Raw genomic sequence first — 55,650 nt, forward strand, 5'->3', positions numbered from 1 at the left:
GTGGCGTTCATGTAGTTGCCATAGCAGGTGTCGCCATCGGCCACGACCGGGGCCGAGACCGCATCGCAGATGCGCGAGACCATCTCGACGTTCTCGGGCATGGTCAGGTAGCCCACGTCTGGCATCCCGAGGCGCGAGGCAGAGATGCCGAAGCCCGAGGCGTAGATGATCGGGAAGCCCGCGGCCTCTGCCAGCTTGGCCGAGACGCCGTCGAAGGTGCCGCCCATGGGCAGAGGCTTGTCGCCGTTGATCATCTCGCGGAGTTTCGCGGTGCGCGCGCGGGTCGAGGGTGTACTCATCAGGCGTCTCCTGTCAGGTTGCGGCCCCGTGAGGGGAGGCCGGTTCAGCTTGTCACCAGCGGTGCGATCACCGCGAGGAAATGGTCGATCTCGGCCCGGCCAATGCAGAGCGGCGGGCGAATTTTGAGCACGTTGCCGTCCGGGCCGGTGGCGCTGATCAGCACGCCGCGGTCGCGCAGGTCCGAGACGAGGCGCGCGGCCAGCGGGCCGTCGGGCTGACCGTCCGTCTCCACGTCGACCCCGACGAAGAGACCGGCGCCCCGGACATCGCCCAGGATGGCGGAGGTCTTTGCAATCCCGCGCAGCCCGTCGGCGAGGTAGGCGCCAAGGGTGGCGGAGTTCTCCATCAGCCCTTCGTCCCGGATCACGCCAAGCACGGCGAGGGCCGCGGCGCAGGCCACGGGGCTGCCGCCGAATGTGTTGAAATAGCGGGCCTTGGCCCCGAAGTCTGCCAGCACGTCGGGCTGGATTGCCATCGCGGCTACGGGCTGGCCGTTGCCCATCGGCTTGCCCATGGTGACGATATCCGGCACCAGCCCGTGCCGCTGGAAGCCCCACATGGCAGCGCCGGTGCGGGCAAATCCGGGCTGCACCTCGTCCGCGATGAAAAGCCCGCCCGCGGCACGGACCGCCGCCACCGCATCGGCAAGGAAGCCGGGGGGATCGGCATAGACGCCGTCGCTGGAAAAGATCGTGTCGCAGATCAGCGCGGCGACGCCGTGACCGCTGGCCTGAAGGTCCGCGATGGCGGCCTCGACACCTGCCGCGAAGGCGGCGCCCACGTCGCCTGCGCCCTGCGGCGCGGGCACGATCCGCACGTGATCACCCCGGGGCACGCCCGCCCCGAGGGAGGGCGAGATCTCGGACACCACCGAGGTCACGCCGTGGTAAGCGTTGGTGGTGACGATGACGCCCTTCGCCCCCGTACGGTGCCATGCGACCCGCAGGGCAAGGTCGTTCGCCTCGCTGCCGGTGCAGGTGAACATGATATTGGCGAGCGCCTCGGGCATGGTGCCGAGGATCGCCTCGGCGCAGTCGAGAATCGTCTCGTGCAGGTAGCGGGTGTGGGTGTTCAGCTGCCGCGCCTGACGGTCGATCGCATCCAGCACCGCCGGATGGGCGTGACCGACCGAGGCGACGTTGTTGTAGAGATCGAGGTAACGCCGTCCCTGCGCATCCTCCAGCCAGACGCCCTTGCCGCGCACGATGTGCAGCGGTTCGCGGTAGAAGAGCCTGTAGGCCGGGCCCAGCACCCGGGCACGCCGGGCGATCAGCTGCTGCATCTCATCCGGCAGGTCGCCCGCCGTGGCGGCGTCGAACCCGTTGGCCATGGCCCCGGGGGCCTGCATCGCGAGGGTCATGCGCGGGCCTCCACGGCGGTCAGGACCATGTCGCGCAACTGGCCGTCTGCCATGCCGCGCAGGGCGGCAAGGGAGGTCCAGGCGCCCGCGTTGTTGCGCAGGATATAGTCGCGGTTCTCGGGGTAGCGGGCGGCGCGCCATTCGGTGATCGACACGGTCAGGACCTGCCGTGCCGCGATCAGGTCGGGCAGCAGGGCCAGCTCCGCCTCGGTCAGCGGGGTGATCTCGTGGTAGGCAGAGATCACCGCCGCCAGCGTCTCGGCCCAGTCGGGCTGTGCGTAGTCCTCGTAGGCGGCGGCAACGGCCAGTTCGTTGATCAGCGGTGCCTCCACCATGTCGCCGAAATCCAGAAACCCGCTGGGGTGTTCCGGCCGGGTGGGGTCGACGACGATGTTGTAGGGGTTCAGGTCGTTGTGGATGAACTGCCGACGCAGCCCGTGCAGTTGCGGCAGCACGTGGTCGCAGAACCGGTCGAGGAAGACGCCCGCGAGCGCCCGTCGCTCATCGCCGGCGATCCGACTCAGAAGGGGACGGACGCGGTGGGTTTCGCTGATGTCCCACAGGATGTCCTGCGCGACGCCGGGGTGCGGCAGGTCCGAGAGGGCGCGGTCGAGACGGGCCGCCATGCGCGCGATGTTGCAGCGCAGGGCACGGGACTGGACCGCGTGGCGCAGTTGCTGACCGGGCAGATAGGTCATGATCCGGGCCCGGGTCACCCCGCCGCCGGGCAGCTTGATAGAGGCCGCGAATTCCCCATCCCGCGTGGGTACCGTGCGCGGCACCGGCAGCCCCGGGTCGCGCCGGGCAATATGTTCCAGCGTCGCGACCTGCGCGCGGGTGATCTCTTCGGCCTCGGCCGGGTTGGTGATCTTCAGAACGTAGCTGCTGCCGTCCGCGCAGGAGAGGCGGAAGTTCTGGTCCCGCTCGCTGGTCAGAAGGCTGCATTGCCCCGTCAGGCCGAAGTGATGCTCCGCGATCGCGGCGGCATCGCTTTCCTCAAGGCGCGGGGGGGCCGCGACGAACTGCGAGCCGCCGGGGATGAGGTCGGGGTCGGTCTTCACTTGCGCCATGTCGAATCTCCTGCTCATCGCTCAATATGCGATATTTGATGCATCAGGCAATCCTGCAAAATTTTTTGCGGCCCGGCGGACGCTGTTTCGTGGGGGGCGGCGTCAGAACGCCGCCGCGAGTCCTTCCTGTTCGGGGAAGTGCTGGACGAGGGAGTGAGTCGCCGATTCGATGTCCCGGGCGATCTCCTTGCTGGCCAGATCCGCGTCGCGGGCCTGCAGGGCTTCGACGATGCGTTGATGCGGCTCGTTCGCATGGGGGACGTAATCGCCATCGACGAGCAGCTGGCTGAAGTAGGGGCCAACCTGGCTCCAGAGTTCGGTGATCTTCTGCAGCAGGATCGGGGCCTGCGCCTGTTCGTAGATCGTGAAGTGGAACTCCTGATTGATCCGCGTGTAGGCGGGGCTGTCGCCTGCCTCGGCCGCTTCGGTGCCTTCCAGGACTAGGCCCTGCAAACGGTGAAGATGGGAAAGTTTCAGGTTTGGCGTGGCCTTGCGCGTGGCCAAACCCTCCATCAATACACGGATTTCTGACGCTTCGCGCAGCAGGGCCTGTGTTAGGACGGGCACGGCGAAGGTTCGATTCGGCATCATGACGAGGAGCCGTTCAGCCACCAGTCGCAGCATCGCATCGCGCACCGGCGTGACGGAGATGCCGAAATCGGCAGCCAATGTCCGGATCACCAGAGGTTGGCCGGGCTTCACCGCGCCGCTGACCAGCTGGCGGCGGATCTCGTGGTAGGCTCTTTCATTCAGCGTCTGATGCTCGAACCGCACTGTCCGTTCCTCCGTTCTCTCCGCCTGCAACCTCGGCAGCTTATCCAATCCTGCCGGGGCTGTCCGCTTTTGCGTGCCTTTTCCCGGAATTTGGCCGCGCGGTCCCGATCGGGGCCGTCGCGAGAAGTGCTGTGATTACCTCTTAGCCCAATCGGGGGCAACCGCGTAAAGATATTTGATGCATCAGACATCATGCATTGACAGAAAACGACTCGCATGCCTAGCGTCGAGGCATCGCCGACCCCTGGCCGCCTGAACCGGGCAGGGGCCGGCGGCTGGGAAGTCGTTCACCGAAACCTTCGCCGGTCACCCGTCCAGCACGGCCGGTTCATCCATGGGGACAGAAAGATGAAATCTGCACGTTACCTCGGGGCGGCCGCGACGCTTGCCCTCATCGCCACAACCGCGGCGCAGGCGCAGGATGCCTGCCCGACCAAGGGCGGCACGCTCACCTTCAGCTACACCGCCGAGCCGGTCGCGCTGTCGACGCTGCGCACCACGGCCGTCACGGTCTCGCTCATGGCGGGCAAGATCTACGAGGGGCTGGTGTCCTACGAGGGGCCTGAGATGACGCCCGTTCCGGGCCTGGCCGAAAGCTGGGACATCTCGGAGGATGGCACCGTCTACACCTTCCACCTGCGCGACGGCGTGAAGTGGCACGACGGGGAACCCTTCACCAGCGCCGACGTGAAATTCGGCATCGAGAACGCGATCCGGCCCTACCACTCGCGCGGCAAGATCTTCTTCGGCAACGTCACCTCCATCGAGACGCCCGACCCGCTGACGGTGATCTTCACCCTCGCGTCGCCGGTGGAATACTTCATGCAGGGGTTCCAGATGACCTCGGCGCCGATGCTGCCCAAGCATATCCTCGAGACGCTGGACGTCTCGGACCGGCAGGCGCTGATCAACTCCTCGCTCACCTCCGAGCCGATCGGCACCGGCCCGTTCAAGTTCAAGGAATGGGTGCATGGCGATCACATCACCCTGACCCGCAACCCGGATTACTGGCAGGCGGGCCTGCCCTGCCTCGACAACATCGTGATGCGCTCGATCCCCGACGGGGTGGCCCGCGGCATCGCGCTTGAAAACGGCGAGATCGACCTGCTGCCGATGAACTCGGTGCTCGACAGCGATATCGCGCGCTTCGAAGACATGGACAGCCTCGAAGTCAGTATGCGCGGCGACGAAGGTCTGGGCGGGATCATCTGGCTTGACGTGAACAACCGCGAAGAGCCGCTCTCCGATCCGATGGTCCGCAAGGCGATCAGCCTGTCGCTGGACCGCGAAACCATCCGCGACGTGATCTGGTATGGCTATGGCGTTCCGGCACGTGGTCCGCTCGTCTCGACCAACCCGTTCTTCAACGAGAAACTGCCCGAGCTGGAGTTCGACCTCGAGAAGGCGGCGGCGCTGCTGGACGAGGCCGGTTATCCCGCTGATGCGAACGGCCACCGCTTCACCATCACGCAACGCGCACTGCCCAACGGTGAGAAGTTCATCCGCCTTGCCGAATACGTGCGCCAGCAACTGGGCAAGGTGGGGATCGAGGCCAAGATCGAAACCTCGGACTACGCCGGTTGGCTGAAGTCGGTCTTCACCGACTACAACTACGGCATCACCAGCACCTCGACCGACAACCGGAACGATCCGACGATCGGCACGGGGCGGCGCTTCCACACCAAGAACATCAAGGTCGGCGCGACCTTCGAGAACGCCGGCGCCTACTCGAACCCCGAGGTGGACCGCCTGTTCGACGAGGGCGCAGTGGCCCCGACCCGCGAGGCCCGCAAGGCGATCTTCGACGAGGTTCAGGAGATCCTCGTGGACGATATGCCCGTCGTCTACCTGCTGGAGATCCCCCGCGTTTCGGTCTGGAACGCCAAGGTGCACGGCCTGATCACCAACGGGATCTCGTTCTACGACAACTGGGCCAAGGTCTACAAAGAGGAGTAATCCGGAATGGCCTTCAGCATCCCGCCCTTCCTGCAGTTCATGTTCCGGCGTGTCCTGCAGATCATCCCGGTGGTCATCGCGATCGCCGCGCTGAACTTCCTCCTGCTCAGCCTCGCGCCGGGCGACGCGGCCGACGTGATCTCGGCCAACAATGGCGGCGCCAGCGCCGAGGAGGTGCAGGCCCTGCGTGAATCCCTTGGCCTCGACCGGCCGATGATCGTGCAGTTCTTCAGCTACATGGGCGGGGTGCTGACCCTTGATCTGGGGCAGTCCTACGTGCGGGGCATGCCCGTGCTGGACCTCGTGATGTCACGGGTTCCGGCGACCCTGCTGCTGATGGTGACCTCGCTGGCGCTTGCGGTGCTGGCGGGGATCCTCCTCGGCATCCTGTCCTCGACCCGCTACGGCAGCCTGCTCGACCGGGTGATGAGCATCATCTCCCTGTTGCTCTATTCCACGCCGCATTTCTGGCTGGCGCTGATGATGATCGTCTTCTTCTCGGTGCATCTCGGGCTTCTGCCCTCGGGCAACATCGCGACGATCGGCGGGGATTTCAGTTTCCTTGGCCGGGTCTGGGACGTCTTCGTCCACCTGATCCTGCCGGCGGTGACGATGGCCATGTTCTATATCGCCGTCTACATGCGGCTGATGCGCTCCTCCATGCTGGAGGTGCTGGACCTGGACTATATCACCGCCGCCCGTGCCCGGGGCGCGAGCGAGAAGAAGATCGCCTACAGCCACGCGGCGCGCAACGCGCTGCTGCCCGTGGTCACGCTGGCCGGTGTCCAGATCGGCCACGCCCTCGGCGGGTCCGTCCTGATCGAAACGGTCTTCGGCTGGCCCGGGCTGGGGCGGCTCGTCTACGAATCCCTGCTGGAGCGCGACACCAACACGCTGATGGGGATCCTCGTCGTGTCCTCCGTGCTCGTGATCGTGGTCTCGCTCTGCATCGACCTCGTCTGCGGGCTGCTCGACCCGCGCATCGTCCACAAGTGAGGCCCTGATGTCCCGTTCCTCGGATTTCCTGCGCCGGCTGTTTTCCAGCTGGACCACCGCCCTCGGGGCCGTGCTGCTTTTCATCATCGTCGTGGCCGCCATCTTCGGCCCGATCGTCTATACCGTCGACCCGTTCGAGATGCTGGGCCGCCCGGCGCAGCTGCCCTCGGCCCGGTTCCCGCTGGGCACCGATGTCTCGGGCCGCGATATCCTCGCAGGCATTCTCAACGGCGCGCGGGTCAGCCTGATCGTCGGCCTTGCCGCCAGCCTCGGGGCCACGCTGATCGGCATCGTCATCGGCGCGCTCTCGGGCTACTTCGGCGGGCTGATCGACGATACGCTGATGCGGATCACGGATTTCTTCCTGACCGTGCCGAACTTCGTGCTGCTGCTGGTCATCGTGTCGGTCTTCACCTCGACGATCGAGGTGATCACGCTGGCCATCGCCTTCGTCTCCTGGCCCTCGGTGGCGCGCCTCGTGCGCAGCGAATTCGCCTCGCATGCCAGCCGCGAATACGTCCACGCCTGCCGTGGCCTCGGCATGTCGCACATGGAGATCATGGGCCGCCAGATCCTGCCGAACGTCATGGCGCCGATCATCGTCGTCTCCTCGCTCATGGTGGCCAGCGCCATCCTGACCGAGGCCGGGCTGTCCTTCCTCGGTCTCAGCGACCCTGACATCGTGTCCTGGGGCTACATGATCGGGGTCGGGCGCACCGTGCTGCGCAGCGCCTGGTGGATGGCTGCCATCCCCGGCGTGATGATCGTGCTTGCCGTCCTCGCCATCAACCTCGTCGGCGAGGGGCTCAACGATGCCCTCAATCCCCGGATGCGCCAACGATGACTTCCCTGCTTACCGTCAAATCCCTCTGTGTCGGCTTCCCGGGCAAGCGCGGCGTGCTGCCTGCGGTCGAGGACCTCGATTTCCACATCGCCCCCGGCGAGACGCTGGCCATCGTGGGCGAATCCGGCTCCGGCAAGAGCACCGCGGCGCTGTCCATCCCGGGCCTTCTCTCGCGGTCGAGCCGCCCTGTCGTGTCGGGCAGCGTGCGCTTCGAGGGACAGGAGATGCTGAACATGCCCGACCGCAAGCTGGCGCGGATGCGCGGGCCGGACGTGGGCATGATCTTTCAGGATCCCTCCACCTCGCTGAACCCGGTCTTCACCATCGGGCGCCAGATCTGCGAGCCTCTGCGCACCCACATGGGGCTGGATGCCCGTGCGGCCGAGGCGCGGGCCATCGAACTGCTGGAACTGGTCAAGGTCTCGGCCCCCGAGCAGCGGCTGGCGCAGTATCCGCACAACCTGTCCGGGGGGATGCGGCAGCGGGTGATGATCGCCATTGCCCTTGCCTGTTCGCCCCGGCTGCTGATCGCGGATGAACCGACCACCGCGCTGGACGTCACGGTGCAGGCACAGGTGCTGCGCCTGATCAGCGGCTTGCAGAAGTCGCTGGGCATGGCCGTGCTGCTGATCACCCATGACCTTGGCGTGGTCTGGGAAACCGCGGATCGCGTCATCGTCATGTACGCCGGGCGCAAGGTGGAGGAGGGGCCGGTCCGGCGCATCCTGTCGCAGCCCAGCCACCCCTACACCGAGGGCCTGCTGCGCGCCGCGCGCAAGGAAGGCCGCGACGGCTTCCTGACCGAGATCCCGGGCGTCGTGCCGCCGCCGCACCAGCGCCCGCCCGGCTGCGCCTTCGAGCCGCGCTGCGCCCGTGCGATTGCGGCCTGCCGCGCCGCCGTGCCGGCGATCCGCTCCACCGGCCCCGGTCAGGTCGCCGCATGTATTCGAGCCGAGGAAGGGCAGCCCGCATGACACTGCTGAAAGTACACAAGCTGGTCCGTCACTTCCCGGTGTCGCGCGGCTTCGGCTCCTCCGCCATCGTGCGGGCGGTGGATGGTGTCGATCTGGAGATCGCCCCGGGCGAGACGCTGGCGATCGTCGGGGAGTCGGGCTGCGGGAAGTCGTCGCTGGCGCGGTGCGTGGCCGGTCTGGACACTGCCACATCGGGCAAGGTCGAGGTCGAAGGCACCGACAGCGCCGATATGCTGACCGCCGATCCGATGCGGTTTCGTCGCAGCATCCAGATGGTCTTTCAGGATCCCTATTCCAGCGTGAACCCGCGCCGCCGCATCGGCGAGATCATCGGCGACGGCCTGCGGCTGCACAAGCTGGTGCCCCGGGCGCAGCGCGCCGAGCGGGTGCGCGAGCTGCTGGAGCAGGTGGGCCTCGCCGCGGATTACGCCGACCGCTATCCGCACGAGCTATCCGGCGGCCAGCGGCAGCGGGTTTCCATCGCGCGGGCGCTTGCCGTGAACCCCCGGCTGATCGTCTGCGACGAGCCGGTCTCGGCGCTGGACGTGTCGGTGCAGGCGCAGGTGATGAACCTTCTGGTTCGGCTCCAGCGCGATCACGGGGTGGCCTATCTCTTCATCTCCCACGACCTCGCTCTCGTACGGCACATCGCCCACAAGGTGGCGGTGATGTACCTCGGGCAGGTCGTCGAAAGCGGCGATGCCGCGATCTTCGATCAGGGGTTCCTGCATCCCTACGCGCAGAGCCTCTTTGACGCCGCCCCGCGGATCGGCCGCCCGGAGGGAGAGGAGGTTGAACTGCTGGAAGGCGATGTGCCAAGCCCGATCAGCCCGCCCTCGGGGTGCCGCTTCCACACGCGGTGTCCGCAGACAATCGACCGCTGCAAGGTCGAGGCCCCGGACCTGCGGCCCGTTGCGGGGCGCGACGTGCGCTGTCACCGGGCCGAGGAGATGCTGGCCCGCATGATGCCGCCACAGGCGGAGGCGGCCTTCGGCACGGGCTGACGGTCCGGCCGGAGGGGCAGGCGGTCGCCGGTCTGCGCGGCGGCCCTACTCTGCGAGGAAGGGGATCGGCAGGCCGAAGGTCTGGGCCAGCAGCACGAAGTTGAGGCCCAGCACCACGACCGCCCCCAGAAGCGCCCCGATGCGCAGCAGCGGCCCGGCGACGAAGGTGCCCATGATGTCCGGGCGCGAGACGAAGATGATCAGCGCGATCATCGGGACCGGCAGGGCGATCGACAGGATGACCTGCGACAGCACGAGCGCATCGGTCGCGTTGTAGCCAAGCGCGACGACGGCGAAGGCCGGCGCCATGGTGACGAGGCGGCGCAGCCAGATCGGCACGCGCACATGCAGGAAGCCCTGCATGATCATCTGCCCTGCCATGGTGCCCACGACCGAGCTCGACACCCCCGAGGTGATCAGCGAGACGAGGAACACCGCGGCGGCGGCAGACCCCAGAAGCGGGGTCAGCAGGTGGTAAGCGTTCTCGATCTCGGCCACTTCGCTGTGGCCGCTGTGGAAGGCCGAGGCCGCCATCATCACCATGGCCATGTTGACCATGCCCGCGATGGCAAGCGCGACCACGACCTCGATGTTGGAGAACCGCAGAACGCGACGGCGGTCGTCCTCGTTGCGCAGGGTCGCGCGGGATTGCGTCAGTCCCGAGTGGAGGTAGACCGCATGGGGCATCACGGTGGCCCCGATGATCCCCACGGCAATGGTCAGGGCCTGCGCGTCGGGCATCCGGGGGGTGATCAGCCCCGTGCCCGCGGCGGGCCAGTCGATCGGGGCGAGAAAGATCTCGACGAGGTAGCACAGGCTGATGATGCCGATCATCGTTCCGATGATCAGCTCCATGGGCCGGAAGCCCTGCCGCTCGAAGATCAGGATGCCATAGGTCACGATGGCCGTGACGACCATGCCCCAGAACAGCGGGATGCCGAACAGCAGGGCAAGGCCGATCGCGCCGCCGAGGAACTCGGCCAGGTCGGTGGCCATGGCCGCAACCTCGCTGACGGCCCACATGACCCAGACCACGGGGCGCGGAAAGTGATCGCGCGACATCTCGGCAAGGTTGCGGCCCGTCACGATGCCCAGCCGGGCCGACAGCGCCTGGAACATCATGGCGATCAGGTTGGCCAGCAGCACCACCCAGAGCAGCGTGTAGCCATAGCCCGCGCCGGCCTGGATGTTTGTGGCGTAGTTGCCGGGATCGACATAGGCGATGGAGGCGATCACCGCGGGGCCGACGAAGAGCAGCCGGCTGAACAGGCCGTGACGCTCGCCGGCGAGGACGGCGGCCATGCCACGGCGGGTGCGTTCGGTGCTGTTCATCTTGCGTCTTCCGGCTCTTGTCGCGCGACAGCTAGCGGGGGAGCGGGGCGAAGTGCAATGCGGCAGGTTTGAATGTCGCGGGAATGTGGCTGCAAAATCTGCCACATCGCCCCGGCCGCGCCCGTTTCTACGCCACGCCGCCGGGGATCAGGCCGCGGCGGGGGGCTCATCTGTCAGGCGGCCGGAGAAGAGGGCCGACAGCGCCACCATGATCGCGGCGGTGAGCAGCACGAGCGACAGGCCCCCGATCTGGTAGGTCACCCCGGAGAGCAGCGTGCCCAGCAGGCGGCCGCCCGCGTTCGCCATGTAGTAGAAGCCCACGTCCATCGTGACCCGCTCGCTGCGGGAGAAGGCGAGGATGAGGTAGGAGTGCAGCGCGGAGTTCACCGCGAAGAGCGCCCCGAAGGCCAGCAGCCCGGCGACGAGGGTGATCGTCAGCACCGGTGTCGGGCCCGGCGCGATGAAGACGGCCAACGTCAGGCCCGCCGGGATCACGCAGAGCGCCGCGGCCCAGCCCCGGGCCGCGCGGATCAGCTCTGCCTCGGGGCGCTGCGTTGCGCGCAGAATGCGCGGCGCACTGGCCTGTACCGCCCCGTAGAGGATGATCCACAGCGCCATGAAGGTGCCGATCAGGAAGAAGGCCGCGCGGTTGCCCGCCTCTGTCCCGTCCGAGAGGACGGCGTAGAAGTAGACCGGGATCCCCACCACGAACCAGACGTCCCGGGCACCGAACAGGAAGACCCGCGCGGCGGACAGCCAGTTCACGTTGGCGGATTTCGAGAAGACCTCGGAGAATTTCGCGCCCTTGCGGCCGCGGGGCAACCCGGCAGGCATGTAGAGCATGACCGCCACGAGGATCACGGCCAGAACCAGCGCCATGGCAAGCACGGCCCATGTGAAGCCCAGCGTGGCCAGCAGGGCGGCCCCCAGCAGGAAGCCCACGCCCTTCACCGCGTTCTTCGATCCGGTCAGCACCGCCACCCAGCGGAAGAGGCCACCGCCCTCCGCCGGGGCGAGCAACTTGACCGCGGATTTCGAGGACATCTTGGCGAGGTCCTTTGCCACGCCGCTGGCCCCCTGCACGCACATGACGAAGGCCACCGAGGCGGCCGCGCTCCACGCCGGGTCAAGCTGTGTCAGCGCCAGCAGGGCCACCACCTGCAGTGCGAGCCCGGCATAGAGCGTCGAGGTCAGGCCGAACCGCGCCGCGATCCAGCCCGCCGCGAGGTTGGTGACCATGCCCGCGATCTCGTAGAGCACGAAGAGATAGGCCAGCTGCACCGGCGAGAAGCCCAGCGTGTGGAAGTGCAGCAGCACGAGCATCCGCAAGGCGCCATCGGTGAGCATGAACGCCCAGTAGGCGGCGGTGACGGCGACATAGGCCGAAAGGCCGTCCTGCGGTTTGGTCTGGGCGGTCATGAAAGCGTCTCGCGGGTCAGGAGGGGAGAGGGGCGTGCCGGTGGATGAGGGTCAGAGCGAGGCGCCGACCATCAGCGCCACGTCGACCAGCCGGTTGGCATAGCCGTATTCGTTGTCGTACCAGGCGTAGATTTTCACCTGCGTGCCGTTGATCACCATCGTGGAGGGCGCGTCGATGATGCTGGAGCGCGGATCGTTGGTGTAATCGGTCGAGACGAGGGGCCGCGTCTCGTAGCCGAGGATGCCTTTCAGATCGCCATCGGCCGCGGCGGCGAAGGCGGCGTTCACCTCGTCTGCCGTCGTCTCGCGTTCGACCTCGAAGACGCAGTCGGTGAGCGAGGCATTGAGCAGCGGCACGCGCACCGCATGGCCGTTCAGCCGGCCCTTCAACTCGGGGTAGATCAGCGTGATGGCCGTGGCCGAGCCGGTGGTCGTCGGGATCAGCGAGTTCAGCGCCGAACGGGCGCGGCGGAGGTCCTTGGCGGGCCGGTCCACGATGGTCTGGGTGTTGGTCACATCATGGATCGTGGTGATCGACCCGTGGCGGATGCCAAAGGTTTCGTGGATGACCTTCACCACCGGGGCGAGGCAGTTCGTCGTGCAGGAGGCCGCGGTGACGATGTGGTGCGCGGCGGGATCATAGGTGTCGTCGTTGACGCCATAGACGATGTTCGCCGTCGGGCCGTCCTTGACGGGGGCCGAAACGACGACCTTCTTCACGCCCGCGGCGAAATAGGGCGCAAGCTTGGCCTCGGTCTTGAAGACGCCGGTGCAGTCGATCACCACATCCACACCCTCCAGCGGCAGGGCCGAGAGGTCCTTGGTGCCGATGAACGGCAGGCGGGTGCCGTCGATGGTGACGCTGTCCGCGTCATGGGAAAAGGCGGCGGGCCAGCGGCCATGCACCGTGTCGAATTCGAGAAGGTGGGCGTGCATCTCGGGATCGCCGACGGCGTCGTTGATCCATGCGATCTTTGCGCCGCTCTCGATCAGCGGGCGCAGGGCGAGTTTTCCCATCCGGCCGAGGCCGTTCAGTGCGTAGGTGGTCATTGGCTGTCCTTGGCGGGCGTGCGGCCGATCTCGTCGACGGCGGATTGAAGGGCGATCCGGTCGAGGCTCTCGACCGGGAGGGCGGCAAAGGCCTCGATCCGGCGCTTGAGGGCGCCATAGGCCTGCTGGAAGGCGAGCGCCTTTTCCGCATCGGTGCCATCGGCCTTCACCGGGTCGGTCATGCCCCAGTGGCCGCTGATCGGCTGGCCTTCCCAGGCCGGGCATTCCTCGTTCGCGGCAAGGTCGCAGACCGTGAAGACGAAATCGAGCTGCGGCGCGTCGGGGCCCGAGAATTCCAAGACGTTCTTGGCGCGCAGCACCGAGGTGTCATGCCCCTTGTCGGCGAGGACCTGAAGCGCGAAGGGGTTCAGCTCCGAATAGGGGCGCGTGCCGGCGGAGAAGACATCAAACCGGTCGCCTGCGAGGTCCCGCAGGAGGGATTCGGCAAAGATCGAGCGTGCGGAGTTCCCCACGCAGATGAAGAGGACGGTGTACTTGCGGTCAGTCATCGGGGCAGATCCTGTGATGAAGGGCAGGCAGAGGTCTGGGCGGGCACGACAGCAATCCGTGAACAGGCCGTCAAAGAGGTGACGTACGGCTGTCATGTCGATGGAGTAGAGGAGCGATGTCCCGGCGCGATCCTGAAGGACCAGCCCCGCGCGATGCAGCGCGGCGAGGTAGGTCGACATCGTGCTGGCCTTGATGCCGAGCACGGTGGCCAGTTCCCCGGCGGGCACGCGGTCGGGGTACCGGCGCATCAGCAGCCGGAACACCGCGAGGCGCTGCGGATGGCCCAGGGTCGTGAGGATATCGGGAATCGTGTTTTTCATATTTCATGAATTAGTGAAATATTGGGCGCTGGGCAAATGAACCTTTCATGACAGCCGCCGGAGGGCGCCTGCCGCGTTGCGTGGCCCTGAGGCGGTGCCCTTGCAGGATGCCCCCAAGCGCTGCCCGATTTCTGGGCGCAAACGTGCATTTACGGCGTAAGGGCATTGGATGCCGGGGCCGGGGTCTGCTAAATCGCCGGGTGCTCTTCCGGTCCGGGCCGCTCCGGCCTAGACGGGGCGCCGAAACGACAAGGAGACACCGATGGCGACGCCATACGAGATCGCAGAAGGGGCCCGCGCATGAGCGGCCCGGTCATCGTCAACCACATCGGCCCCGAGGTGAGCGAAGCGCTCAAGGCGCATCCGAGCCAGCCGCGCGTTCTGGATGACTTTGAGCCCAAGACCCCCGGCGATCTGCCGGAGGACGTGGAGATCGTCCTGACCCGGGCGCTCGCCGAATGGCGCGAGTGCTGGGAAGACAGCGATGCCCCGGCGCATGGGCTGCCGAACCTGAAGTGGGTGCAGACCTTCTCGGTCGGGGTGGACCGCTATCCGCCATGGCTGCTGGAAGGCCGGATGGTCACCAACGGCCGTGGCATGACGGCGCGCGCGATCGCGGAATTCACCCTCGCCGCCATTCTCCTGCGGGAGAAGCCGCTGGTGAAGGTGTCGGCCACCAGCCGCGACACATGGGACCAGAAGGCCTTCCCGGGCCGGGTCAACGGCAAGACGCTGGGCATCTTCGGCTATGGCGCGATCGGGCAGGAGATCGTCAAGCGCGCGCTTGCCTTCGAGATGGACGTGGTGGTCTGCCGCCGTTCGGCCCCGCCCGCAGATGCGCCTGAGGGCATCCGCTATGTCACCTCGCTGGACGAGATGATCGGCCAATGCGATCACCTCGTGATCTCTGCGCCGCTGACGGATGAGACCCGCGAGATCGTCAACGCGACGATGCTGGCAAAGGCCGCCAAGGGCATGCACCTGATCAACGTCGCCCGCGGCGCGCTGATCAACGAGGCCGACCTGCGCGGCTGGCTTGACAGCGACCCCGAGGCGTTCGCGACCCTCGACGTGACGTGGCCCGAGCCGCCGGTGGAGGGCGATCCGCTCTACACCCATCCGCAGGTGCTGCTGACGCCGCACGTCTCGTGGTCCGGCGATACGATCATGCCGCTCTTCGTGGAGAAGGTGCTGAAAGGGCTTGATGCCTACGTGGCCGGTCAGCCGCCCGAGGGGCAGGTCGACCTCAAGCGCGGCTACTGATCCGCCGCGCGGGACAGGGGCGGGCCCTTGCGCAGGGCCCGCCCTTTTTCAGTTCCCGATCAGGCGCGGCACCAGCAGCGTCAGCGCGGGCAGCGACAGCAGCAGCGCCACCCGCACCACCTCTGCGCCGAGGAAGGGCAGCACGCCGCGGAAGACCGTCGACATCGGCGTGTCGCGGGCGAGCGAGGCGATGATGAAGACGTTCAGCCCCACCGGCGGCGTGATCAGGCCCAATTCCACCACGATCAGCGCGAGGATGCCGAACCAGATCTTCAGGCTGTCGTTGTCCATCCCGAAGGCGGCGGTGTCCGCGGTGACGTAATCGCCGCCGTTCAGCGCGATCAGCGTGGGCCAGAAGAAGGGCACCACGACGAGGATCATCGCAAGGCTCTCCATGAAGCAGCCGAGGATGACGAAGATCACCAGCATGATGACGAGCACGAGCATCGGATCGAGGCCGCTGGTCGCGGCCCAGTCGCTGAGCGCCTGCGGCAGGCCGGTCCGGGTGAAGAAGCCCTTGAGGACCTCTGCGCCGAAGAGGATCAGGTAGATCATGCCCGAGGTGACGGCCGTGGCGCGCACCGCCCGCAGCAGGCCCTGCAGCCCGAGGCCCTCGCCGGTGAACCACCGTAGCAGCAGGCCGTAGACAGCGATGACGAAGACCCCGATGGAGGCCGCGGGCGTGGGGGTGAAGAGGCCGAAGCCGAGGCCGAGGATGATCGAGCCGAAGATCGCGATCACCGGCAGCAGGCGGCGCAGCGCGAGGCGGCGCGCCTCCGGGGCCATCGGCTTGGGCTCTGGCGCGAGGGACGGGTTGACCCGGACCGAGATCGCGATGACGAGGATAAAGCCTAGCACTGCCAGAAGGCCGGGGATCACGGCGGCCTGGAACATCTTGAGGATCGAGCCCTCGACGATGATCGCATAGATCACCAGTGCGACAGACGGCGGGATCAGAATGCCCAGCGTCCCGCCCGCGGCAAGGGCGCCGGAGGCGAGGCGGGGCGAGTAGCCGAGGTCGCGCAGTTCCGGCAGCGCCACCTTGCCCATGGTCGCCGCCGTGGCGAGCGAGGATCCGCAGACCGCGCCGAAGCCGCCGCAGGCCGCGACCGCCGCCATGGCCACACCGCCCCGCAACCGCGAGAGCAGGGCCTCAAGCCCCTTGAAGAGGTCCGAGGACAGGCGCGCCTCGGCCGCGATGTAGCCCATCAGCACGAAGAGCGGCACGACGGAGAGGTCATAGTTGGCGACGTTCTCCCACAGCAGGGATTTGAACTGGCGCAGGTAGGGCACGAAGCGCACGAAGGGCACCACGAGGCTGAGGACCCATGTCCCGCCGACGCCCACGACGATCATCGCGATGCCGACGGGCATGCGCAGCAGAAGCAGGCCGAAGAGGACGACGAGGCCCAGCAGGCCGATGGTGATGGGATCAAGCATGGCGCACCTCGGCGCGGATCTGGGCGAGGGCCACGAGGGCCCAGAGGACCATCGAGGCAATGCCGGGCAGGTAGAAGGGCCAGATCAGCCAGCCGAGGACAGCGGTCACCGCCGTGTCGTCGCGTGCTTCCAGCATGCCGAAGACCATCCAGTAGGCGAGGAACAGCGCGATCCCAGCGGTCAGCAGCAGCCACAGACGGTCAAAGCCGCGCTGCAGCGTTTCCGGGAACCGGTCCATGAAGAGCTCCACTGCGACATGGCCGCGGTTTGCCTGGCAGAAGGGAAAGAACATCAGGGCCGCCCCGCTGATCGCAAGCTGCACGAAATCCTCGTAGCCGGGCAGGCCGGACACGTCGGCCCCGAAGGCGCCTGCGATGCGGTCGAGGATGAAGGCGCTCGTGTTGGTGGTCGTGACGAGGACGATGAGCAGGAGGATGACACCTCCGAGCAGGGCGAACAGGTCGGCCGCGCGCCAGAGTATGGCGTTCATGGGTGCCTCCGTGAGGGTCAGAGAGCCGGAGGGGGCAAAGGCCCCCTCCAAGCGTGGTCTCAGTTCGACGCGTGGGCGTCGGCGATGGCCTTGCGGGCGCCTTCGACAAGCGCCGCGCCGTCGATGCCCTTGGCGCTCACCTCGTCGACCCAGCGCTGGACGACGCCTTCGCTGACCGCGTTGAACTTGGCGCCTTCCTCGTCGGAGAGGACGATCCGTTCGACGCCCGCTCCTTCAAGCGCAGCGATGCCCGGCTCCTCGAAGCCTTCCCAGAGGGCGCCGATCTCCTTGGCGACGTTCATGCCGGAGTTCGCGTCGATGATCGCGCGCAGGTCTTCGGGCATGTCCTCGTAGATGTCCTTGTTCATGGCCAGCATGAAGACAGAGGTGCCGAAGCGGTCGCCGTTGGGCAGTTCGGTGGCGAACTTGTCCAGTTCCTGAAGGTTGATGGCGGGGACGATCTCGTAGGTGGTCAGCGCGCCGTCCACGACGCCCTTGGCCATGGCTTCGGGCAGGGCGGGGACGGGCATGCCGACGGGCTCTGCGCCCATCCCGGTGATGACCCATGCGCCGGTGCGGCCGGGGGTGCGGAGCTTGAGGCCCGCCGCGTCGTCAAAGCTGCGGACCGCCTTGGTCGAGGTGTGGATCAGGTTGCCGTCGTGGCTGTGCAGGAAGAGAACCTTCACGTCCTTGAAGTCGTCCGCCAGCATGTCGAGCGAGGCGTTGAGCGCCACCGTGGTGTCGGCGGCAGAGCCGGCGTGGACCAGCGGAAGCTCGAAGACCTCGCTGCGCGGGAAGACGCCCGGCGTGTAGCCGAGGATGGTCCAGATGATGTCGGCGGTGCCGTCACGGACCTGGCCGTAGAGTTCGTTCGGCTTGCCGCCCATGGACATGGAGGGCGCGATCTCGACGGCGATCCGGCCGCCGCTTTCGGTCTCGATCTTTTCGGCCCAGGGCTCCAGCATGTCCTTGTGCGCGTTGGAAACGGGCGGCAGGAAGTGATGCAGGATCAGCGTGACGTCCTGTGCACTGGCCGCGGTGCCAAGCGTCGCTGCGGTCGCGGCAACGCACAGAAATTTGGAAAGTCTGGTCATCCATTCCTCCATCTGGATGTTTGCCCTTCCGGGCACTTAGTATGTAGACTTATTATAAGGGATGGCCGGGTGATCCGGTCAACCGGAAAATATGAGTACTTATTATTTCTTGCAAGTGTCTGTAAAATATTGATGTTAAGCGTTTTTGCCGTAGGGGCTGGTCCCGTGGGGCGCTCTATTTAGGCAAGTTCGACGCCTGCGAGTCACGACCGAGGAGGAGGAGAGACTTGGAAGTCTACGACATGGCGGGGCACCTGATCCGGCGTCTGCACCAGACATCGGCGAATGTCTTCTCAACCCGGACCAAGGCAGAGGGCTTCGACATCACGCCGGTGCAGTTTGCCGCCATGGGGGCGATCCGGGACAATCCCGGGATCGACCAGGCCGGTGTCGCCGCGATGATCGCCTACGACCGGGCGACGATCGGCGGGGTACTCGACCGGCTTGAACACAAGAAGTGGGTGTCCCGCAGCGTCAGCAGCAAGGACAGGCGGGCCCGCGAGGTGACCCTGACCGAGACGGGCGAGGAGATGTTCAGCCGTGTGCTGCCGGTGGTGCGCAAGCTTCAGGAGGACATCCTGCCGGGCCTCAGCGATGAAGAGCGCAGCGCCTTTCTGACGCTCGCCCGCAAGGCCGCGTCCGAGGCGGCCCAGGCCTAACCCGCGCCGGTCCTTCCCCCCGAAAATCGAATCATCAGCTTTGGTGCCCGGGCCATGCGGTCCGGCGCTCTTTCTGTTCGTGCAGTCGAAAATGACGTTTCCACAATGCCTTGCGTGAAAATGATATGCCTACATATCGTTATTGACGCATTATAGTAAGTATAGTTACTAATTGAGGCGGGCCTTGCCCGAATGGATCGCGAGGAGGAGCGTCGATGCAGTACTACCTGGAAGGTTTTCGCAGTGGAGATCCCGATGTCCGGGAGGCCGCACCCTGTCGCCGGGAGTATTCCGGCCTGTCCGGCCTGCCGGAGAAGGTCGACGTCCTGATCGCGGGCTGTGGTCCGGCGGGGCTTTGCCTTGCGGCGCAACTTTCGCAGTTCCCCGAGATCGACGTGATGATCGTCGAGCGCAAGCCCGGCCCGATGGAGAAGGGGCAGGCGGACGGGGTGAACACCCGCTCGATGGAGATGTTCCAGGCCTTCGGCTTCGGCGAGAAGGTCAAGCGCGAGAGCTACTGGGTGAATCAGACCACCTTCTGGACCCCGGACCCGGCGAACCCTGCGCATATCAAGCGGATCGGACGGGTGCAGGACGTGGCCGACGATTCCTCGGAGATGCCGCACACGCTGATCAACCAGGCCCGCATCCACGAGTTGTTCCTGGACATCATGCGCAAGGCGCCGCGCCGGATCGAGCCGGATTACGGCTGGTCGGTGCAGGACCTGACCATCGACCCGACGACGGAGGATCACCCGGTCACGGTGACGCTGGAAAATACCGGCGTGAACGCGGGCGATACGAAGACCGTGCGGGCGAACTACGTCGTCGGCTGCGATGGCGCCCGCTCCAACGTGCGCAAGGCGATCGGCGGGACGCTTCACGGCGACGCGGCCCATCAGGCCTGGGGCGTGATGGACATCCTCGCCAACACCGATTTCCCGGATATCCGGCAGAAGTGCATCGTGGCCTCCGCCAGCGAGGGCAACGTGCTGATCCTCCCGCGCGAGGGGGGATACTTGTTCCGCATGTATGTCGAACTCGACAAGCTCAACCCGGATGAGCGCGTGGCCAGCCGCAACCTGACATCGGAGCATATGATCGCAGCCGCCAACCGGATCATGAAGCCCTACACGGTCGACGTGAAGCAGGTGGTCTGGTGGTCGGTCTACGAGATCGGGCACCGCATGACCGACCGGTTCGACGATGTGCCGGAGGGGCAGGACCGGGACCCGCGCGTTTTCACGGCGGGGGATGCCTGTCACACCCACAGCCCCAAGGCGGGGCAGGGGATGAACGTCTCGATGCAGGATTCCTTCAACCTCGGCTGGAAGCTGGCCCATGTGTTCCAGAAGCGTGCCGCCCCAAGCCTGCTGCGCAGCTACTCGGCCGAGCGCTGGGCAGAGGCGAAGCGTCTCGTGGACACGGACCACCAGTGGGCCCGCATCATGTCGGCCCCGCCGGGCGAGTCGGAACTCGACGGGTCGGACATGCCGCGCATCCAGAAGCAGTTCATCGAGAACCTCGAGTTCACGGGGGGCCTCGCGGTGGAATATGCGCCCTCCGCCCTGACGGGCGAGGCGACCCATCAGGCGCTGGCCACGGGGCTTGGCGTCGGGCGCCGCTTCCATTCGGCCCCGGTGGTGCGGCTGTCGGATGCGATGCAGATGCAGCTGGGCCATGTGGCGCAGGCGGACGGCCGCTGGCGGCTCTATGCCTTTGCGGGCAGCGCAGACGGTTCCGCGCCCGGCTCGGCGATCCACAGTCTGGCGGACTGGCTGGCGACGGACGCGGCCTCCCCGGTGCTGAAATACACTCGCGCGGACGAGGATATCGATGCGGTGATCGACCTGCGGGCCGTGTTCCAGCAGACTTTCGAGGATCTCGCCTATGAGCAGATGCCGGCCTTGCTGAAACCGCTGAAGGGAAAGCTGGGCTTGCAGGACCACGAGAAGGTCTTCTGCGTCGATCACAAGGGGATGGGGGATATCTTCGAGATGCGCGGCATCGACCGGACGCAGGGCTGCATGGTGATCGTGCGGCCGGATCAATACGTCGCCCATGTCCTGCCGCTGGGGGCCTACGACGCGCTTGCCGCCTTCTTTGACGGTATCCTGCTGCCGCCTGCGGCAGAGGTGGCGCGGCTGCGTTCTTAACGAGTGAGCGGTCCCTTCCGAAGTCCGTCTTCGGGAGGGGCGACTGGTTCAGCGGCCGTCCCTCGGGGCGGCCGTTTTGCCCTCTCAGCGCCGCCGCCCCGCGAGGCGGATCGCGATTGTCTGCCGAACGCCGCCCTAGCGTTGCAGCCGCCGGACGATCCGGCCGCGCACCTCTTCCGGCTCGTCCCCGAGGGCGCGCATCAGGGCCGCCAGATCGCCGCGCGTGCCGTGCAGCTGATCGATCAGCCCCATCACCATGGCGAGGGCCTCGTCCCCCAGATCGAAATCGTCGCAGAGATCGCAGAGCAGTTCGATCCGGGCCACGTCCACCTGCCGGTAGACCTGTCGCCCCTCTGCATCGGCAGGATGGATCACCTCGGCACGCAGGAACCGCACGAGGCGCGGCCGGTCGAGCCGCCCGACGGCGGCGATGACCTCCTCCTCGGAGTAGAAGCCCGTCGCGGTCATGGCATGCCCTCCTTGCGGGGATTGTAGCCGTTGCGCTTGCCCCAGTCCTCCATGAAGCGGGCGAGGTCGTCATCCACTTTCGGCGGCATGACGATGCGCAACTCGATCCGCTGATCGCCCGCGGGACGCCCAGCGGCGGCGATGCCGCGCCCCTTGAGGCGGAGCGTCCGCCCGCTGCTCGTCCCCTTCGGCACGGTGACCTTGACCGGCCCGGCGATGGTCGGTGCCTCGACCTTGGCACCCAGCACGGCCTCGTAGAGGGTGATCGGCAGGGTCGTGACGATGTCGTCGCCCTCGCGGGTGAAGACCGGATGCGGGCGGATCGAGAGGGTGACATAGGCGTCCCCCGCTGCTCCGCCGCCGTGGCCCGGGCCGCCCTTGCCCCGCAGGCGCAGGGTCTGGCCTTCGTGGACGCCTCGGGGGATCTTCACCTCGAGCGCGCCGCCATCGGGCAGGGTGATCCGCATCGACCCGCCATTGGCCGCGTCCAGGAACGGGACCTCCAGCGCGTAATGGGTATCGGCCCCGCGCGCCTGGTAGGCGTGGGAGCGGAACGAGGCGCCCTCCCTTCCGGCATGGCGGCGCAGGAACTCGGCAAAGATGTCCTGTTCATCGCCGAACCCTTCGTAGCGCGCGCCCTGCCGGTAGGGGTTGTCGGGCTGTTCGGCAAAATCGCGGTAGAAGGTCCGCTCCTGCGGGCGCTCCTGACCGCTGGCATCAATCTCGCCGCGGTCGTAACGGGCGCGGGTCTCGGGGTCCTTCAGCAGATCATGCGCCGCTCCGGCGGCCTTGAACCGCGCTTCGGCTGCCGCATCGCCGGGATGGAGATCGGGATGGCTCTCCTTCGCGATCTTCCGGTAGGCTTTCTTGATCTCGTCGGCCGTGGCGGTTTTCGAAACGCCCAGCACGTCATAGGGGTCTTCGCTCATGGCAGGTCCACCCGTGAGTCTTGTCGCCTGATTAGAGCGCCCGCAGGGCCCGTGCGCAACCGGCCATCCCGTCGCGGGGGCGAGTCGGGGGCAGGGCAACCCGCGGGAGGCGGCCGCCCCGCCGCCCGCGGTTTCCGGTTTGGCCCGCGCTTGGCACGCCTGTGACCCGGTTCTGAGGCGAGGTTGCACGCCGATTGTGCGATCTAAGTCATTGAAAAGATTTGTCTTCGGAATTCCCGGTCCGGGCCGCTCTCGAAAATCTTACTGATTTGATCTGGAACAAGGTTGCAAGTTTTCCCTGAGTGAAACTATCAGAAACCAGCCGCGCTCCCGAGGTACCCCCATGGAACTCAGACAGATTGACGCCACCGACCGTTCGCTCTCCCTCGGAGAGGCGCGACGGGGCTACAGGGGCAGGGTTGTCTGCATTCTTCCCATTGCCGGGAACGGGCGTCTGGCACCGAGCGAGATGGAGCGCCGCCTGATCGAGATGGGCTTCATCGAGGGGGTCGAGGTCTCCGTGATCCATGAGGGCCCCTTCGGCCGTGATCCGATCGCCGTGCGCGTGGGCGAGGCGACTGTCGCCATGCGCCGCCGCGATGCCATGGCCATCCTGACGGAATAGGGCAGACATGCGTGACATGACGACGGATATCGGCGACGGGATCATCCGGGTCGCCCTGGTCGGTGCGCCCAATTGCGGCAAGACCTCGCTGTTCAACGCGCTGACGGGGGCGAACCAGCGGGTCGGCAACTATTCGGGCGTCACGGTCGAACGCAAGGTCGGCATGGCCCAGACCCCGGCGGGCCGGACGCTGCGGATCACCGACCTGCCAGGCACCTACAGCCTGCGGGCGCGCAGCCCCGACGAGGTGGTCACCCGCGAGATCATCCTGGGCACGCGGGCGGACGCCGAGCCGATCGACCTGCTGATGGTGGTGGTGGACGCCACCCACCTGCGCCCCGGTCTGCGCCTTGCACGAGAGTTGCGGGACTGTGGCCTGCCGCTGCTGATCGTCGTGAACATGATCGATATCGCCCGCCATCGCGGGATCGAGATCGACCTCGACCTTCTGTCGCAGGAGATCGACCTGCCCGTCGTGGCCTCCACCGCGGTGCGGCGGGCCGGGATGCAGGATCTCTGGTCGCGCCTCGATACGCTTGCAACTGCCGGCCTGCCGCCGCGTGTCGCCTCCGGCTGGGCGCCGCCCACCGCCGCCGATCTGCGCGCCGCCCTGCGCGAGGCGGACCGGGTCATCGCGCTGAGCGTGCGCACGCCGGAACGCCGCCGCAGCCTTTCGGAATGGATCGACGGCGTGCTGCTGCATCCGGTGGCCGGGCCGATCATCCTGCTGCTGATCATGTTTGCCATGTTCCAGGCTGTCTTCGCCGGGGCGGCCCCGCTGATGGATGCGATCTCGGCCCTGATCGAGGGCGTGTCGGCCACGATCAGCGCGGTGCTGCCCGAGGGGTTGCTGCGCGGCTTCCTTGTGGACGGGGTGATTGCCGGGGTCGGCAGCGTCGTGGTCTTCCTGCCGCAGATCATCATCCTCTTTGCCTTCATCCTGATCCTCGAAGACCTCGGCTATATGGCGCGGGCGGCCTTCCTGATGGATCGGATCATGGGCCATGCGGGCCTGCACGGGCGGGCCTTCATCCCCCTGCTGTCGAGCTTTGCCTGCGCCATTCCGGGCATCATGTCGGCCCGCGTCATCGACGATGAGAAGGACCGCCTCACCACGATCCTGATCGCCCCGCTGATGACCTGCTCGGCGCGGATCCCGGTCTATACGCTGCTGATTGGGGCCTTCGTGCCCGCGCGCAGCATTGGCCCGGGGATCGGATTGCAGGGGCTGGTCATGTTCGGCCTCTTCGCCGCGGGTGTCATCAGCGCTTTGCTGGTGGCTTTCGTCAGCCGGATGCTCTTCCGCCGGCACGAGATCGCGGCCCCGCTGATGCTGGATCTGCCCGACTACAAGGTGCCGCAGGCGCGCGGCGTGCTGCTGGGCCTCTGGCAGCGGGCGCGGGCCTTCCTGCGCCGGGCCGGGACCATCATCTTCATGGCCAGCGTCGCGGTCTGGGTCCTCTCGACCTTCCCCTACGCCCCGGCAGAGGCGACGGAACCCGCGATCAACTACAGTTTCGCGGCGATGATCGGCCATCTGCTGCACCCGTTGCTGGCACCCATCGGGTTCAGCTGGGAGATCTGCGTGGCCCTCGTCCCGGGCATGGCGGCGCGGGAAGTGGCCGTGGCCGGGCTCTCGACGGTTTACGCGGTTTCCGGGGGCGAGGGCGCCCTCGGCACGGCGCTCGCCACGCACTGGAGCCTCGCCACCGGGGTGTCGCTCATCGTCTGGTACATCTTCGCGCCGCAATGCCTGTCGACCCTCGCCGTCATCCGGCGCGAGACCGGCAGCGCACGCTGGATGTGGATCGCCGTGGGCTACATGTTCGGCCTCGCCTACGCGGCCAGCTTCCTCGCCTATCACCTCGTCCAGTCGCTGGGCGGCTGACTGGCAGCGCGGGCTGCGACCTGTCGTCGAGGGATGCGAAAGTCCTTGCGGTGGGCCCGTCAGGGTGGTCATAAATAATCCAAATTTCGAATGTTTGGCGGGGAATCTGCATATCGCAGATGCATGTTCCGCCTGTTGAACCGGCCCCGTCGCCCGGGGCCGTGCTGTTGCGAGGGTCCGATGCGCCGAATGATTGCCCTGTGCCTGTTGCTGTTCTCTCCGCCGGTGCAGGCCGGCACGGTCGAGATCGTCCCGCGGGAGGTGACGGTCTGGAAATCGGTCTTCGGGCAGGTCGAGGCGCGGGTGGAGATCCCGGCGCGGGCCCGCATCGGCGGGACGCTCGTCGCGCTGTCGGTGACAGAGGGCGACGCGGTCACGGCGGGGCAGGAACTGGCGCGGGTCGAGGACGACAAGCTGCAGTTCCAGATCGACGCGCTGGACGCGCAGCTGGCAGCGGCGCAGGCGCAGCTCGACACGGCGCAGTCCGACCTGACGCGGGGCACTGCCCTGTCCGAGCGCGGCGTGATCACGGCGCAGGCGCTGGAGCAGTTGCAGACCACCGTGGATGTCACCGCCTCGACGATCCGCAGCCTGACGGCGCAGCGGCTGGTGGTGGAGCAGCAGATCCGCGAGGGTGCGGTGCTGGCGCCGCAGGACGGCATCGTCCTGTCGGTCCCGGTGGCGCGGGGCTCGGTCGTGACCATGGGCGAGAGCATTGCCAGCATCGGCGGCGGCGGGACGTTCCTGCGGCTGAACATCCCCGAGCGCCACGCCGACGACCTGTCGGAAGGCGACGAGATCGTCCTTGCCGGCGCAGATGGCGAACGTAGCGGCACGCTGGTGAAGCTCTATCCGCTGATCGAGGGCGGCCGCCTGCAGGCCGACGTGGAGGTCGAGGGGCTCGACACCCGCTTCGTTGGGCGGCGTCTGACCGTGCGCCTGCCGGTGGGCACGCGCCGGGCGCTGCTGGTGCCGGACACTGCGCTGAGCCACGCAGGGGGCCTCGACTTCGTCACGGTGAAGGCCGGGGAGGGGACGCTGCAACGGGTGGTCGTGCCGGGAGAGATGCTCACGCTGGACGGGGTGACCCTGCGCGATGTCCTGACCGGGCTGGAACCCGGCGATGTGGTGGTGACCCCCGATGAGTGACCCAAAAGACGACCACGGGCCGGCGCCCACGGGCCGGCTGGGCCTTGCCGGCTGGCTGACGCGGGGCTTCATCGCCTCGCCGCTGACCCCGCTCCTGCTGCTGGCGGCCGTGGCGGTGGGGCTGATCGCGCTCGTCTCGCTCCCCCGCGAGGAAGAGCCGCAGATCTCGGTGCCGCTGGTGGATATCCATGTGCAGGCGGCCGGGCTCAAGGCCGAGGATGCCGTCAAGCTGGTGACAGAGCCGCTGGAAACCATCGTGAAGGGCATCGACGCGGTCGAGCATGTCTATTCGGACACCCGCGACGATCAGGTCATGGTCACGGCGCGGTTCGAGGTGGGGGTGCCCTCGGACACCGCGATCCTGCGGGTGCGCGACAAGATCATGGCCAACCTCGACCGTATTCCCGTCGGCATCCCCGAACCGCTGGTGGTCGGGCGCGGGATCAACGACGTGGCCATCGTCACGCTGACCTTTTCGCCGGTTGCCGGGCAGGAGGCGGTCACCGCCGCCGATCTGACCCGCGTCGCCCGCGAGGTGGAGGCCCGGCTGGCGCGCACCCCGGATGTGGGGCTGACCTATATCATCGGCGCGACGGACGAGGCCCTGCGCATCGCGCCCGACCCGGAGCGGCTGGCGCTCCACGGGGTGACGCTGCAACAGCTGGCCGCCAAGGTGGAGGGCGCCAATACCGCCACGCCGGGCGGGACCCTGCGCGAGGGCGGCCAGCAGCTGGGCCTCGTCATCGGGCGCACGCTGACATCGCCTGAGGAGATCGGGAACCTCGAACTCACCGCCCGCGACGGGCGCACGATCTATGTCCGGGACGTGGCCGAGGTCGCGCTGGTGTCCGATCTGGACGAACAGCACGTGGCCACCCTGCGTCGCGCGGGCGATCAGATCATCCGGATGCCGGCCGTCACCCTTGCGGTGGCGAAACGCGCGGGCGCCAATGCCGTCGTCGTGGCCGAGACGATCCTGCACCAGGTCGAGGAGATGAAGGGCGGCACGATCCCCGATACGCTCGAGGTCGAGGTGACGCGCGACTACGGCGAGACAGCGGACGAGAAGGCGAACGAACTGCTCTTCCACCTCGCGCTTGCCACCGTCTCCATCGTGGCGCTGGTGCTTTTCACCATCGGCTGGCGCGAGGCGGCGGTGGTGGCCATCGTCATTCCGGTCACCATCCTGCTGACCCTCTTTGCCGCGTATTTCATGGGCTACACCCTGAACCGCGTCTCGCTCTTCGCGCTGATCTTCTCCATCGGGATCCTCGTGGATGACGCCATCGTGGTGATCGAGAACATCGCCCGCCACTGGGCGCTGGACCCGTCGAAATCGCGCCGCGTGGCCGCGATCGAGGCGGTCGCCGAGGTCGGCAATCCCACCATCGTCGCCACGCTGACGGTGGTTGTGGCGCTGCTGCCGATGCTCTTCGTTTCGGGGCTGATGGGGCCTTACATGTCGCCGATCCCGGCCAATGCCTCCTCGGCGATGATCTTCTCCTTCTTCGTGGCAGTCACGATCACGCCCTGGCTGATGCTGAAGGTGGCCGGTGGGGCAAAGCTTGCGGCCCACGGAAGCCATGGTGACGGGCACAGTGACGGGCAAGGAGCGCTGACCCCGATGGGCCGGGTCTATGCCCGCTTTGCCCGGCCGATCCTTGCGCGCAAGTCGGTGGCCGCCGTCTTCCTGCTGACGGTGATCGTGCTCAGCTTCGGGTCTCTCGGGGCGCTCTACACGAAGCATGTGACGGTCAAGCTGCTGCCCTTCGACAACAAGTCGGAACTGTCGGTGGTGATCGACCTGCCCGAAGGCACTTCGGTCGAGGTGAGCGATGCGTTGGCCCAGCAGGCGGCGCGAACCGCCCTGACGCTGCCGGAGGTGCTGTCGGCCCAGACCCATGCGGGCACGGCCTCGGCCTTCAACTTCAACGGATTGGTGCGGCACTACTACCTGCGCCAGGGCAGCGAGATGGGCGATGTGCAGATCAACCTTGCGCCCAAGGGCGACCGGGACCGGACCAGCCACGATATTGCCCAGGACCTGCGCGGGGCGCTCTCGGCGCTCGACCTGCCGGAGGGGGCGGTTCTGAAGGTGGTCGAGCCGCCACCCGGCCCGCCGGTGATCGCCACGTTGCTGGCGGAAATCTATGGCCCCGACGGGGACACCCGGCGCGAGACCGCGCAGGCCGTCCGCGCGGCCTTTGACGCCGTGCCCTATGTCGTCGACGTGGACGACAACTACGGCATCCGGCCGCCGCGCCTGCGGGCGGTGCTGGAGGCCTCCGAACTCGATTTCTTCCAGGTGCAGGAGGCGGATGCACTCCAGACCCTGCAATTGCTCAACGGCAGCACCACGGTCGGCTATTCCCACCGCGGGGCGGGCCGTCGTCCGATCCCCATCGTGATCGCCCGCGATCGGGCGCAGCGCGTGCTGGACAGCGAAACGCTGTCGACGCCGGTGCCCGCCAATGCGCTGCCCGGCGGGCGCGGCGTGGTGGAACTGGGCGACGTGGTCAGGATCGAGGAGGAGCGGGCGTCCTACCCGATCTTCCGGCACAACGGCTATGACGTGATCATGGTGATGGGGGAACTGGCCGGAGCCTACGAGGCACCGCTCTACGGGATGCTGGCCGTGGCGGACCGGCTGGAGGCGATGGACTGGCCCAACCCCGGGGCGAAACCCGTCGTGTCCATGCATGGCCAGCCCGAGAGCACGGCGCAGGCCACGCTGCTCTGGGACGGGGAATGGGAGGTGACCTGGGTCACCTTCCGGGACATGGGCGCGGCCTTCGCCGTGGCGCTTCTGGGGATCTACATCCTCGTCGTGGCGCAGTTCGGCTCCTTCCGGCTGCCGCTGGTGATCCTGACTCCGGTGCCGCTGACCTTCCTTGGCATCATGGTGGGCCACTGGCTGTTCGGGGCGCCCTTCTCGGCCACCTCGATGATCGGGTTCATCGCGCTTGCGGGGATCATCGTGCGCAACTCGATCCTGCTCGTGGACTTCATCCGCCATGCCCGCCCGGACGGGGCGGTCACCGTGGAGGTGCTGATCGAGGCCGGGGCGACACGGTTCAAGCCGATCCTGCTGACCGCCATCGCCGCGATGATCGGTGCGGCGGTGATCCTGACGGACCCGATCTTTCAGGGGCTCGCGATCTCGCTGCTCTTCGGGCTGCTGACCTCGACGGCGCTGACCGTTCTGGTCATTCCGGCGATCTACCGGCTGTTCAAGACCTGACACCGGCGGGGGCGGCTGGTGCCGCGCCCCGCCGACAGGGGCCTGCGCCGTTACTTCGGGGCCATCCGCAGCGCGCCGTCGAGGCGGATCACCTCGCCGTTCAGCATCCGGTTTTCGAGGATATGTTTCGCCAGCGCCGCGTATTCCGCCGGATCGCCGAGGCGGGCCGGGAAGGGCACGCTGGCGCCGAGGGAGGCCTGCACCTCCTGCGGGAGACCGGCCATCATCGGCGTGCCGAAGATGCCCGGCGCGATGGTCACCACGCGGATGCCATGGCGCGACAACTCGCGGGCGGCGGGCAGGGTCAGCGCCGCGACGCCGCCCTTGGAGGCCGCATAGGCCGCCTGTCCGATCTGCCCGTCCTGCGCCGCGATCGAGGCGGTGTTGATGATCACCCCCCGTTCGCCATCGGCGCCGGGCGCATTCTTCGCCATGGCATCGGCGGCCAGCCGCAGCATGTTGAAGGTGCCGACGAGGTTGATCTGCACCGCGCGGGCAAAGCTTTCCAGCCGGTGCGGCCCCTCGCGGCCCACGATCTTCTCGCCCGGGGCGACGCCCGCGCAGTTCACCAGCGCGTCGAGCTGGCCGAAGGTCTCCAGCGCGCAGGCGACGGCGGCCTGACCGTCGGCCTCGCTGGTCACGTCGCAAAGCTTGAACTGCGCGGCCGCGCCAAGTTCGGCCTGTTTTGCCGCGCCCGCCTCGGCGTTCATGTCCGCCAGCACGACGCGCGCGCCTGCCTCCACCGCCATCTGTGCCACGGCCGCGCCAAGGCCCGAGGCCCCGCCGGTGATCAGGATCACCCTGTCTTCAAGTTGCATGTGTTTCTTCCTCCCTTGCCGCACGCAGGCGGCTCCTGCCTCCCGTGATAGGGGCGGGGACGGAAGGGATCAATTCCGGTGCATGTCGCAGGCACCGGAACGCAGCGTGCCGGGCCCGATCCCGGGCCCGGCAGCGATGGGCAGATCAGAGGCCCGCGATCTCGACGCCCTCGGCCTCCAACCCGCGGCGCAGGGCGCGGGCCATGTCGACGGCGCCCTGCGTGTCGCCATGCAGGCAGATCGTGTCGATCCGGCAGGGGATGTGCTTGCCGCTCTCGGTGATGATCGCACCGGCCTTGAGCATGTCGAGGATGCGCGCCGTGATCGCCTGCGGATCATGCAGCACCGCGCCGGGCTGGCCGCGTGCGACCAGCGTGCCGTCATCGTTGTAGGCGCGATCGGCAAAGATCTCGCCCGCCCAGTTGCAACCGATGTCGCGCACGACCTCTTCCATCGCCGTGGCGGCCAGCACCATGATCACGATGTCCGGCTGCACCTTCAGCGCCGCCTCGTAGCAGGCCCGGGCCATCGCCCCATCCTCGGAACACATGTTGGACAGCGCGCCGTGCAGCTTAAGGTGCCGCACCTCGCCGCCTGCCGCGCGGGCCATCGCCTGTGCCGCGCCCAGCTGGTAGGTGATCATGTTGGCCAGTTCCGCGTGGCTCATCGGGATGCGACGACGGCCGAAGCCCTTGAGGTCGTTGAACCCGGGGTGGGCGCCGATGCCCACGCCGTTCTCCAGTGCCTGCCGCATGGTCTGCGCCATCACGTCCGGGTCGCCCGCGTGGAAGCCACAGGCGATGTTGGCCGAGGAGATCACCTCCATCAGCGCGGCATCGTCGCCCTTGGTCCAGTCGCCGAAGCCTTCGCCGATGTCGGAATTCAGGTCCACCTTGAGCATGTTCATTCCTCCAGCTCTCTTCCGGCCGTGACGCCGCTGATCAATGTATAGGCCAGCAGGTCGGGGATGCTGGCCGGGTCGCGCACCAATGGCTTGGCCGCCCGGCGCAGGGTCTTGAGCCGCGCGGCATAGGTGGCGGCGAGGCGATCCGCCTCCTCGATCCCGATACGCTGGAAGCGGAGCTGCGCGCCAAGCGGCGCCTGCGCCACGCGGGCAAGGTCGGGGCCGATGACGGTGCCGATGCGGGGGTAGCCGCCGATGGTCTGGCATTCCGCCAGCAGCACGTAGGGCTGCCCGTCGCCGGTCATCTGGAGGTCACCCTCAAGGATGAAGTCCGACGACAGGCCCGAGGTGACCTCGGCCGCGAAGGGCGGGGCCTCGGTCTCCAGCCGCACGCCCTGCCGGTTGGCGGTGGCGGAGCGGGTGAATTCCGTCTCCTCGAAACGTGCCAGCGTCTCGGGCGAGAAGAGGCCGGTCTGGGGTCCCTCGATGAAGCGGATTGTGCCGCCGGTGAAGCGCGCCTCGGGGATAAGGCCCATGGCGGGCGCCTCCGGCGCGGGATCGGCGCCAAGGGGCAGGCGGTCGCCATCTTTCAGCAGCGCGCCGAGGCCTGCGGTCAGATGCGCGCTGCGGCTGCCGAGCAGGGGCGTGGTCGCGATTCCGCCGGCAGGGGTGAGGTAGCCATAGGTGCCGCCCTCTGCCGCGCCGATGGTCAGGCGCTGGCCCGGTTCCAGCAGGTGGCTGGCGTTCCAGCGGATGTCGCGCTGATCGATGCGGGCCCGCATCGGCGCGCCGGTCAGGGCGATGCGCATAGGCGCGTCCACCTCGAAGGTGCCGCCCATGCCCGCCATCTCGATGGCGGCAGAGGGGGCACGCAGACCCAGCAGGGCCGCCGCCTCGTGAAGGGCGAGGGGATCGGCCGCGCCACCGCGCGAGAGGCCGATATGCGCCATGTCCGGGCGTCCGGTGTCCTGAATGCTGACCCCGGGACCGGCAGAGCGGATGAGGAGCGCGGCCGTCATGAGCGGATCTCGCAGCGGGCGCCGCCCTCCGGATCATTGGCGGCCAGAAGGCTGTCCATCTGCGCGCCCGAGACCGGCACGAGGCGCAGCTCGTCTCCGGCTCGCAGCGGCACCGGGGTCTCGGCCTCGGGGCGGAAGGCGCGGAAGGCACAGCGCCCGACCTGCCGCCAGCCGGTGGGCGAGGGATTGGGGAAGAGCGCAAGCTGGCGCACCGCAAGGGCGATGGCCCCGCGCGGCACCTGCGGATTGATCGCGGACATGCGCGGCAGGTCCAGCGCCTGGGGCAGCAGGCCGAGGTAGGGCTGGCCGGGGGCGAAACCGATGGCCAGCACCCGCAGGGGCGTCTCGGCGATGGTGCGGATCACGGTCTCTGCCGTGAGGCCCGAGAGCTGGGACACCTCTGCGAGGTCGGGGCCATGCGCGCCGCCAAAGGCCACCGGGATGTGCCAGACCCGCGCGGCGGGTTCAGGCCGGGCCTCGCGCCAGTCGTGGCCCTCCAGCAGGCGGGCGATCCGGGCCCGCAGCGCGATCCTATCCGTCGCCTCGGGGTCATAGCGGAAGAGGACGGATGTGAGGCTGGGCATGACGCGCAGCACACCCTCGGGCGGATCGGCCTGTGCGCGGTCATTGAGAACCTGCGCGGCGGCCGTTGCCCAGGGGGCGGCGGTCAGCGCGAACCGCACCAGCCAGCCATCCCGCCCGAGGGGCAGGATTTCGGCCGGGGGGCGCGTCGGGGCATTGGCATCGTCGAACATGCTGTCTTGTACCCTGTCGGTGGGGCCCCTTCCTCTTTTCTTTTCGCCTGTCTGAGCGGCCTCGGGAGAGGGGCATTCAAAGTTTTCATTGACACAAGATGCAAAACGCCGACAAATTGTCAACGTTATGACAGTGAGGTGAAGATAACTTCACCCTTTCGACAGGAGAATGAAGATGAACAAGTTCGTGCTCACCGTCGCCGCGGCGATGGGGATCGCCACGGCTGCCCAGGCCCAGACCTGGGACATGCCGACGCCCTATGGCGATGCCACCTTCCACACCCAGAACATCCGCGAGTTCGCCGAAGACGTGGCCGAGGCCACCGGCGGCGCCCTCACCATCGAGGTCCATTCCGCGGGCTCGCTCTTCCCCCATGGCGAGATCAAGAACGCCGTCCGCTCGGGGCAGGTCCCGCTGGGCGAGTTCTTCCTCTCCACGCTGGCGAACGAGGACCTCGCCTTCGGGATGGACAGCCAGCCCTTCCTTGCCACCAGCTACGACGATGCCGAGGCACTCTGGGCCGCTCAGAAGCCGGTGATCGAGGAGTTGCTGGCCAAGCAGGGCCTCAAGCCGCTCTTCTCCGTCGCATGGCCGGCGCAGGGGCTTTACACCAACGGCGAGATCGCCACCGTCGATGACCTCGCCGGTCTGCGGTTCCGGGCCTACAACCCGGCGCTGGAGCAATTCGCCACGCTCGCCAAGGCCGCGCCTGTCCAGGTCGAGGCCGCGGATATCCCGCAGGCCTTCACCACCGGTCAGGTCGAGGCGATGATCACCTCGCCCTCCACCGGCGCCAACTCCAAGGCCTGGGACTTTGTCGACACCTACACCCAGATCGATGCCTGGGTGCCCAAGAACATCGTCGTGGTGAACCAGCGGGCCTTCGACCGTCTGGGCGCCGACGTGCAGGAGGCCGTGCTGGCCGCCGCCGCTGAGGCCGAGACCCGCGGCTGGGAGATGTCCAAGGCCGAGGCCGAGGCCAAGACCGCCGAGATGAAGGCCAACGGCATGACCATCGCCGCCCCGAGCGCCGCCTTGACCGAGGGTCTTCAGGCCATCGGCGCCCAGATGCTCGACGGCTGGAAAGAGAAGGCCGGGCCGGAGGCCATGGCGATCCTTGAGGCCTACGAGGCACGGTGATCCGGCTGCGGCCTGTCCTTCAAGGGGCGGGCCGTTTCGTCATCTGAGGCCCCGTGACAGAGGCCGACCGCCGCCTTGTCCGGCCGGTTGCCTTGCTCGTCGCCGCCCGGTCCCGGGACGCGCGCCTGCATCGCGGCGCGACCGGGCCGCCCCACAGGTCGCCTGCCGCCGCTTCTTGGTTTCCCGCGCGTCGCGGGGCGAGGCGGCGGTTCCCCATCTCGTCCAGCCCATCAGGGAGGCCCCGCCATGCGCCGCCTGCTCGATACGCTCTACCTGATTTCCGGCGCGCTTGCCGCGCTGTCGATCCTCGCGATCTGCCTGCTCGTCAGTGCGCAGGTCGGTCTCAACATCCTCGCCCGCCTCGGCGGACCGTCGCTGTCCTACACGATCCCGTCCTATGCCGATTTCGCGGGCTACATGCTGGCCGCGGCCAGCTTCCTCGCCCTCGCGCCGACGTTCCGCCACGGCGGGCATATCCGGGTGAACCTCTTCCTGTCGCGGATGGGGGAGGGCGGACGCTGGGCGTTGGAGCTCTTCTCCCTCGCGGTCGCCGGCTGCGCCATGGCCTACGCAGCGTGGTATGCGCTCGCCCTGCTGCTCGAGAGCCACCACTACGGCGACAAGTCCACCGGCATGATCGCCATCCCGATCTGGATCCCCCAGATCGTCATGGTGGCGGGGCTGATCCTTCTGACCCTCTCGATCTTCGACCGGCTGGTGGAGAGCCTTCTGGCCCGCCGTCCCGTCCTGATCGACGACACGACCGAATGAGGAGCGCCTGACATGTCCGATCCCGTCGTCTTCTCCATCCTCCTCGGTCTGCTGCTGGTGCTTCTGGCCAGCGGCGTCTGGGTCGCCGTCTCGCTGCTGGTCGTGGCGCTGGCGGGGCTGACCTTCTTCTCCAACGCGCCCACGGGGCTGGTGCTGGCCACCACGCTCTGGGGCCACAGCCACAGTTGGCCGCTGGCGGCGCTGCCGCTCTTCATCCTGATGGGAGAGATCCTGCTGCGCTCCTCCCTGTCGAAGGACATGTTCAGCGGGCTGGCGCCCTGGCTGACCCGGGCACCGGGGCGGCTGCTGCATGTCAACGTGCTGGGCTGCGCGATCTTTGCCGCGGTCTCGGGCTCCTCCGCCGCCACGGCGGCCACCATCGGGCGGATGTCGGTGCCGGAGCTGATGCGGCGCGGCTATCCCGAAAGCCTCGTGCTCGGCACGCTGGCAGGGTCCGCCACGCTGGGCTTCCTGATCCCGCCCTCGGTGATCCTGATCGTTTACGGCGTGGCGACCGAGCAATCCATCGCCCGGCTCTTCATCGCGGGCATCCTGCCGGGGATCATGCTGGTCGCGCTCTTTGGCGGCTACGTGGCGCTGCGGGCGTGGATGTCGCCGGGGCTGATCCCGGTGGAAGAGGCGCAGTATTCCCTGCGGGAGAAGCTGCGCGCCTCGCGCAGCCTCCTGCCCGTGGTGCTGCTGATCGGCGGGGTGATCGGGACGATCTACACCGGCGTCGCCTCGCCCACGGATGCGGCGGCGGTGGGCGTGCTCTTCTCGCTGATCCTCGCGGTCTCCACCGGCAGCTTCAGCCGCAGCGACTTTTTCGAGGCGCTGATGTCGGCCATGCGGACAAGCGCGATGATCGCCTTCATCCTGCTGGGGGCGGCGGTGCTCTCGGTCGCCATGGGCTTCACCGGTATCCCGCGCAACCTCGCCGCCTGGATCGGGACCTTCGGCCTGTCGTCCTATGCGCTGCTGGCGGTGCTGACCCTGTTCTTCATCGTGCTGGGCTGCTTCCTCGACGGGATCTCGGTCGTGGTGCTGACCACGTCGATCATCCTGCCGATGGTCGAGGCCGCGGGGATCGACCCGCTGTGGTTCGGGGTCTACCTCGTGCTCGTGGTGGAGATGAGCCAGATCACCCCGCCGGTGGGCTTCAACCTCTTCGTGATACAGGGGCTGACCGGCTCCAACATCATGAAGATCGCCAAGGCGGCGCTGCCCTTCTTCGGGCTGTTGTTGCTAGCGGTGCTGCTGATCACGCTGGTGCCCGGGATCGTCACTTTCCTGCCCTCCGCCATGGGGAACTGACCGCGCCGCCCGCAGCCAAGAATTTTAAGGAAAATTCTTGGGAAAAGTCTTGTTTCAAGACTTTTCCGCGCCTGCGGAGAGGGCCCGCGCGGACCCCCGGAACATTCGAATTTTCCGGTCCGGACTTTTTGAAAAGTCCGGGGGGCGTCGCATCCCCCCGGCGGGGCGGGGCAATCCGGACGGCTTCAGAGCGACGAGGCCGCGCGGCTGGCCTGGTCGTAGTAGCCCGAAAGCACGCGGAGGGCGGCGGCCAGTTCGGAAAGCTTCTCCCCCGCCATATTGCCGTCCAGCAGCGGTTCGAGCAGGCAGTCCTCGCGCACGGCGCGGTAGCTCTCGCACAGGGCGCGGCCCTTCTGGGAGGTGCGGTAGAACACCTCCTTGCCGCGCTTTTCCGTTTCGAGGAACTCCAGCTTCACCAGCTTGCGCAGGGCGTAGGTGACCGTGTGGCTGTCTTCGATGTTCAGCAGGAAGCAGATGTCGTTGAGGCGCTTGTCACGGTTGCGGTGGTTCGTGTTGTGCAGCACGAGGATCTCCAGCGGCGACATCTCGCCCCCGCCGGCCGCCGCCATGCACCGCTGCATCCAGCGCGAAAAGCTGTTGTAGGCGATCGTGAGCCCGAATTCGAATTCCGAGGCCTCGCCAGCGGGCCCTTCGGCGAGGTGCTGGGACGAGACGATGCGGCGCTGACCTGCAGCCATTGGGATCACTCCGTTCAATTCCTGCGATAACCTTCCCGTAATGCTAACGATTTCTCAATGTCTTGCCCATGGAAACCCGAGCTGTCGCGGTGCGGCGCGCGGATTTGAGGCAGTGCGGGCGGGGGCCGGCGCGGGCCACGGTTTGGGCTTTACCTTCCCCGGGCTGAGGAGGAGGCTCTGCCCGACCAATCGAGAGGACCCGCGATGACCGACCACAGCCTTTCCGCCACGCCAGACACTGTCCACTGGGGCCGCTTCTGGTCTGACCTGCCGCCGGTCAAGGAGATCGACGCGGGCGACCGGATCGTGATCGAAACGCTCTCTGGCAAGGAGGAGGTCCTGCCGGACCCGGCAAGCGGGCTGACCGTGACCGACACCCACCGGGCGATCCTCGCCGCCGACCTGCCGCGCGTCGCCCATCTGCTGACGGGGCCGGTCGCCATCAAGGGGGCGATGCCCGGCGACGTGCTGAAGATCACGATCGAGAAGATCGACCTCGGCGCCGACTGGGGCTTCAACATCGTGCGCCCCACCGCGGGCACCCTGCCGGGGGAATTCCCGGTGTCGGGCAAGGCCACCACGGTGATCCCCATCGATCGGGCCGCGAAGACCGCCAAGCTGCCCTGGGGCGCCACCTTGCCGCTGGACCCGTTCTTCGGCGTCATGGGCGTGGCCCCGCCGCCGGAGTGGGGCGAACTGGCCTCGACCCAGCCCCGCCTGCATGGCGGCAACATGGACCTGAAACTGCTGACCGAGGGCGCGGTCCTCTACTTGCCGGTCCATGTCGAGGGCGGGCTCTTCTCCTGCGGGGACGGCCACGGCTGCCAGGGCGATGGCGAGGTCTGCATCACTGCGCTTGAGACGGCGCTGACCGGCACCTTCACCTTCGACGTGCTGAAGAAGGGCGAGACTCCGATCGACTTCCCCCGCGCCGAGACGGCGGAGGAGATCATCTCCATGGGGTTCCATGCCAGCCTCGACACCGCTCTGCAGATCGCGCTGCGCCAGATGATCGCGATGATCCGCGAACACGTCGACATCTCCGAGACCGAGGCCTACCAGCTTTGCTCGCTGGCTGCCGACTTCGCGGTGACTCAATCGGTCAATCAGGAAAAGGGCGTGCACGGTCGGCTGAAGAAAGCGCTGCTGCGCCGGGGATGAACTGAGCGCCGGACGCGGCGTAATGTCCGTTTTTCGGCTGTCGCCCTCAGGGTGATCCTGCACGCGTGAGCCAAACTTTCACTTTTCCCCCGTCTCGTGCAAAGGACTTGCGCGGGATCAATAAATATTGGCTCTTCGGCAGGAGTTTGCCGGTAAAGGCGGGCATGCTGAAATAGATGCATGTGATCCGGAGCGAAACGCTGTATACAGCTGTTTTTCGTTGCCCGGTCCTTCTGTGAGGTCCGGTGTCCGTTTCATGAGTCCCCTTGCGAAAGCCAGATGTGTTGTCCCCGATGAAGATCTTCTCCGACGATCAGCGTGCGGCCGAAGCCCGCGCCACCACCAGTCTCCGCACCCGGCTGCAGGTGCCGGGGGGCGGCCATATCGTGACCATGGGCTTCCCCGGTCTGGCGATTGGCGAGGGCGGGCAGCCCGCGTCCGACCCGGAGCGGCTGGCGGCGACGCTGGATCATCCGACGATGGCGGACTGCGCGCTGCTGGTGGTGCTGGTCGAAGAGACGGAGATGCCCGCGGGGGCCTTCGACGGCCTGCGCGAGGCAGCCGCGGCCCGTGGCCTGCCGCTGGAGCATCTGCCGATCCGGGACTACGGCGTGCCGGGTGCGGCCTTCGATCAGGACTGGCAGCGGATCGCCCCGGCGGTCGCGGAACTGCTGGCGGCGGGACAGACGCTGGGCGTGTCCTGCCACTATGGCGCGGGGCGGTCGGGCACCATCGCGGCGGGGCTGCTGATCGAGCGCGGGATGTCGCTTGGAGAGGCGATCCTCGCGGTGAGGGAGCAATTCCCGGATTCGATCGAGACCGAGGGCCAGATGGCCTGGCTCCAGTCGCGCAGCCGGACCCGCGAGGGGGGACGTGCTGGCTGAAACGCGCCTTGGGTAGCGCCGCGCGGCCACAGATCACCGGATAGAAAAAAGGGGCCGCAGATGCGGCCCCTTTCGGTTTGGTCAGTCCCGGAGGGGGCTCAGTGGCTGGCGCCAGCGGCCCGGACAGCGGCGACATCGGCGGCGGTGACGGCGCTTGCGTCGTTGCCCCAGGCCGAGCGCAGGAAGCTGGCCAGTTCCGCAACCTCGTCATCGGAGAGACGGTTGGCGTAGCCCTGCATGCGCAGCGTCATCGGACGTTTCGCAGTGCCCGGCACCTCGGCCCCGTTCAGGATGATCGAGACCAGCGGCTTGGTTTCCGACCCGGTGACAAGCGCGTTGTGTGCCAGTTCCGGGAAGATCTCGGGCGCACCCTTGCCGGTCACGAAGTGGCAGGCCGAGCAGTTGTCGAGGTAGAGACGCGCACCGAGCGAGATGTCCGGGCTGGCTTCGGTCAGCATCTTGGCCGTCGCTTCGCCTGCGGCATCTGCCGGGGCCGGCGCCATCGAGCGGTGATCTGCCGCTGCGATCGTGTCCGGCAGGTCCACATCGGCGCCGTCGATCCCCTTGAGGAACGCCGCCATGGCGATGTTGTCCTCGTCGGTGAGGTGCTGGAGCGAATGCTCGACCACGAGGCCCATTTCGCCGTTGGCGGCGGAATGCGCGTTGCGGCCGGTGGCGAGGTAGAGCGCCAGTTCTTCCGTGCTCCACTGCTGGGGCGCGCTATCGGCACCGCGCAGGGCAGGGGCGTTCCAGCCGTCGATCACGCCGCCGGTGAGGAAGTTCTCGTCCGAGGCGGTGATGCCATCCTGCGACATGAAGGCGGTACGCGGGCTGTGGCAGGCCGCGCAGTGGCCCGGACCTTCGACAAGGTACTGGCCGCGGGTCTCGGCTTCGGTCGAGCTGGTGGGGGTGAAGCCCGGCTCATGGGTGAGCGCCAGCCAGTTCCACGCCCGGATGCCGAAGCGCAGGTTGAACGGGAAGGAGAGCTTGGTCTCTTCCACCTTGTTCGACACCGCGGGAACCTCGGTCATGATGTAGTCGTAGAGGGCGCGCAGGTCCTCTTCGCTCATCAGGCGATAGTTCTCGTAGGGCATCGCGGGGTAGAGGTGCGTGCCGTTCGGCGTCACGCCGTCCACCATCGCGCCACGGAAGTCGGCATAGGACCAGTTGCCGATGCCGGTGTCCTTGTCGGGGGTGATGTTGGTCGACCAGATGGTGCCCATGGGGCTGGCGATGGCACGGCCACCGGCCATGTTCTCGCCGCCATCGGCGGTGTGGCAGGCCACGCAGTCCGAGGCATGCATCACGTATTCGCCCTGACCGGGTTCTGGCTGCCAGTCGGCGGCCAGATCGGTCGCCGGTGCGCTACGCTGCACCGGCACGAAGATGAAGGCCAGCAGGGCGACGACGCCCAGAACCGCCAGCCCGGCAATGATACGGAGAAAAGTTTTCATCTACGCTCTCCTCAGACCAGCGGACGCGGGTTGGACAGGTACTGCGTCCGGATGGCGTGGACCGTGTGGTACGCCAGGCCGCCGACGAGGCCGGTGGGGTTGTACTGGGTGTTCTGCACGAAGTTGCCTGCGCCCATGGCGAAGACGTTGTGCGCCTTCCAGGTCTGGCTGAACTTGTTCACCGCGCCTTCGGTCGGGTTCGCCGACATGATGTGGCCGCCGGTGTTGTGCGTGGTCTGGTACGGACGCACGTCGTATTGCGCGCCGATGCCCTTGAAGCCCGACTGCATGACGTCCGGGTTCATGGAGGCCGCGAGTGGTTCCATCTGGGACTTCATGTACTGGTTCATCCGCAGGTCGTTGTCCTGCCAGTTGAACGTCATCCGCATCAGCGGACGGCCGTGCTTGTCCTTGTAGGTCGGATCAAGGTCGAGGTGGTTGTTGGCATAGGACATGTGCGAGCCGTGCGACCCGATCGACATGGCGTGGCCGTACCACTCGCCGATGCCTTCCTTCCAGCCTGCGCCCCACGATGCGGTGCCCTTGGGCAGCGGCATGTTGCGGATCGGCTGGCCGTTGAAGGTACCCGAACGCCAGTAGGAGCCCCCGATGAACCCGAGCGCACCGAAGTCGTTCTGGTTGACCGAGAAGTCGTCGATGCACATCCCGTTCGCGCCGTGGCCGACGAAGGGGTTGAAGTTCTCGTCCTTGAAGAACATCGAGACGCCACCGTTCATCTGGTAGGCGTAGTTCTTGCCGAGCGTGCCCATGCCGGTCAGCGGGTTGTAGGCTTCGCCCAGCCCCGAGAGCAGCATCAGGTGCACGTTGTTCAGCTGGTAGCTGGACAGGATCACGATGTCGGCGGGCTGGAAGACCTCTTCGCCGGCCTTGTGGTCCCAGTAGGTGACGCCGGTCGCGGTCTTGCCGTCTTCGGCCAGTTCCACGCGCAGCACCTCGGACTCGGTCCGGTAGGAGAAGTTGGGCTGCATCTTCAGCGCATCCAGGATCGCCGTCTGGGGCGAGGACTTGGAGTACTGGTAGCAGCCGTAGCGCTCGCAGAAGCCGCAGAAGTTGCAGGGGCCCATCTGCATCCCGTAGGGGTTGGTATAGGCCGTGGAGGCGATACCGGCAGGGGCGGGGAACGGGTGGTAGCCCGCGGCCAGGCAGGCCTCCTGGAACTTCGAGCTGTCGTAGGTCGTCGCCGTGGGGGGCATCGGGTAGTCTTCCGACCGCCAGCCCTCGAACGGGTTGCCGCCCTCGCGGATCTCGCCGTTCACGTTGCCGGCCTTGCCGGAAATCCCTGCGACCTTCTCGAAGTGGGTGAAGAAGGGCTCCATCTCGTCATAGCTGACGGGATAGTCGCCGAGGTTCATGCCCTCGGGGATGATCTCTTCGCCCCAGTTCTCGGCCACGTAGGACCGCAGGCGCAGTTCCTCGGGCTGGGGACGCCAGTTCAGGCCGTTCCAGTGCGTGCCGGCACCGCCAACGCCGTTGCCGGGCAGGAAGGAGCCGAGCGAGCGATAGGGCAGAGCCGTTTCACCGTCGTTGCGGCGCACGGTCACCGTCTGCTGCGACGGCTTCTGCATCATCTTCAGACGGACGCCGTACTTCAGCTCGTCGATCTGTTGCGGGTACTCGAAGTTGGGGACGGTGCTCTGGTCATGGCCGCGTTCGAGCGCGACGATTTCGAGGCCCTCGCGGCACAGTTCGATCCCTGCGATCGAGCCGGTCCAGCCGAGGCCAACGATGACCACGTCCTTTTTCTTTTCCTGACGTGCCATTCTTATGCCCTTTCACCGCTGATCGAGACGGGACCAAGCGGGTATTTCACGTTGTGCCGGGTCGGCCATTCGCGGAACGCGGCGCGCGCGCCCGGGAAGCCGATGTAGACCCAGGACTGCATTTCGAAGTTCCCGCCGTACTGCGGGTCCGCGAAATAGCCTTCCTTGGTGTTGGCGAGCAGGATGGTGAAGAAGTCACGCACCTCTGCGGGCAGGCCGACCTCGCCCTTCTGGAGGGCGGTCAGGGCTTCGTCCTGCTGTGCCGGCTCCAGCGCGGCGAATTCCGCCTGGTAGGTCTCTTCGCACCATGCGTTGAAGGCGGGGATGCCCTGACGGTAGACCTGCGCCGGGTTCAGCGGGGTCTGCCAGCCGCGGGCCGGTTCGGCGTTCGCGTCGTGGGGGCCTTCCATGTACCAGTCGTCGGCGGTGCCGTAGTCACCGGCCAGCTGGAGGTCGATGAAGACCGGAACGCGGGCTTCGAGGGCGCCGGGGCCATCGCCCTCGGAGGGGATCAGCCGCGCGGTCGCGGCCATCACGAAGGCCCATTCATCTGCGGTCAGATACTCGGGCGAATAGTCGTCAAGGGAGACGGGGGCGGGTTTGGTCTGCGCCGCAGCGGGCAGTGCAAGCCCGCTCAGTGCCATGCCGGCGGCGGAAGCTTTCAGGAAGCTCCGGCGGCTGGGGAGTCCGGGGATGTCGGTCATAATGTAGTCCTGCCGATCTGGGTGGGAACGTCTGCGCGGAGATGCGCAGCGACTATCTGTCGCGTAGTTTGCGACAAGATGGCGCGCAAGCCGGGCAGATGGAGGGGCAGATCGGCTATGTTTTGAGCGGGTAGCTGCAAGGATGAGCGATGCGCTGAGGGCGAATCTCTCAAGATGCCGTAAAAAGCACTTCAAACTGAATGCTGCACGTCAACAGGGCTCAGAAGTTTCGCTACGTTAAAGGGCCGGAATAGACCGATGTACACAGTACATGTGCGATGGTGCACATAGGCATTTCGGCTTGTGATCACAAAATTGAATGCCCGCCCAGCCTCTTGGTGCCGCCCGGAACGACACTCGTCCCGTGTGGCATATGGCGGGGGAAAGGCCTGCGGCGAGTCGCGGTCTGCAGCGCTATCTGCACGCTCTTGAAAATATCCATTCCGCTCCCGCGCGACAGCGTCTAGGCTGAGGGCGGAGACGGGCTTTGCCCGGAGGAGAAGACGGCAAATCGACGCGGGCGGGGAGGCCCGGGACGAGGCGCCGGGGCCACGTGCCCGAAACACCGCAGGGTGGCCCGGCCGCGATCGGCGCACCCAGCACCGTCAGGGAGGAGACGTCGGATGATCCGTGATCTGGCAGGGGGCCTTGTGGCCCTCGCTTTCGCCGCCACCGTGGCGGCCGCGCCGTGCAAGCTGGGCGCGCAGGGGCTGCCGCAGCCTGTGAACATCGCCAAGCCGCGTGTCGAACTGGCGCTGTCCCACTGGCTGCCTGCGGATCACCCGCTTGTCACCCATGGGTTCATCCCCTGGGCGCGGTCGATCGAACGCGCCAGCGGGGGCCGGCTGGAGGTGATGCTCTACCCCGCGCAGCAACTCGGCCGCGCGGCCGAGCATTACGACATGGCCCGCGAGGGCAGCGCCGACATCGTCTTCATCAATCAGGGCTATTCGCCGGGGCGCTTCCCGTTGCTCTCGCTGACCGAGATGCCGATGCTCGTCTCCGACGCCGTTGCCGGGTCGAAGGCAATCCAGCAGTGGTATGCGGATTATGCCGTGCAGGAGATGGAGGGCGTCTATCCCTGTCTGCTGTTCCAGCATGACCCCGGCACCCTGCATGCGACCTCCGGGCCGCTCACCGCGCCGGCGGACCTGAAGGGGCGCAGCGTGCGTCCGGCCAATGGCACGATGGTGCAGTTGATCCGCGATCTGGGCGGCGAGGCCGTGCTGGCCCCCGCAACCGAGATGCGGGCACTGCTGGAACAGGGCGAGGTCGAGGTGATCGCGGCGCCGTGGGACAGCCTCGTGACCTTCGGGCTGGACCGGACGCTGACCCACCACCTCGATATGCCATTCTACAGCTCGACCTTCGCCATCCTGATGAACGCGGAGCGGATCGCGGGGCTTGCCCCCGAGGACCGGGCCGTCATCGCCCGGCACTGCACGCCCGACGCGGCCGAGCGGATGGCCGCGGGCTGGGTCGAGGAGGAGCAGAAGGGCCGTGCCGTGCTGGACGGGCGGCCGGGCCACGTGACTTATCGCCCGTCACCGGCCGAGATCGCGGCATGGAAGGCCGCGACGGCGCCGCTCATGGAGGGCTGGCGGGTGAACGTCGCCAACCAGACAGGCGTCGATCCGGACCTTGCCCTTGCGGCGCTGGAGCGGCGGCTGGAGGCCGCGGGCGCGCTTTACGAGTGAGGGGCGCTGCGCGGGCCTGCGGGAGAGAGACGAAAGTGCCGATAGCGTCGCCATGAGGTGCCACGAGATGTGCCCGGGGCAGGAGGTTCCAGCCGGTCCCGCGCGGCACGGCGGCGGAGGACAGGGGATGCCCTCCGCCGATCCACCGGGGCCGCGGGGGCTGCCCGGTGCATGGGATTCACCTGTGTGACAGCTGTCCGGGGCCTGCCGTCAGGCTGCCGGCACAGGCTGCCAGATTAGGCGCGGGTGCTGGCGCGGGCCGCGGCCACGCGGTTCAGCGCGGCGAGGATCGTCTCGGGCTCGCCGGCCTCATAGGCGGCCTGCAGCGTTTCGATGTCCTTCTGGAAGGCCTCGAAGCTCTGCTCGAGGTCCTGTTTCGACATCGGCATCCGCTCGTGCAGCTCGGCAAAGCTCTCGGCGCTGGTGGCGATCAGGTAGAAGGCCGCCGCGTGCTGCGGTTCGGCCACGGCCTTGGTGAAGGATTTCTTGGCCACCGCCTCGTAGGCGAGAATGCTGCGGCCCTGTTCCTTGAGGGTGTCGAGAATGAAGGCGAACATGGTCTAATCCTTTGTTCAGAAGATCAGGCGGCGGGAGCCGCCGTGGGCCGCGGACCAGTCCAGCGGCGCGTCGAGGAAATCTGCGATGCGGGTCAACTCTTCGGGCGTGAACCACGTGCCGTCGCGGGCGACGGTCAGGATATCGCGCCATGTGGCGAGGGCATGCAGCCGCAGCCCGTGATCGGCGAGCGCCGCGCGGGTTTCGGGGAAGATGTCGTACTGGAACAGCATGATCACGTCGCGCACCCGCACGTCGGCCTGCCGCAGCGCCTCGCAGAAGCGGATCTTGGAGGCACCGTCGGTGGTCAGGTCCTCCACCAGCAGCACGCGGCTGCCGGGCCGAGCCTCACCCTCGATCATCGCGGAGGGGCCGAAGCCCTGTGCCCGCTTGCGGACGTAGAGCATGGGCTTGCCGGTCATCGCGGCGATCCATGCGGCAAAGGGAATGCCCGCCGTTTCGGCACCTGCGATGCTGTCGATCTGGTCGCGGCCGATGTCGGCGTCCAGTACCTCGACGGCAAAGCGCATCAGCATCTCGCGGATCGCGGGATGCGAGATCACCTTGCGCACGTTGATGTAGACCGGGCTTGCCACGCCGGAGGACAGGATGAAGGGCCGCTCGCCGGCCAGTTCCACGGCGCCGATTTCCAGCAGGGCGCGGGCGGTACGGCGGGCGAAATCCTGTCGGGTTTCGGGGGCGAGGGGCATGGGCAGGGGTCCGGTCATTCTTCGCCCTCCAGATAGGCGGAAAGCACCGCCGTGCCCACCATGAAATCGCTGATCTCCATCGCCTCGTCCGGGTTGTGGCTGCCGTTGCGGTTGCGCACGAAGACCATGCCCGCGGGAATGCCCGCCTGCGCGAAGATCGCCGCATCGTGCCCGCCGCCCGAGGCCATGGTGAAATGATCGCCCGTGGCGCGGGTCATCGCCGCCTCCAGCCCCGCGATGATCTGCGGGTCCATCAGCGCGGGGTCGACCGCGACCTCCGCGCCGGTGTCGAAGCTGACGCCGCGCGACCGGGCGATGTCGTCCATTTGCTCGCGCAGGTAGGCGCGCATCTGGTCCAGCACCTCGACCTCCTGCGAGCGGATGTCGAGCGAGAAGGCCAGTTCGTCGGGAATGCGCGAGATCGCGTGGCGCGTGGGATCGGTGCCCACGATCCCCGAGGTCAGCACGAGGTCACGGCCGGTCTGCGACAGGTGCCGCCAGGTGTCGTCGAGCCGGTGCATGAGTTCGGCAAAGGCCAGCACCGGGTCATGGCGATAGGCCCGCGGCACCGCGCCGGAGTGGCCAGCCTGGCCGATGCATCGGATCAGCCGGTGGCGGAAGTTGCCGCGGATGCCCGAGACGACCGCTGCGGGAATGTTGCGTTCGACCAGCAGCGGGCCCTGTTCGATGTGCAACTCAAGGTAGGCCTCGATCTTCGACAGGTCGCAGATCGGCTGGTTGGCGGCGATCGGCGCGGTGTCGATGCCAAGCGCGTCGAGATGCGCGCGCAGCGGGCGCTCGTCGGCCTTGTGGGTGGCGGCGAGTTCATCGGCAGGCAGCAGCCCGGTCAGCATTTTGGAGCCGAGATAGCAGGCCCCGAACCACGCGCTTTCCTCGCCGCGCATGGCAAGGCATTTGACCGGACGGCGGAAGCGGGTGCCGGTACGGGCGGCGCGGATCAGCACGATCAGCCCGGCGGCGACCCCGGCGAGCCCGTCGAAGTTGCCGCCCATGGGCACGCTGTCCACGTGGGAACCGATGAGCACCCAGCTCTCCGCCGTCGCATCGTCGGGCAGGGAGAAGAGCAGGTTGCGGCCCGCGTCTTCCTCGACCGCCAGCCCGTTGCGGCGGGCGAAGTCCGCCAGCCAGTCGAGCGTCGCGGTCTCCACCTCGGAAAACGCCGGGCGGCTGACGCCCGCCGCGTCGGGCGAGAGCGCGCGGATGCCGTCGAAGATCTCCTCCGCCAGCGAGGCGAGGGCCGGATCGGCCTGTAGGTCCTTCATTCGTGCAGCCCTTCTGCCGGGGCTTCGACCGTGCCGATGATCTGCGACAGGGCGGTGACGCCCTGCGCCTGCATCCAGCCCGAAAGCTCTGCCACGAGACGCGCCATGACGGTGGGCGACTGGAAGGTCGCGGTGCCCACCTGAACGGCGGCGGCACCGGCGATCAGGAACTCCAGCACGTCGTCCAGCGTGGCGATGCCGCCGCAGCCGATCACGGGGATACTGCAGGCCTGCGCCGTCTGGTAGGTCATCCGCAGGGCGATGGGCTTGATCGCCGGGCCCGACATGCCGCCCATGACGTTGCCCAGCTTGGGCCGCCGGGTGGTGATGTCGATGGACATGCCAAGCGCGGTGTTCGCCACCACGAGGGCATCGGCCCCTGCGGCCTCGGCGGCCAGTGCGACCTCTACCGGCTCGCCGGTGTTGGGGGTCAGCTTGGCCCAAAGGGGCAGGTCCGTCTCGGCCCGCAGGCGGGTGACGACGTCGTGCGTCGTCTCGGGGCGCATGGCGAAGGCCTTGCCGTTGGCCTCGATATTCGGGCACGAGATATTCGCCTCGATCGCCGCCACGCCGGGCAGCGAGACCTCGGCGCAAAGCCGGGCGAATTCATCCACCGAATGGGCCGAGATCGAGACCACCAGCGGCGCGCCGTAGCGGGCCCAGTAAGGCAGCATGCGCTCGCGGAAATCCTCGATCCCCTTGGAGGGAATGCCGATGGCGTTCAGCATCCCGCCCTGCAGGTCGCAGACCCGGGGCGTGGGATTGCCGTCGCGCTTGCCATGCATGATCGTCTTCAGGACATGCGCGCCGAGGATGTCGAGGTCGAAGACATCGGACAGGTCCTCGGAAAAGGTGCCAGAGGCCGGCATGATCGGGTTGGCAAGGCGCAGCGCGCCCACCTGCGCCGAGAGGTCGGGGGTCATCAGGTCCTTCATCACATCGCCTCCGCAATGGGGAAGACCGGGCCTTCGCGGCAGACCCGGCGCTGGATCACGCGCTCGCCCACCCGGAAGGGGCGCACGCAGGCCTGACACATGCCAAGGCCACAGGCCATCTGCTGCTCCATGGCGATCTCGCCGGGGATGCCGTGGGTGCGGCCAAGGTCCTGCAATAGCCGCAGAAGGCGCGAAGAGCCGCAGGTGTAGAAGGCATCGACCTCGCCCTTGGCGATCCGGGCCTCGATCAGCGGGCGCAGCGCCTCGGGGGTGGAGGAGCCGTCCTCGTCATGGACCACGATCACCTCGGCGCCGTAGTCGCGGAACAGTTCGACCGACATGGCCAGTTCCGGGCGACGGGCGGAGCAGATGGCGGTGAGGCGGCGGCCCCTGGCCTGTGCCTCGCGCGCCAGCGGGGCCAGCGTGGCAAGGCCCACGCCGCGGGCGACCAGCATGAGGTTCTGCCAGTCCTCGGGCATCGAAAAGCCCTGACCCAGCGGCCCCAGCACGTTCAGGCTGTCGCCCGCGCGCAGGGTGGCAAGGCCCCGGGTGCCCGCACCTGCGACCTTGTAGAGGAACTGGAGGCGGCCTGCCTCGGCGTCATAGCCGTAGATGCTCATCGGGCGGCGCAGGAAGGGGTGTTCGCCCTCCGGCGCGGGGCAGAGCAGTTGGAAGAACTGGCCCGGCTGGCAGTTCAGCGCCTCGCGCGGCGCGTCCAGCACCAGCAGGCGATATTCGCCGTTCACGGGGGTGTTGGAGACGACGACGGCGCTTGCCTCGAGGCAACGGGCGCTCAGGCCCTCGGGCGCAGGCACCGAGAGGATCGTGGGAGACAGGGACATTTTGGACCTTTCTCAGCCGAAGAAGAGACGCGGCACGAAGAGCGAGATTTGCGGGATGTAGGTGATCAGCAGCAGCACGATCAGGTTCACCACGACGAAGGGCCAGACACCGGCGATGATCTGCGCCACGGGGCGCCCCAGCGTCGAGGAGGCCACGAAGATGTCGAGCCCGAACGGCGGTGTGATCATGCCGAGGCAGACGTTCAGGGTGACGATCATGCCGAAGTGCACCGGGTCGATCCCGAAGCTGAGCGCGACCGGGTAGAGCGGCGGCACCAGCACCAGCATGGTGGAGTTCGGATCGACGAACATCCCCGCGATGAAGAAGCAGACGTTGACCGCGATCAGGAAGGTGATCCGCCCGGCATCCGCCGCGTCGAGGAAGGAGATGATCGAGTTGGGCACCTGCGCCAGCGTGACGAAGAAGGAGATCAGCCCGCCCATGGCCAGCAGCACGAAGATGATCGCAGTGTTGATCGCGCTCTCCTCGGTGATCTTGAAGAGGCCCTTCAGGTCGAGGCTGCGGAAGACGATCATTTCCACGAGGATCGCGTAGACTACGCTGACGGCGGCGGCCTCGGTCGGCGTGATGACGCCCGAGTAGATGCCGCCGAGGATGATCACCGGCATGCCGAGCGCCCATTTCGCATCCCACATGGCGCGGAAGCGCGCGGACCACGGCAGTTTCGGGCCCGGCTGCACGCCGTCCTTGATGGCCTGCAGGTGCACGAAGACCGAGAAGGCGATGCCGAGGACGACGCCCACCGCAAGGCCGCCCGCGAAGAGCTGCGAGATCGAGGTGCCGGTGATCCAGCCGTAGACGATCAGCGTGATCGAGGGCGGGATCAGCAGGGCGGTCTCGGCGCTGGCGACCAGCAGGCCGAGGGAGAACTTGTCGGAATAGCCCGCCGCGCGCATCTCGGGATAGACCATGCGCCCCATGGCGGCGACCGTTGCAGGTGCCGAGCCCGAGACCGAGCCGAAAGCCATCGAGCCGCCGACGACCACGTGGCCGATGCCGCCGCGGGTGTGGCCCAACAGGGCCTTCACCACGCCCACCAGCTGGCGCGCGATCTGACCCGAGCCCATGAGGTTCGCGGCGAAGATGAAGAAGGGGATGGCCAGCAGGGTGGAATGGTCGATGCCGCCCACGATCTTCTGCACCACCGCCGCATCGGGCAGCTTGCCGTAGAAGGCTTCCTTGTAGGCGAGTGCGGGCACGCCCAGCACCAGCAGCATCTCGAAACCGGCGGCCAGAAGGACCACCGCGAGGAGGATAATCAGGGTGAGGATCATGCGTCGGACTCCTGCGGCGCAAAGCGGTCGATCACGCCGAAGAGGCTGAGACCGTAGCGCAGCGCCAGCAGGACGAAGCCCACCACCGGCGCGATGTAGATATAGCCCATGGGCACGCCCAGCGTGGGCGAGCTCTGGCCGGTTTTCAGCACGAACTGCACGAGGCCCCAGCCCAGCCATGCGACGTAGAGGCTGAAGACGACGCCAACCACGTCGATGCTGCGCTGCACCAGCTTGTGCAGGTTGTCGGGCAGCTTCTCGCGCAGGTTGGTGATGCCGACGTGCTTGCCTCGCTCCAGCGCGAGGCCGAGGGCGAGGAAGACGAGGAAGAGGTTCATCAAGCGCACGGCCTCTTCGATCCAGGCGAAGCGGCTTGCGAAGGTGCCGCCGATTTCCCGCGTGACCACGGAACCGGTGTAGAGCAGCACCATGGTGAGGAAGAGCGTGACCAGCACGCTGCGTTCGATCACCCGGAGAAGGCGGAGGGCTTGCATGAGAACTCCTCTGAAACAAAGAACCCGGGCGCGGGGCAATGCCGGCCCGGGCAAGTCGGCCCGCCCGAAGGCGGGACGGGGAGAATTTGAAGGGCCGCTTACTGCGCGGTTTCTTCCATGTAGATGTCGAGCAGCTTCTGGCCGGCCTCGCCGGTCTTGGCGACATAGGCCTCGGAGGCCGGGCCGAACATCTGTTCGCGGAAGGCGGCACGCTCTGCCTCATCCGCGACGCGGACGTTGGTGCCTGCTTCCTTGATGGCTTCCAGCGAGGCTTCGACGGCCGCGGCCTTGTGGGCGGTCATCTCGGGGATCACTTCGGCGAAGGCATCGGTGATGATGGTCTTGTAGTCGTCCGGCAGGCTTTCCCAGAACATCGGGTTGAAGAGGACGACATCCTCCATCGCGCCGTGGTCGGAGACGACGAGGTACTTCTGCACTTCGTAGAACTTCATCGCGCGGATGGTGTCGAGCGGGTTTTCCTCGCCGTCCACAACGCCGGTCTGCAGCGAGGTGTAGAGCTCGCCGAAGGGCAGGGCGATGGCGGAGGCGCCAAGCGCGTTGAACTGTTCGATCAGGATCGAGCTGTCCATGACGCGGAACTTCTGGCCCGCGAAATCAGAGATCGAGTCGAGCGGCTTGTTCGAGGTGAACTGCTTCTTGCCGTTCGGCCAGAGCTCGATCGCGACGAGGCCCTTGTCCGAGAAGCTGTCGAGCAGCGCCTGACCGAAGGGACCGTCGCGCAGGGCGGCGGCGGCCTCGGCGTCCTCGGGGATCAGGTAGGGAATGTCGAGGATCGACACCAGCGGGTTGAAGCCGCCGAGGAAAGCGGCGGGGGCGACGGTCGCCTCCATCGTGCCGAGCTGCACGCCTTCGTTCATCTGGCGCTGGTTGCCCAGCTGGCCCTGCGGGAAGATCTGGAATTCGACGGCGCCTTCGGTGCGCTCCTTCACCAGTTCCGCGACCTTCTCGAGGTGGATGTGGCGGCTCTGCTGGGTGGATTCGAGGTGGCCGATCTTGGCGACGTAATCCTGCGCCATGGCAGGCGCGGCAAAGCCGAGGCCAGTTGCCGCGACGGCGGCGAAGAGGATGGAGGTGGTTTTCATTATACGCTCCCCGGGGGTCCCTTGTTGCGATGGATGCCTGAGCGTTCACTCTAGCGTGTCCGGCGTCAATGGGGAAAATCTCAAAAATGAGACGACGGCGCAAGCCCTGACGTGCACGTTGGGTCAGTTGCCGTGATTTTGGGCGCTGTGGCTCAGGTGATCCCGTGCTTCGCGATCAGCGATTCGACGTGGCTCGCGGCTTCCATCCCCTTGAGGGAGGTGGCCCAGAGCCGCTGCGCGATCTCTTCGTGCAACTCCAGCGCCTCAGGGGCCTGCGTGATCAGCCCGACGCCCACCCGGATGTTGGGATTGTGGCCCAGCCGGAAGGGGCTGATCGTCAGTGTCGAGGCACCGCCCTTGCGCGCGATCTGGAACGAGGTCGAGGGGATCGGTTCGCGCGCGACGCCGATCTGGATGCCGATGTCGGGCTCGCGCAGCATGCGCACGATATGCTCAACCTCGGCGAGCGCCATGCGGCGGCGGACCTGCCGTTCCCCGGGGGCGAGGTCGAAGCGGCCTTCCAGCCCGTCGCGCAGGAATTTCTCGAGATCCTGGTCCGAGATGATCGAGGCCAGAAGCGGGCGACGTTGTTGAAAACGCTGCTTTCTCTGGGTCAGGATCGACAGGATCGTATCCACGTCGGGCGCAGCGCCCCCGCCCACGGACTCGCGCAGGACATCGGCCAGAACCCGGTCGTAATTGTCCGTGGTGACGAGGTAGGAGATCGGGCTGAAGAGACCGATGATCTGTTCGCTGTCCTCCTCGATCTGTCGCATCCGTTCGAAGAAACCGACGGCGTTCGCGACATATTCGATGCCAACGCCCAGCAGGGTGGGCAGAGAAACATGGAGCTCCTCGGCAATGGCGGTCAGCATCTCGATCTTGGCGATCTCGCCCTTCTCGGCGCGGTAGAGCGCGGCACGGGAAATCCCCAGCCTCTGGGCGAGGTCCTCGGGCGAGAGGCCGCGGCCCAGCCGGTGGGCGCGCAGCCGCGCCCCGACTTCGAGGAAGTTCACCTTGCTGGACTGGGTCACCCTGTTTCCGCCGTTCGATCCGCTCTGCGACCGATGCGGCCGCGTCTCGAAATTGATCCAAGCACGGGTGGCCGGGGGCTGCAATGGGGGTTTGATCGGGGCGGGACGGGCGGAAACACCAGAATCACGCATGAATTCAGGGTATGGCGCGCCGTTGCCGGCGGCGTCGAAATCTGGACGCTGGGTGTGCGCTGCCGGAAATTCAGGCGATTCGGGCGTGGATCGGCCCCGACCAGGGGGCGCTCTCACTCCTGAGACAGGCGCAAAGAGCGGGGCGCCCGGGGGCACCCCGCGCGGGCGTCAGCCCATGCGGAAGTCGCGGATATGCGCGGGCATCTCCACGCTGTCGAGGTTGCGCGGATCGGGAATCGGCTCGCCCACGATGGTCTGCACGGGGATCACGCCGGCCCAGATCGGCAGGGCGTAATCCTCGTCCTCGTCCGACGGCTGGCCGGTGCGGACCTTGGCGGCGCCCTCTTCGATCTTCAGGCCCAGCACCATCGTGCCCTTCAGGTCCTGTTCGTGATCCGGGCGCAGCCCTTCATAGCGGCCCGGGAAGAGGCCGTTCACGAAGCGCGTCAGTTTCGCCAGCTTCTCCGCCGGGTCCTCCACCTTGAAGGCGGTCCCGAAGAGCGTGACCGAGCGCGAGTTGACCGAATGGTGGAAGCCCGACCGCGCCATAACGAAACCGTCGAGGATCGACACCGAGAGGCAGACCTCGGCCTCCTTGCCCGCCCGCAGCGCGCGGCTGGCCGAGGAGCCGTGCCAGTAGACGTGATCGCCCTCGCGCCATTGCAGGGTCGGCGTGACATAGGGCTTGCCGTCCATGACGTATCCGACGCTGCACAGCGGCTGCGCGTCGAGGATCGCGTCGATGGTCTCGCGGTCGAAATGCCCCCGCTGGTGCGAACGGCGCAGGCGGCTCCGGTCCGTGACGGGAAGGCTGTCGGCCATGGGATGTTCCTTTCTCTTCGATTGTCCGATGGGGGATAGCGCGGTATTGGAGTGTTAGACATGTCCACATCTGCGATTTCTCACCAGTCCAATCTGGACGCCGCCCTGTTCCGGCTCACGCTGGACCGCGAGGGTGCGCAGCCGCTGCAGCAGCAGCTGGCCGAGGCGCTGCGCTCGCTGATCCGCACCGGGCGGCATGCGGGCGCCCGCCTGCCTTCCAGCCGGACGCTGGCGGCGGAGCTGTCGGTCTCGCGGATGACGGTGACGACGGCCTATGACCAGCTCACCGCCGAGGGCTACCTTGTCGCGCGGCGCGGGGCAGGGACCTTTGTCGCGGCGGACCTGCCGCATCTCGCCCCGCCGGCGCCGCGGCGGGCCCCGGCGCTCACGGCGCCTGCGCCTTACCTGCCGTTCCAGCCAGGCGTGCCGGATCAGCGGCTCTTTCCCCATCGCCTCTGGGCGCGCCACCTTGAGCGGGCCTGGCGCAGCCCGCCTGCGGCCTTGCTGGCGCGGGCCGATCCCTTCGGCTGGGGGCCCCTGCGGGTCGCGATCAGCGAACACCTCGCGGCCTGGCGCGGGCTGGAGGCAGCTCCGGACCAGATCGTCATCACCGGGGGCGCCTGGGATGCCTTTGACCTGATCAGCCAGCAGGTTGCCCTGCGCGGCGGCGGCATCGCGGTGGAGGACCCGGGCTGGCCCACGCTGCACCGGCTGCTGGCCCGGCGGGGCGTGGCGCCGCACCCGGTGCGCATTGATGCGCATGGGTTCGACCCGTCCGCCTGTCTGCCGGGGACGGCCGCCGCGGTGGTGACGCCCTCGCGCCACTATCCCACGGGGCGGTCGATGCCGCTGGCGCGGCGGCTTCAGGTGCTGCACTGGGCCGAGGAGACCGGCGCGCTGGTGATCGAGGACGATTACGACAGCGAATTCCGTTATCAGGGCCAGCCCTTGCCCTCGCTCGCCGGTCTCGACGGGTTGCGGCGCACGATCTACATGGGCAGCTTCTCCAAGCTGCTCAGCCCCGCGCTGCGCATCGGGTACCTCGTCCTGCCCGAGGCGCTGGTGGGGGCCATGCGCGACGATCTGGCCGTCACCGGCGTGCGGGCCTCGCTGCTGCCGCAACCGGCGTTGGCAGGCTTCATGGCAAGTGGCGAGTTCGCCACCCACCTGCGGCGGATGCGGCGGGTCTATGCCCGGCGGCAGGCCCACCTGCTGGGCGCACTGGAGGCCGAGGGCGTCGGCCGGTTCCTTGCCCTGCAGGCCGACCCATCCGGGATGCATCTCGTCCTGCCGCTCCTTGACGGGCAGGAAGACGCGGCCTTGGCCGCACGGGCGTCAGAGCGCGGGATCGCGCCCCGCGCGCTGTCCTCCCACGCGCTGTTGCCGGACGGGCCGCAGGGGCTGCTCCTCGGCTATGCCGCCTATGAGGAGGAGACGCTCTCCGCGGCAGCGGCGACACTCGGCGAGGTTCTGGCGGTGCGCTGAGGCGGTGGGCCGGGTCTCAGGCCAACCGTCTCACCCGCACTTCGAATGCCCGCAGGACGTACAGGTCATGCACCCTTCCAGCATCTGAAGCGTGTACTGGCCGCAGGAGGGGCAGGCCTTGCCGCGCTTGCCGCTCTCCAGCCCGATCACCTTGGCCTGCGGGTCGGTCTTCAGGCCGGTGCCCTCGCCCTCGATGAAGCCGATGGAGACGAGGTGGGTCTCGATCACCCCGCCGATGGCCGCAAGGATCGAGGGGATGTACTTGCCCTTCACCCAGGCCCCGCCGCGGGGGTCGAAGACGGCCTTCAGCTCCTCGACCACGAAAGACACGTCGCCGCCGCGCCGGAACACGGCCGAGATCATCCGCGTCAGCGCCACGGTCCAGGCGTAATGCTCCATGTTCTTGGAGTTGATGAAGACCTCGAAGGGCCGCCGGTGGCCGTTGATGACGATGTCGTTGATCGTGATGTAGATCGCATGCTCGCTGTCCGGCCATGTCAGCTTGTAGGTGTTGCCCTCCAGCGCCTGCGGCCGGTCCAGCGGCTCG

51 protein-coding genes (2 of these 51 running past the window's edge) are annotated in these 55,650 nt (G+C 67.3%); 19 read left to right on the top strand and 32 right to left on the bottom strand.

The features are described 5' to 3' along the window. The 4 genes from LCM32_RS00260 to LCM32_RS00275 all read right to left on the bottom strand — a co-directional run. Window positions 1-299 carry the 5' portion of an isocitrate lyase/PEP mutase family protein gene (locus LCM32_RS00260; protein WP_224819059.1) on the bottom strand. 583 nt of this gene lie to the left of the window's left edge, so the window shows 299 of its 882 coding nt (coding positions 1-299); it begins with the start codon at window positions 297-299; the stop codon falls past the left edge of the window. A 44-nt stretch (window positions 300-343) separates the two neighbouring features. Next, window positions 344-1,660, bottom strand: a complete 1,317-nt coding sequence (locus LCM32_RS00265; protein ID WP_224819060.1) for an aminotransferase class III-fold pyridoxal phosphate-dependent enzyme — start codon at window positions 1,658-1,660, stop codon at window positions 344-346. Beyond that, entirely contained in the window at window positions 1,657-2,730 is a 1,074-nt protein-coding gene (locus tag LCM32_RS00270; RefSeq protein WP_224819061.1) for a phosphotransferase, read from the bottom strand. The genes LCM32_RS00265 and LCM32_RS00270 overlap by 4 nt, the downstream gene beginning before the upstream one ends. A 102-nt stretch (window positions 2,731-2,832) precedes the next feature. Continuing rightward, window positions 2,833-3,504 (bottom strand): GntR family transcriptional regulator, encoded by a 672-nt coding sequence (locus LCM32_RS00275; protein ID WP_224819062.1) that lies wholly within the window; start codon window positions 3,502-3,504, stop codon window positions 2,833-2,835. Window positions 3,505-3,852: 348 nt separating this feature from the next. Here LCM32_RS00275 and LCM32_RS00280 point away from each other — a divergent pair, with 348 nt between their 5' ends. The 5 genes from LCM32_RS00280 to LCM32_RS00300 are packed head-to-tail and all read left to right on the top strand — an operon-like array spanning window position 3,853 to window position 9,278. Continuing rightward, window positions 3,853-5,460 (top strand): ABC transporter substrate-binding protein, encoded by a 1,608-nt coding sequence (locus LCM32_RS00280; protein WP_224819063.1) that lies wholly within the window; start codon window positions 3,853-3,855, stop codon window positions 5,458-5,460. 6 nt (window positions 5,461-5,466) lie between these two features. After that, window positions 5,467-6,456 carry an ABC transporter permease gene (locus LCM32_RS00285; RefSeq protein ID WP_224819064.1) on the top strand — a complete coding sequence of 330 codons (990 nt, stop codon included), beginning with the start codon at window positions 5,467-5,469 and terminating at the stop codon, window positions 6,454-6,456. A gap of 7 nt (window positions 6,457-6,463) precedes the next feature. Next, on the top strand, window positions 6,464-7,300 hold the full coding sequence (locus LCM32_RS00290; protein WP_224819065.1) for an ABC transporter permease: 837 nt from the start codon (window positions 6,464-6,466) through the stop codon (window positions 7,298-7,300). Further along, window positions 7,297-8,274 (top strand): ABC transporter ATP-binding protein, encoded by a 978-nt coding sequence (locus tag LCM32_RS00295; protein WP_224819066.1) that lies wholly within the window; start codon window positions 7,297-7,299, stop codon window positions 8,272-8,274. The genes LCM32_RS00290 and LCM32_RS00295 overlap by 4 nt, the downstream gene beginning before the upstream one ends. Continuing rightward, complete coding sequence (locus tag LCM32_RS00300; RefSeq protein WP_224819067.1) at window positions 8,271-9,278, top strand: ABC transporter ATP-binding protein; 1,008 nt, start codon at window positions 8,271-8,273, stop codon at window positions 9,276-9,278. The genes LCM32_RS00295 and LCM32_RS00300 overlap by 4 nt, the downstream gene beginning before the upstream one ends. 45 nt (window positions 9,279-9,323) lie before the next feature. Here LCM32_RS00300 and LCM32_RS00305 read toward each other — a convergent pair whose 3' ends face one another. The 4 genes from LCM32_RS00305 to LCM32_RS00320 form a co-directional block, all read right to left on the bottom strand. After that, entirely contained in the window at window positions 9,324-10,610 is a 1,287-nt protein-coding gene (locus LCM32_RS00305; protein WP_224819068.1) for an Nramp family divalent metal transporter, read from the bottom strand. Window positions 10,611-10,757: 147 nt separating this feature from the next. Then, window positions 10,758-12,029, bottom strand: coding sequence for an organoarsenical effux MFS transporter ArsJ (arsJ, locus tag LCM32_RS00310; protein ID WP_224819069.1), 1,272 nt, complete (start codon window positions 12,027-12,029; stop codon window positions 10,758-10,760). Between the two features lie 51 nt (window positions 12,030-12,080). Further along, window positions 12,081-13,079, bottom strand: a complete 999-nt coding sequence (locus LCM32_RS00315) for an ArsJ-associated glyceraldehyde-3-phosphate dehydrogenase (RefSeq protein ID WP_224819070.1) — start codon at window positions 13,077-13,079, stop codon at window positions 12,081-12,083. After that, window positions 13,076-13,909, bottom strand: a complete 834-nt coding sequence (locus LCM32_RS00320; RefSeq protein WP_224819071.1) for a helix-turn-helix domain-containing protein — start codon at window positions 13,907-13,909, stop codon at window positions 13,076-13,078. Before LCM32_RS00320 ends, LCM32_RS00315 begins: the two co-directional genes overlap by 4 nt. 300 nt (window positions 13,910-14,209) lie before the next feature. Here LCM32_RS00320 and LCM32_RS00325 point away from each other — a divergent pair, with 300 nt between their 5' ends. After that, window positions 14,210-15,172, top strand: a complete 963-nt coding sequence (locus LCM32_RS00325; protein ID WP_224819072.1) for an NAD(P)-dependent oxidoreductase — start codon at window positions 14,210-14,212, stop codon at window positions 15,170-15,172. Between the two features lie 48 nt (window positions 15,173-15,220). Here LCM32_RS00325 and LCM32_RS00330 read toward each other — a convergent pair whose 3' ends face one another. From LCM32_RS00330 to LCM32_RS00340, 3 genes are read right to left on the bottom strand one after another with little or no spacing between them, the layout of a single operon-like run. Beyond that, complete coding sequence (locus LCM32_RS00330; RefSeq protein ID WP_224819073.1) at window positions 15,221-16,612, bottom strand: TRAP transporter large permease; 1,392 nt, start codon at window positions 16,610-16,612, stop codon at window positions 15,221-15,223. Further along, a complete protein-coding gene (locus LCM32_RS00335; RefSeq protein ID WP_224819074.1) occupies window positions 16,605-17,102 on the bottom strand; it encodes a TRAP transporter small permease in 498 nt (165 codons plus the stop codon). The genes LCM32_RS00330 and LCM32_RS00335 overlap by 8 nt, the downstream gene beginning before the upstream one ends. Window positions 17,103-17,161: 59 nt before the next feature. Next, entirely contained in the window at window positions 17,162-18,196 is a 1,035-nt protein-coding gene (locus LCM32_RS00340) for a TRAP transporter substrate-binding protein (RefSeq protein WP_224819075.1), read from the bottom strand. Between the two features lie 227 nt (window positions 18,197-18,423). On the opposite strand from LCM32_RS00340, the gene LCM32_RS00345 reads away from it, so the two are divergent. Both LCM32_RS00345 and LCM32_RS00350 read left to right on the top strand, forming a co-directional pair. Beyond that, window positions 18,424-18,855, top strand: a complete 432-nt coding sequence (locus LCM32_RS00345; RefSeq protein ID WP_224819076.1) for a MarR family winged helix-turn-helix transcriptional regulator — start codon at window positions 18,424-18,426, stop codon at window positions 18,853-18,855. Between the two features lie 215 nt (window positions 18,856-19,070). Then, window positions 19,071-21,011, top strand: a complete 1,941-nt coding sequence (locus LCM32_RS00350; protein WP_224819077.1) for an FAD-binding monooxygenase — start codon at window positions 19,071-19,073, stop codon at window positions 21,009-21,011. A gap of 135 nt (window positions 21,012-21,146) precedes the next feature. Here LCM32_RS00350 and LCM32_RS00355 read toward each other — a convergent pair whose 3' ends face one another. Together LCM32_RS00355 and LCM32_RS00360 are read right to left on the bottom strand one after the other, a co-directional pair. Further along, the gene (locus LCM32_RS00355; protein ID WP_224819078.1) at window positions 21,147-21,479 is read right to left on the bottom strand and encodes a hypothetical protein; all 333 of its coding nucleotides are present in this window, start codon (window positions 21,477-21,479) and stop codon (window positions 21,147-21,149) included. Next, window positions 21,476-22,408: a DnaJ C-terminal domain-containing protein gene (locus LCM32_RS00360; RefSeq protein WP_224819079.1), complete on the bottom strand. Its 933-nt coding sequence runs from the start codon at window positions 22,406-22,408 to the stop codon at window positions 21,476-21,478. Before LCM32_RS00360 ends, LCM32_RS00355 begins: the two co-directional genes overlap by 4 nt. A 343-nt stretch (window positions 22,409-22,751) precedes the next feature. Between LCM32_RS00360 and LCM32_RS00365 the strand changes: the two genes are divergently transcribed. From LCM32_RS00365 to LCM32_RS00380, 4 genes are all read left to right on the top strand, one after another. Then, the gene (locus LCM32_RS00365) at window positions 22,752-23,033 is read left to right on the top strand and encodes a FeoA family protein (RefSeq protein WP_224819080.1); all 282 of its coding nucleotides are present in this window, start codon (window positions 22,752-22,754) and stop codon (window positions 23,031-23,033) included. Window positions 23,034-23,049: 16 nt separating this feature from the next. Then, a complete protein-coding gene (feoB, locus tag LCM32_RS00370; RefSeq protein WP_224819081.1) occupies window positions 23,050-24,921 on the top strand; it encodes a ferrous iron transporter B in 1,872 nt (623 codons plus the stop codon). A 207-nt stretch (window positions 24,922-25,128) separates the two neighbouring features. Beyond that, on the top strand, window positions 25,129-26,070 hold the full coding sequence (locus LCM32_RS00375) for an efflux RND transporter periplasmic adaptor subunit (RefSeq protein ID WP_224819082.1): 942 nt from the start codon (window positions 25,129-25,131) through the stop codon (window positions 26,068-26,070). Then, window positions 26,063-29,311 carry an efflux RND transporter permease subunit gene (locus tag LCM32_RS00380; protein WP_224819083.1) on the top strand — a complete coding sequence of 1,083 codons (3,249 nt, stop codon included), beginning with the start codon at window positions 26,063-26,065 and terminating at the stop codon, window positions 29,309-29,311. Before LCM32_RS00375 ends, LCM32_RS00380 begins: the two co-directional genes overlap by 8 nt. A 50-nt stretch (window positions 29,312-29,361) precedes the next feature. On the opposite strand, the gene LCM32_RS00385 is transcribed toward LCM32_RS00380, so the two are convergent. The 4 genes from LCM32_RS00385 to LCM32_RS00400 form a co-directional block, all read right to left on the bottom strand. Further along, on the bottom strand, window positions 29,362-30,129 hold the full coding sequence (locus LCM32_RS00385) for a 3-hydroxyacyl-CoA dehydrogenase (protein WP_224819084.1): 768 nt from the start codon (window positions 30,127-30,129) through the stop codon (window positions 29,362-29,364). A gap of 145 nt (window positions 30,130-30,274) precedes the next feature. Next, window positions 30,275-31,030 (bottom strand): LamB/YcsF family protein, encoded by a 756-nt coding sequence (locus LCM32_RS00390; RefSeq protein ID WP_224819861.1) that lies wholly within the window; start codon window positions 31,028-31,030, stop codon window positions 30,275-30,277. Between the two features lie 2 nt (window positions 31,031-31,032). Next, a complete protein-coding gene (locus tag LCM32_RS00395) occupies window positions 31,033-32,052 on the bottom strand; it encodes a biotin-dependent carboxyltransferase family protein (protein ID WP_224819085.1) in 1,020 nt (339 codons plus the stop codon). Beyond that, window positions 32,049-32,807, bottom strand: a complete 759-nt coding sequence (locus tag LCM32_RS00400; RefSeq protein ID WP_224819086.1) for a 5-oxoprolinase subunit B family protein — start codon at window positions 32,805-32,807, stop codon at window positions 32,049-32,051. The genes LCM32_RS00395 and LCM32_RS00400 overlap by 4 nt, the downstream gene beginning before the upstream one ends. Before the next feature lie 175 nt (window positions 32,808-32,982). Between LCM32_RS00400 and LCM32_RS00405 the strand changes: the two genes are divergently transcribed. The 3 genes from LCM32_RS00405 (at window position 32,983) to LCM32_RS00415 (ending at window position 36,033) form a co-directional block, all read left to right on the top strand. Beyond that, window positions 32,983-33,948, top strand: coding sequence for a TRAP transporter substrate-binding protein (locus LCM32_RS00405; protein WP_224819087.1), 966 nt, complete (start codon window positions 32,983-32,985; stop codon window positions 33,946-33,948). A gap of 246 nt (window positions 33,949-34,194) precedes the next feature. Next, a complete protein-coding gene (locus tag LCM32_RS00410) occupies window positions 34,195-34,719 on the top strand; it encodes a TRAP transporter small permease (RefSeq protein WP_224819088.1) in 525 nt (174 codons plus the stop codon). A 12-nt stretch (window positions 34,720-34,731) separates the two neighbouring features. Next, entirely contained in the window at window positions 34,732-36,033 is a 1,302-nt protein-coding gene (locus LCM32_RS00415) for a TRAP transporter large permease (RefSeq protein WP_224819089.1), read from the top strand. A 185-nt stretch (window positions 36,034-36,218) separates the two neighbouring features. Here the strand turns inward: LCM32_RS00415 and LCM32_RS00420 are convergent, their stop codons facing one another. Then, window positions 36,219-36,731 (bottom strand): winged helix DNA-binding protein, encoded by a 513-nt coding sequence (locus LCM32_RS00420; protein ID WP_224819090.1) that lies wholly within the window; start codon window positions 36,729-36,731, stop codon window positions 36,219-36,221. A 204-nt stretch (window positions 36,732-36,935) separates the two neighbouring features. Between LCM32_RS00420 and LCM32_RS00425 the strand changes: the two genes are divergently transcribed. Further along, a complete protein-coding gene (locus tag LCM32_RS00425) occupies window positions 36,936-37,892 on the top strand; it encodes an acetamidase/formamidase family protein (RefSeq protein WP_224819091.1) in 957 nt (318 codons plus the stop codon). Window positions 37,893-38,185: 293 nt separating this feature from the next. Further along, on the top strand, window positions 38,186-38,776 hold the full coding sequence (locus LCM32_RS00430; RefSeq protein WP_224819092.1) for a hypothetical protein: 591 nt from the start codon (window positions 38,186-38,188) through the stop codon (window positions 38,774-38,776). Window positions 38,777-38,874: 98 nt separating this feature from the next. Here LCM32_RS00430 and LCM32_RS00435 read toward each other — a convergent pair whose 3' ends face one another. Genes LCM32_RS00435 through LCM32_RS00445 form a run of 3 tightly spaced genes read right to left on the bottom strand, consistent with a single transcriptional unit; the run spans window position 38,875 to window position 42,715 of the window. Beyond that, window positions 38,875-40,230 carry a cytochrome c gene (locus tag LCM32_RS00435; RefSeq protein ID WP_224819093.1) on the bottom strand — a complete coding sequence of 452 codons (1,356 nt, stop codon included), beginning with the start codon at window positions 40,228-40,230 and terminating at the stop codon, window positions 38,875-38,877. 11 nt (window positions 40,231-40,241) lie between these two features. Beyond that, a complete protein-coding gene (locus LCM32_RS00440; protein WP_224819094.1) occupies window positions 40,242-42,011 on the bottom strand; it encodes a GMC family oxidoreductase in 1,770 nt (589 codons plus the stop codon). A gap of 2 nt (window positions 42,012-42,013) precedes the next feature. After that, window positions 42,014-42,715: a gluconate 2-dehydrogenase subunit 3 family protein gene (locus LCM32_RS00445; protein ID WP_224819095.1), complete on the bottom strand. Its 702-nt coding sequence runs from the start codon at window positions 42,713-42,715 to the stop codon at window positions 42,014-42,016. A gap of 623 nt (window positions 42,716-43,338) precedes the next feature. Between LCM32_RS00445 and LCM32_RS00450 the strand changes: the two genes are divergently transcribed. Further along, a complete protein-coding gene (locus LCM32_RS00450; RefSeq protein ID WP_224819096.1) occupies window positions 43,339-44,412 on the top strand; it encodes a TRAP transporter substrate-binding protein in 1,074 nt (357 codons plus the stop codon). A gap of 236 nt (window positions 44,413-44,648) precedes the next feature. Here LCM32_RS00450 and LCM32_RS00455 read toward each other — a convergent pair whose 3' ends face one another. The 10 genes from LCM32_RS00455 to LCM32_RS00500 all read right to left on the bottom strand — a co-directional run bounded on the left by LCM32_RS00455 (window position 44,649) and on the right by LCM32_RS00500 (window position 53,618). Then, window positions 44,649-44,969, bottom strand: coding sequence for a hypothetical protein (locus LCM32_RS00455; protein ID WP_224819097.1), 321 nt, complete (start codon window positions 44,967-44,969; stop codon window positions 44,649-44,651). Between the two features lie 15 nt (window positions 44,970-44,984). Beyond that, window positions 44,985-45,695, bottom strand: coding sequence for an orotate phosphoribosyltransferase (locus LCM32_RS00460; RefSeq protein ID WP_224819098.1), 711 nt, complete (start codon window positions 45,693-45,695; stop codon window positions 44,985-44,987). Then, window positions 45,692-46,960 carry a Zn-dependent hydrolase gene (locus LCM32_RS00465; RefSeq protein ID WP_224819099.1) on the bottom strand — a complete coding sequence of 423 codons (1,269 nt, stop codon included), beginning with the start codon at window positions 46,958-46,960 and terminating at the stop codon, window positions 45,692-45,694. Before LCM32_RS00465 ends, LCM32_RS00460 begins: the two co-directional genes overlap by 4 nt. Next, window positions 46,957-47,895, bottom strand: a complete 939-nt coding sequence (locus tag LCM32_RS00470; RefSeq protein WP_224819100.1) for a dihydroorotate dehydrogenase — start codon at window positions 47,893-47,895, stop codon at window positions 46,957-46,959. The genes LCM32_RS00465 and LCM32_RS00470 overlap by 4 nt, the downstream gene beginning before the upstream one ends. Continuing rightward, complete coding sequence (locus LCM32_RS00475; protein WP_224819101.1) at window positions 47,895-48,737, bottom strand: dihydroorotate dehydrogenase electron transfer subunit; 843 nt, start codon at window positions 48,735-48,737, stop codon at window positions 47,895-47,897. The genes LCM32_RS00470 and LCM32_RS00475 overlap by 1 nt, the downstream gene beginning before the upstream one ends. Before the next feature lie 12 nt (window positions 48,738-48,749). Beyond that, window positions 48,750-50,033 carry a TRAP transporter large permease gene (locus tag LCM32_RS00480; RefSeq protein WP_224819102.1) on the bottom strand — a complete coding sequence of 428 codons (1,284 nt, stop codon included), beginning with the start codon at window positions 50,031-50,033 and terminating at the stop codon, window positions 48,750-48,752. Then, window positions 50,030-50,527, bottom strand: a complete 498-nt coding sequence (locus LCM32_RS00485; protein WP_224819103.1) for a TRAP transporter small permease — start codon at window positions 50,525-50,527, stop codon at window positions 50,030-50,032. The genes LCM32_RS00480 and LCM32_RS00485 overlap by 4 nt, the downstream gene beginning before the upstream one ends. A 98-nt stretch (window positions 50,528-50,625) precedes the next feature. Next, window positions 50,626-51,630, bottom strand: coding sequence for a TRAP transporter substrate-binding protein (locus tag LCM32_RS00490; protein ID WP_224819104.1), 1,005 nt, complete (start codon window positions 51,628-51,630; stop codon window positions 50,626-50,628). A gap of 152 nt (window positions 51,631-51,782) precedes the next feature. Then, window positions 51,783-52,664, bottom strand: coding sequence for a helix-turn-helix domain-containing protein (locus LCM32_RS00495; protein ID WP_224819105.1), 882 nt, complete (start codon window positions 52,662-52,664; stop codon window positions 51,783-51,785). Window positions 52,665-52,964: 300 nt separating this feature from the next. Continuing rightward, window positions 52,965-53,618 carry a pyridoxamine 5'-phosphate oxidase family protein gene (locus tag LCM32_RS00500; protein ID WP_224819106.1) on the bottom strand — a complete coding sequence of 218 codons (654 nt, stop codon included), beginning with the start codon at window positions 53,616-53,618 and terminating at the stop codon, window positions 52,965-52,967. A 60-nt stretch (window positions 53,619-53,678) separates the two neighbouring features. Between LCM32_RS00500 and LCM32_RS00505 the strand changes: the two genes are divergently transcribed. Next, complete coding sequence (locus tag LCM32_RS00505) at window positions 53,679-55,103, top strand: PLP-dependent aminotransferase family protein (protein ID WP_224819107.1); 1,425 nt, start codon at window positions 53,679-53,681, stop codon at window positions 55,101-55,103. 30 nt (window positions 55,104-55,133) lie between these two features. On the opposite strand, the gene LCM32_RS00510 is transcribed toward LCM32_RS00505, so the two are convergent. Next, a protein-coding gene (locus LCM32_RS00510) for an adenosylcobalamin-dependent ribonucleoside-diphosphate reductase (protein WP_224819108.1) crosses the window boundary here: on the bottom strand, window positions 55,134-55,650 show its 3' portion. 1,769 nt of this gene lie beyond the right edge of the window; the window shows 517 of its 2,286 coding nt (coding positions 1,770-2,286); its start codon lies beyond the right edge, outside the window; the stop codon is at window positions 55,134-55,136.

The organism is Pseudooceanicola nanhaiensis, assembly GCF_020171315.1.
In the GTDB taxonomy this organism is placed as follows: Bacteria; Pseudomonadota; Alphaproteobacteria; order Rhodobacterales; family Rhodobacteraceae; genus Pseudooceanicola; species Pseudooceanicola nanhaiensis_A.

What these genes read in the sequence shown, in the direction of transcription:
- LCM32_RS00265 (WP_224819060.1), bottom strand. Translation starts at nt 1,660, where the DNA reads ATGACCCTCGCGATGCAGGCCCCCGGGGCCATGGCCAACGGGTTCGAC.
- LCM32_RS00270 (WP_224819061.1), bottom strand. Translation starts at nt 2,730, where the DNA reads ATGGCGCAAGTGAAGACCGACCCCGACCTCATCCCCGGCGGCTCGCAG.
- LCM32_RS00280 (WP_224819063.1), top strand. Translation starts at nt 3,853, where the DNA reads ATGAAATCTGCACGTTACCTCGGGGCGGCCGCGACGCTTGCCCTCATC.
- LCM32_RS00285 (WP_224819064.1), top strand. Translation starts at nt 5,467, where the DNA reads ATGGCCTTCAGCATCCCGCCCTTCCTGCAGTTCATGTTCCGGCGTGTC.
- LCM32_RS00290 (WP_224819065.1), top strand. Translation starts at nt 6,464, where the DNA reads ATGTCCCGTTCCTCGGATTTCCTGCGCCGGCTGTTTTCCAGCTGGACC.
- LCM32_RS00295 (WP_224819066.1), top strand. Translation starts at nt 7,297, where the DNA reads ATGACTTCCCTGCTTACCGTCAAATCCCTCTGTGTCGGCTTCCCGGGC.
- LCM32_RS00300 (WP_224819067.1), top strand. Translation starts at nt 8,271, where the DNA reads ATGACACTGCTGAAAGTACACAAGCTGGTCCGTCACTTCCCGGTGTCG.
- LCM32_RS00305 (WP_224819068.1), bottom strand. Translation starts at nt 10,610, where the DNA reads ATGAACAGCACCGAACGCACCCGCCGTGGCATGGCCGCCGTCCTCGCC.
- arsJ (WP_224819069.1), bottom strand. Translation starts at nt 12,029, where the DNA reads ATGACCGCCCAGACCAAACCGCAGGACGGCCTTTCGGCCTATGTCGCC.
- LCM32_RS00315 (WP_224819070.1), bottom strand. Translation starts at nt 13,079, where the DNA reads ATGACCACCTACGCACTGAACGGCCTCGGCCGGATGGGAAAACTCGCC.
- LCM32_RS00320 (WP_224819071.1), bottom strand. Translation starts at nt 13,909, where the DNA reads ATGAAAAACACGATTCCCGATATCCTCACGACCCTGGGCCATCCGCAG.
- LCM32_RS00325 (WP_224819072.1), top strand. Translation starts at nt 14,210, where the DNA reads ATGAGCGGCCCGGTCATCGTCAACCACATCGGCCCCGAGGTGAGCGAA.
- LCM32_RS00330 (WP_224819073.1), bottom strand. Translation starts at nt 16,612, where the DNA reads ATGCTTGATCCCATCACCATCGGCCTGCTGGGCCTCGTCGTCCTCTTC.
- LCM32_RS00335 (WP_224819074.1), bottom strand. Translation starts at nt 17,102, where the DNA reads ATGAACGCCATACTCTGGCGCGCGGCCGACCTGTTCGCCCTGCTCGGA.
- LCM32_RS00340 (WP_224819075.1), bottom strand. Translation starts at nt 18,196, where the DNA reads ATGACCAGACTTTCCAAATTTCTGTGCGTTGCCGCGACCGCAGCGACG.
- LCM32_RS00350 (WP_224819077.1), top strand. Translation starts at nt 19,071, where the DNA reads ATGCAGTACTACCTGGAAGGTTTTCGCAGTGGAGATCCCGATGTCCGG.
- LCM32_RS00355 (WP_224819078.1), bottom strand. Translation starts at nt 21,479, where the DNA reads ATGACCGCGACGGGCTTCTACTCCGAGGAGGAGGTCATCGCCGCCGTC.
- LCM32_RS00360 (WP_224819079.1), bottom strand. Translation starts at nt 22,408, where the DNA reads ATGAGCGAAGACCCCTATGACGTGCTGGGCGTTTCGAAAACCGCCACG.
- LCM32_RS00365 (WP_224819080.1), top strand. Translation starts at nt 22,752, where the DNA reads ATGGAACTCAGACAGATTGACGCCACCGACCGTTCGCTCTCCCTCGGA.
- feoB (WP_224819081.1), top strand. Translation starts at nt 23,050, where the DNA reads ATGACGACGGATATCGGCGACGGGATCATCCGGGTCGCCCTGGTCGGT.
- LCM32_RS00380 (WP_224819083.1), top strand. Translation starts at nt 26,063, where the DNA reads ATGAGTGACCCAAAAGACGACCACGGGCCGGCGCCCACGGGCCGGCTG.
- LCM32_RS00385 (WP_224819084.1), bottom strand. Translation starts at nt 30,129, where the DNA reads ATGCAACTTGAAGACAGGGTGATCCTGATCACCGGCGGGGCCTCGGGC.
- LCM32_RS00390 (WP_224819861.1), bottom strand. Translation starts at nt 31,030, where the DNA reads ATGCTCAAGGTGGACCTGAATTCCGACATCGGCGAAGGCTTCGGCGAC.
- LCM32_RS00395 (WP_224819085.1), bottom strand. Translation starts at nt 32,052, where the DNA reads ATGACGGCCGCGCTCCTCATCCGCTCTGCCGGTCCCGGGGTCAGCATT.
- LCM32_RS00400 (WP_224819086.1), bottom strand. Translation starts at nt 32,807, where the DNA reads ATGTTCGACGATGCCAATGCCCCGACGCGCCCCCCGGCCGAAATCCTG.
- LCM32_RS00405 (WP_224819087.1), top strand. Translation starts at nt 32,983, where the DNA reads ATGAACAAGTTCGTGCTCACCGTCGCCGCGGCGATGGGGATCGCCACG.
- LCM32_RS00410 (WP_224819088.1), top strand. Translation starts at nt 34,195, where the DNA reads ATGCGCCGCCTGCTCGATACGCTCTACCTGATTTCCGGCGCGCTTGCC.
- LCM32_RS00415 (WP_224819089.1), top strand. Translation starts at nt 34,732, where the DNA reads ATGTCCGATCCCGTCGTCTTCTCCATCCTCCTCGGTCTGCTGCTGGTG.
- LCM32_RS00420 (WP_224819090.1), bottom strand. Translation starts at nt 36,731, where the DNA reads ATGGCTGCAGGTCAGCGCCGCATCGTCTCGTCCCAGCACCTCGCCGAA.
- LCM32_RS00425 (WP_224819091.1), top strand. Translation starts at nt 36,936, where the DNA reads ATGACCGACCACAGCCTTTCCGCCACGCCAGACACTGTCCACTGGGGC.
- LCM32_RS00430 (WP_224819092.1), top strand. Translation starts at nt 38,186, where the DNA reads ATGAAGATCTTCTCCGACGATCAGCGTGCGGCCGAAGCCCGCGCCACC.
- LCM32_RS00435 (WP_224819093.1), bottom strand. Translation starts at nt 40,230, where the DNA reads ATGAAAACTTTTCTCCGTATCATTGCCGGGCTGGCGGTTCTGGGCGTC.
- LCM32_RS00440 (WP_224819094.1), bottom strand. Translation starts at nt 42,011, where the DNA reads ATGGCACGTCAGGAAAAGAAAAAGGACGTGGTCATCGTTGGCCTCGGC.
- LCM32_RS00445 (WP_224819095.1), bottom strand. Translation starts at nt 42,715, where the DNA reads ATGACCGACATCCCCGGACTCCCCAGCCGCCGGAGCTTCCTGAAAGCT.
- LCM32_RS00450 (WP_224819096.1), top strand. Translation starts at nt 43,339, where the DNA reads ATGATCCGTGATCTGGCAGGGGGCCTTGTGGCCCTCGCTTTCGCCGCC.
- LCM32_RS00455 (WP_224819097.1), bottom strand. Translation starts at nt 44,969, where the DNA reads ATGTTCGCCTTCATTCTCGACACCCTCAAGGAACAGGGCCGCAGCATT.
- LCM32_RS00460 (WP_224819098.1), bottom strand. Translation starts at nt 45,695, where the DNA reads ATGACCGGACCCCTGCCCATGCCCCTCGCCCCCGAAACCCGACAGGAT.
- LCM32_RS00465 (WP_224819099.1), bottom strand. Translation starts at nt 46,960, where the DNA reads ATGAAGGACCTACAGGCCGATCCGGCCCTCGCCTCGCTGGCGGAGGAG.
- LCM32_RS00470 (WP_224819100.1), bottom strand. Translation starts at nt 47,895, where the DNA reads ATGAAGGACCTGATGACCCCCGACCTCTCGGCGCAGGTGGGCGCGCTG.
- LCM32_RS00475 (WP_224819101.1), bottom strand. Translation starts at nt 48,737, where the DNA reads ATGTCCCTGTCTCCCACGATCCTCTCGGTGCCTGCGCCCGAGGGCCTG.
- LCM32_RS00480 (WP_224819102.1), bottom strand. Translation starts at nt 50,033, where the DNA reads ATGATCCTCACCCTGATTATCCTCCTCGCGGTGGTCCTTCTGGCCGCC.
- LCM32_RS00485 (WP_224819103.1), bottom strand. Translation starts at nt 50,527, where the DNA reads ATGCAAGCCCTCCGCCTTCTCCGGGTGATCGAACGCAGCGTGCTGGTC.
- LCM32_RS00490 (WP_224819104.1), bottom strand. Translation starts at nt 51,630, where the DNA reads ATGAAAACCACCTCCATCCTCTTCGCCGCCGTCGCGGCAACTGGCCTC.
- LCM32_RS00500 (WP_224819106.1), bottom strand. Translation starts at nt 53,618, where the DNA reads ATGGCCGACAGCCTTCCCGTCACGGACCGGAGCCGCCTGCGCCGTTCG.
- LCM32_RS00505 (WP_224819107.1), top strand. Translation starts at nt 53,679, where the DNA reads ATGTCCACATCTGCGATTTCTCACCAGTCCAATCTGGACGCCGCCCTG.